51 protein-coding genes and 1 tRNA gene (1 of these 52 running past the window's edge) are annotated in these 57,671 nt (G+C 55.6%); 26 read left to right on the top strand and 26 right to left on the bottom strand.

Going from position 1 to position 57,671, the window contains the following annotated elements:
• From bchZ to ACOSDR_RS17590, 6 genes are all read right to left on the bottom strand, one after another.
• A protein-coding gene (bchZ, locus tag ACOSDR_RS17615; RefSeq protein ID WP_420725896.1) for a chlorophyllide a reductase subunit Z crosses the window boundary here: on the bottom strand, positions 1-452 show its start. 1,009 nt of this gene lie to the left of the window's left edge; 452 of the gene's 1,461 nt are visible here — the first part of the coding sequence; the start codon lies at positions 450-452; the stop codon falls past the left edge of the window.
• On the bottom strand, positions 446-2,035 hold the full coding sequence (gene bchY, locus ACOSDR_RS17610) for a chlorophyllide a reductase subunit Y (protein WP_420732065.1): 1,590 nt from the start codon (positions 2,033-2,035) through the stop codon (positions 446-448). The genes bchZ and bchY overlap by 7 nt, the downstream gene beginning before the upstream one ends.
• A 54-nt stretch (positions 2,036-2,089) precedes the next feature.
• Positions 2,090-3,061 carry a chlorophyllide a reductase iron protein subunit X gene (locus tag ACOSDR_RS17605; protein ID WP_420725955.1) on the bottom strand — a complete coding sequence of 324 codons (972 nt, stop codon included), beginning with the start codon at positions 3,059-3,061 and terminating at the stop codon, positions 2,090-2,092.
• A gap of 5 nt (positions 3,062-3,066) precedes the next feature.
• Complete coding sequence (bchC, locus tag ACOSDR_RS17600) at positions 3,067-4,002, bottom strand: chlorophyll synthesis pathway protein BchC (protein ID WP_420732064.1); 936 nt, start codon at positions 4,000-4,002, stop codon at positions 3,067-3,069.
• A 194-nt stretch (positions 4,003-4,196) separates the two neighbouring features.
• Complete coding sequence (locus tag ACOSDR_RS17595; protein WP_420732063.1) at positions 4,197-5,291, bottom strand: methyltransferase; 1,095 nt, start codon at positions 5,289-5,291, stop codon at positions 4,197-4,199.
• Positions 5,292-5,334: 43 nt separating this feature from the next.
• Entirely contained in the window at positions 5,335-6,216 is an 882-nt protein-coding gene (locus ACOSDR_RS17590; RefSeq protein ID WP_420725900.1) for a polyprenyl synthetase family protein, read from the bottom strand.
• Between the two features lie 164 nt (positions 6,217-6,380).
• On the opposite strand from ACOSDR_RS17590, the gene crtD reads away from it, so the two are divergent.
• Together crtD and ACOSDR_RS17580 are read left to right on the top strand one after the other, a co-directional pair.
• Positions 6,381-7,874, top strand: a complete 1,494-nt coding sequence (gene crtD, locus ACOSDR_RS17585) for a 1-hydroxycarotenoid 3,4-desaturase CrtD (RefSeq protein ID WP_420732062.1) — start codon at positions 6,381-6,383, stop codon at positions 7,872-7,874.
• Entirely contained in the window at positions 7,838-8,782 is a 945-nt protein-coding gene (locus ACOSDR_RS17580; RefSeq protein WP_420732061.1) for a carotenoid 1,2-hydratase, read from the top strand. Before crtD ends, ACOSDR_RS17580 begins: the two co-directional genes overlap by 37 nt.
• On the opposite strand, the gene ACOSDR_RS17575 is transcribed toward ACOSDR_RS17580, so the two are convergent.
• From ACOSDR_RS17575 to ACOSDR_RS17560, 4 genes are all read right to left on the bottom strand, one after another.
• Positions 8,779-9,864 (bottom strand): ABC transporter ATP-binding protein, encoded by a 1,086-nt coding sequence (locus tag ACOSDR_RS17575; protein WP_420732060.1) that lies wholly within the window; start codon positions 9,862-9,864, stop codon positions 8,779-8,781. The genes ACOSDR_RS17580 and ACOSDR_RS17575 overlap by 4 nt on opposite strands.
• A complete protein-coding gene (locus ACOSDR_RS17570; RefSeq protein WP_420725904.1) occupies positions 9,861-10,661 on the bottom strand; it encodes an ABC transporter permease in 801 nt (266 codons plus the stop codon). The genes ACOSDR_RS17575 and ACOSDR_RS17570 overlap by 4 nt, the downstream gene beginning before the upstream one ends.
• Positions 10,662-10,700: 39 nt before the next feature.
• A complete protein-coding gene (locus tag ACOSDR_RS17565) occupies positions 10,701-11,591 on the bottom strand; it encodes an ABC transporter permease (RefSeq protein ID WP_420725905.1) in 891 nt (296 codons plus the stop codon).
• Positions 11,592-11,680: 89 nt separating this feature from the next.
• Complete coding sequence (locus ACOSDR_RS17560) at positions 11,681-12,898, bottom strand: aromatic ring-hydroxylating oxygenase subunit alpha (RefSeq protein WP_420732059.1); 1,218 nt, start codon at positions 12,896-12,898, stop codon at positions 11,681-11,683.
• Positions 12,899-13,174: 276 nt separating this feature from the next.
• Between ACOSDR_RS17560 and ACOSDR_RS17555 the strand changes: the two genes are divergently transcribed.
• Genes ACOSDR_RS17555 through ACOSDR_RS17545 form a run of 3 tightly spaced genes read left to right on the top strand, consistent with a single transcriptional unit; the run spans position 13,175 to position 16,055 of the window.
• Positions 13,175-14,116, top strand: coding sequence for an ABC transporter permease (locus ACOSDR_RS17555; RefSeq protein WP_420725907.1), 942 nt, complete (start codon positions 13,175-13,177; stop codon positions 14,114-14,116).
• Positions 14,113-14,949 carry an ABC transporter permease gene (locus ACOSDR_RS17550; RefSeq protein WP_420725908.1) on the top strand — a complete coding sequence of 279 codons (837 nt, stop codon included), beginning with the start codon at positions 14,113-14,115 and terminating at the stop codon, positions 14,947-14,949. The genes ACOSDR_RS17555 and ACOSDR_RS17550 overlap by 4 nt, the downstream gene beginning before the upstream one ends.
• A gap of 50 nt (positions 14,950-14,999) precedes the next feature.
• A complete protein-coding gene (locus tag ACOSDR_RS17545; RefSeq protein ID WP_420725909.1) occupies positions 15,000-16,055 on the top strand; it encodes an extracellular solute-binding protein in 1,056 nt (351 codons plus the stop codon).
• A gap of 64 nt (positions 16,056-16,119) precedes the next feature.
• On the opposite strand, the gene ACOSDR_RS17540 is transcribed toward ACOSDR_RS17545, so the two are convergent.
• Both ACOSDR_RS17540 and ACOSDR_RS17535 read right to left on the bottom strand, forming a co-directional pair.
• Complete coding sequence (locus tag ACOSDR_RS17540) at positions 16,120-16,806, bottom strand: TetR/AcrR family transcriptional regulator (protein WP_420725910.1); 687 nt, start codon at positions 16,804-16,806, stop codon at positions 16,120-16,122.
• Positions 16,807-16,934: 128 nt separating this feature from the next.
• Positions 16,935-17,018 (bottom strand) — tRNA-Leu (locus ACOSDR_RS17535).
• A 245-nt stretch (positions 17,019-17,263) separates the two neighbouring features.
• Between ACOSDR_RS17535 and ACOSDR_RS17530 the strand changes: the two genes are divergently transcribed.
• The 8 genes from ACOSDR_RS17530 (at position 17,264) to ACOSDR_RS17495 (ending at position 23,215) form a co-directional block, all read left to right on the top strand.
• Positions 17,264-18,520, top strand: coding sequence for a PAS-domain containing protein (locus ACOSDR_RS17530; RefSeq protein WP_420732058.1), 1,257 nt, complete (start codon positions 17,264-17,266; stop codon positions 18,518-18,520).
• A gap of 47 nt (positions 18,521-18,567) precedes the next feature.
• Positions 18,568-19,116, top strand: coding sequence for a SiaB family protein kinase (locus ACOSDR_RS17525; protein WP_420732057.1), 549 nt, complete (start codon positions 18,568-18,570; stop codon positions 19,114-19,116).
• 24 nt (positions 19,117-19,140) lie between these two features.
• On the top strand, positions 19,141-19,524 hold the full coding sequence (locus ACOSDR_RS17520) for a SiaC family regulatory phosphoprotein (RefSeq protein ID WP_420725913.1): 384 nt from the start codon (positions 19,141-19,143) through the stop codon (positions 19,522-19,524).
• A gap of 34 nt (positions 19,525-19,558) precedes the next feature.
• Positions 19,559-20,281 carry a diguanylate cyclase gene (locus tag ACOSDR_RS17515; protein WP_420725914.1) on the top strand — a complete coding sequence of 241 codons (723 nt, stop codon included), beginning with the start codon at positions 19,559-19,561 and terminating at the stop codon, positions 20,279-20,281.
• Positions 20,282-20,319: 38 nt separating this feature from the next.
• Positions 20,320-21,249, top strand: coding sequence for a 3-keto-5-aminohexanoate cleavage protein (locus ACOSDR_RS17510; protein WP_420725915.1), 930 nt, complete (start codon positions 20,320-20,322; stop codon positions 21,247-21,249).
• A 20-nt stretch (positions 21,250-21,269) separates the two neighbouring features.
• The gene (locus ACOSDR_RS17505; RefSeq protein WP_420732056.1) at positions 21,270-22,223 is read left to right on the top strand and encodes a 3-hydroxyacyl-CoA dehydrogenase NAD-binding domain-containing protein; all 954 of its coding nucleotides are present in this window, start codon (positions 21,270-21,272) and stop codon (positions 22,221-22,223) included.
• Positions 22,224-22,233: 10 nt separating this feature from the next.
• Positions 22,234-22,581 (top strand): antibiotic biosynthesis monooxygenase family protein, encoded by a 348-nt coding sequence (locus ACOSDR_RS17500; protein WP_420732055.1) that lies wholly within the window; start codon positions 22,234-22,236, stop codon positions 22,579-22,581.
• Positions 22,582-22,681: 100 nt separating this feature from the next.
• Complete coding sequence (locus ACOSDR_RS17495) at positions 22,682-23,215, top strand: PAS domain-containing protein (protein WP_420725918.1); 534 nt, start codon at positions 22,682-22,684, stop codon at positions 23,213-23,215.
• A 7-nt stretch (positions 23,216-23,222) separates the two neighbouring features.
• Here ACOSDR_RS17495 and ACOSDR_RS17490 read toward each other — a convergent pair whose 3' ends face one another.
• Complete coding sequence (locus ACOSDR_RS17490) at positions 23,223-26,684, bottom strand: pyruvate carboxylase (protein ID WP_420732054.1); 3,462 nt, start codon at positions 26,682-26,684, stop codon at positions 23,223-23,225.
• A 101-nt stretch (positions 26,685-26,785) separates the two neighbouring features.
• Entirely contained in the window at positions 26,786-27,709 is a 924-nt protein-coding gene (locus ACOSDR_RS17485) for a sulfotransferase family protein (RefSeq protein ID WP_420732053.1), read from the bottom strand.
• 92 nt (positions 27,710-27,801) lie between these two features.
• Between ACOSDR_RS17485 and ACOSDR_RS17480 the strand changes: the two genes are divergently transcribed.
• Positions 27,802-30,651, top strand: coding sequence for a [protein-PII] uridylyltransferase (locus ACOSDR_RS17480; protein WP_420725921.1), 2,850 nt, complete (start codon positions 27,802-27,804; stop codon positions 30,649-30,651).
• A gap of 5 nt (positions 30,652-30,656) precedes the next feature.
• Here the strand turns inward: ACOSDR_RS17480 and ACOSDR_RS17475 are convergent, their stop codons facing one another.
• On the bottom strand, positions 30,657-31,208 hold the full coding sequence (locus tag ACOSDR_RS17475; protein WP_420732052.1) for an RES family NAD+ phosphorylase: 552 nt from the start codon (positions 31,206-31,208) through the stop codon (positions 30,657-30,659).
• 11 nt (positions 31,209-31,219) lie between these two features.
• Complete coding sequence (locus ACOSDR_RS17470; protein WP_420732051.1) at positions 31,220-31,573, bottom strand: antitoxin Xre/MbcA/ParS toxin-binding domain-containing protein; 354 nt, start codon at positions 31,571-31,573, stop codon at positions 31,220-31,222.
• A 168-nt stretch (positions 31,574-31,741) separates the two neighbouring features.
• On the opposite strand from ACOSDR_RS17470, the gene murJ reads away from it, so the two are divergent.
• The 7 genes from murJ to ACOSDR_RS17435 all read left to right on the top strand — a co-directional run bounded on the left by murJ (position 31,742) and on the right by ACOSDR_RS17435 (position 39,191).
• Complete coding sequence (gene murJ, locus ACOSDR_RS17465; RefSeq protein ID WP_420732050.1) at positions 31,742-33,307, top strand: murein biosynthesis integral membrane protein MurJ; 1,566 nt, start codon at positions 31,742-31,744, stop codon at positions 33,305-33,307.
• Positions 33,308-33,394: 87 nt separating this feature from the next.
• Positions 33,395-34,432 (top strand): tryptophan--tRNA ligase, encoded by a 1,038-nt coding sequence (trpS, locus tag ACOSDR_RS17460; RefSeq protein ID WP_420732049.1) that lies wholly within the window; start codon positions 33,395-33,397, stop codon positions 34,430-34,432.
• A 121-nt stretch (positions 34,433-34,553) separates the two neighbouring features.
• Positions 34,554-34,805, top strand: coding sequence for a CopG family ribbon-helix-helix protein (locus ACOSDR_RS17455; protein WP_420732048.1), 252 nt, complete (start codon positions 34,554-34,556; stop codon positions 34,803-34,805).
• Entirely contained in the window at positions 34,802-35,110 is a 309-nt protein-coding gene (locus ACOSDR_RS17450) for a type II toxin-antitoxin system RelE/ParE family toxin (RefSeq protein ID WP_420725927.1), read from the top strand. Before ACOSDR_RS17455 ends, ACOSDR_RS17450 begins: the two co-directional genes overlap by 4 nt.
• Before the next feature lie 150 nt (positions 35,111-35,260).
• Positions 35,261-36,763, top strand: coding sequence for a glycerol-3-phosphate dehydrogenase (glpD, locus tag ACOSDR_RS17445; RefSeq protein WP_420725928.1), 1,503 nt, complete (start codon positions 35,261-35,263; stop codon positions 36,761-36,763).
• Positions 36,763-38,256 carry a glycerol kinase GlpK gene (gene glpK, locus ACOSDR_RS17440; protein WP_420732047.1) on the top strand — a complete coding sequence of 498 codons (1,494 nt, stop codon included), beginning with the start codon at positions 36,763-36,765 and terminating at the stop codon, positions 38,254-38,256. The genes glpD and glpK overlap by 1 nt, the downstream gene beginning before the upstream one ends.
• A 65-nt stretch (positions 38,257-38,321) precedes the next feature.
• Complete coding sequence (locus ACOSDR_RS17435; protein ID WP_420732046.1) at positions 38,322-39,191, top strand: alpha/beta hydrolase; 870 nt, start codon at positions 38,322-38,324, stop codon at positions 39,189-39,191.
• Here the strand turns inward: ACOSDR_RS17435 and ACOSDR_RS17430 are convergent.
• Both ACOSDR_RS17430 and ACOSDR_RS17425 read right to left on the bottom strand, forming a co-directional pair.
• Positions 39,175-40,860: a hydantoinase B/oxoprolinase family protein gene (locus ACOSDR_RS17430; RefSeq protein ID WP_420732045.1), complete on the bottom strand. Its 1,686-nt coding sequence runs from the start codon at positions 40,858-40,860 to the stop codon at positions 39,175-39,177. The two genes, ACOSDR_RS17435 and ACOSDR_RS17430, sit on opposite strands and share 17 nt — an antisense overlap.
• Positions 40,857-42,899, bottom strand: a complete 2,043-nt coding sequence (locus ACOSDR_RS17425; RefSeq protein WP_420732044.1) for a hydantoinase/oxoprolinase family protein — start codon at positions 42,897-42,899, stop codon at positions 40,857-40,859. The genes ACOSDR_RS17430 and ACOSDR_RS17425 overlap by 4 nt, the downstream gene beginning before the upstream one ends.
• Before the next feature lie 272 nt (positions 42,900-43,171).
• Here ACOSDR_RS17425 and ACOSDR_RS17420 point away from each other — a divergent pair, with 272 nt between their 5' ends.
• On the top strand, positions 43,172-43,627 hold the full coding sequence (locus ACOSDR_RS17420) for a DoxX family protein (RefSeq protein WP_420732043.1): 456 nt from the start codon (positions 43,172-43,174) through the stop codon (positions 43,625-43,627).
• A gap of 14 nt (positions 43,628-43,641) precedes the next feature.
• On the opposite strand, the gene ACOSDR_RS17415 is transcribed toward ACOSDR_RS17420, so the two are convergent.
• The 6 genes from ACOSDR_RS17415 to ACOSDR_RS17390 form a co-directional block, all read right to left on the bottom strand.
• Positions 43,642-44,745 carry a COX15/CtaA family protein gene (locus ACOSDR_RS17415; protein ID WP_420732042.1) on the bottom strand — a complete coding sequence of 368 codons (1,104 nt, stop codon included), beginning with the start codon at positions 44,743-44,745 and terminating at the stop codon, positions 43,642-43,644.
• A 74-nt stretch (positions 44,746-44,819) separates the two neighbouring features.
• The gene (locus ACOSDR_RS17410; RefSeq protein WP_420725935.1) at positions 44,820-45,116 is read right to left on the bottom strand and encodes a hypothetical protein; all 297 of its coding nucleotides are present in this window, start codon (positions 45,114-45,116) and stop codon (positions 44,820-44,822) included.
• Positions 45,113-45,862 (bottom strand): ABC transporter ATP-binding protein, encoded by a 750-nt coding sequence (locus ACOSDR_RS17405; protein ID WP_420725936.1) that lies wholly within the window; start codon positions 45,860-45,862, stop codon positions 45,113-45,115. Before ACOSDR_RS17405 ends, ACOSDR_RS17410 begins: the two co-directional genes overlap by 4 nt.
• Positions 45,859-46,623: an ABC transporter permease gene (locus tag ACOSDR_RS17400; RefSeq protein WP_420732041.1), complete on the bottom strand. Its 765-nt coding sequence runs from the start codon at positions 46,621-46,623 to the stop codon at positions 45,859-45,861. The genes ACOSDR_RS17405 and ACOSDR_RS17400 overlap by 4 nt, the downstream gene beginning before the upstream one ends.
• A 44-nt stretch (positions 46,624-46,667) precedes the next feature.
• Positions 46,668-47,672, bottom strand: a complete 1,005-nt coding sequence (locus ACOSDR_RS17395) for an ABC transporter substrate-binding protein (RefSeq protein ID WP_420725938.1) — start codon at positions 47,670-47,672, stop codon at positions 46,668-46,670.
• A 104-nt stretch (positions 47,673-47,776) separates the two neighbouring features.
• A complete protein-coding gene (locus tag ACOSDR_RS17390; protein WP_420732040.1) occupies positions 47,777-49,387 on the bottom strand; it encodes a GMC family oxidoreductase in 1,611 nt (536 codons plus the stop codon).
• Between the two features lie 237 nt (positions 49,388-49,624).
• Here ACOSDR_RS17390 and ACOSDR_RS17385 point away from each other — a divergent pair, with 237 nt between their 5' ends.
• Together ACOSDR_RS17385 and ACOSDR_RS17380 are read left to right on the top strand one after the other, a co-directional pair.
• Positions 49,625-51,247, top strand: a complete 1,623-nt coding sequence (locus tag ACOSDR_RS17385; protein ID WP_420725940.1) for an ABC transporter substrate-binding protein — start codon at positions 49,625-49,627, stop codon at positions 51,245-51,247.
• Positions 51,248-51,453: 206 nt separating this feature from the next.
• Positions 51,454-53,010 carry a replicative DNA helicase gene (locus ACOSDR_RS17380; protein WP_420732039.1) on the top strand — a complete coding sequence of 519 codons (1,557 nt, stop codon included), beginning with the start codon at positions 51,454-51,456 and terminating at the stop codon, positions 53,008-53,010.
• Positions 53,011-53,016: 6 nt separating this feature from the next.
• On the opposite strand, the gene ACOSDR_RS17375 is transcribed toward ACOSDR_RS17380, so the two are convergent.
• Both ACOSDR_RS17375 and ACOSDR_RS17370 read right to left on the bottom strand, forming a co-directional pair.
• Positions 53,017-53,355, bottom strand: coding sequence for a hypothetical protein (locus ACOSDR_RS17375; protein ID WP_420732038.1), 339 nt, complete (start codon positions 53,353-53,355; stop codon positions 53,017-53,019).
• 689 nt (positions 53,356-54,044) lie between these two features.
• Complete coding sequence (locus tag ACOSDR_RS17370; protein ID WP_420732037.1) at positions 54,045-54,752, bottom strand: DUF1194 domain-containing protein; 708 nt, start codon at positions 54,750-54,752, stop codon at positions 54,045-54,047.
• 125 nt (positions 54,753-54,877) lie between these two features.
• Here ACOSDR_RS17370 and ACOSDR_RS17365 point away from each other — a divergent pair, with 125 nt between their 5' ends.
• Together ACOSDR_RS17365 and ACOSDR_RS17360 are read left to right on the top strand one after the other, a co-directional pair.
• On the top strand, positions 54,878-56,362 hold the full coding sequence (locus tag ACOSDR_RS17365; protein ID WP_420732036.1) for a SulP family inorganic anion transporter: 1,485 nt from the start codon (positions 54,878-54,880) through the stop codon (positions 56,360-56,362).
• Positions 56,363-56,460: 98 nt separating this feature from the next.
• Entirely contained in the window at positions 56,461-57,309 is an 849-nt protein-coding gene (locus ACOSDR_RS17360) for a universal stress protein (RefSeq protein ID WP_420732035.1), read from the top strand.
• The last annotated feature ends 362 nt before the right edge of the window (positions 57,310-57,671 follow it).

The raw sequence follows: 57,671 nt of genomic DNA, 5'->3' as shown, positions 1-57,671 counted from the left end.
TTCTTCGCCTTGGGCAGCTTGCCACCCTTTTTGGCACCATATTCGGTCCACAGCCAATACAGCGCGCGATCCGCGCTTTGCCATTGGTCTTCGTCGATGGTGCGCGGCAGGAAGCGACGGATGCCGGTCCCTTCTGGGGTCACGCCGCCACCGATCATCTCCGCGATAGACCCTGTGACAACCACGGCAGGCAGATCAGGATCCAGCGCGGCATGGGCGCGTTTCATCGCCTCTTCCGTGCCGGTCTGACCCAATTCCTCTTCACCCAGGCCGGTGACGACGATGGGCAGTTCATGGGGGGGCAGGCCATCGGTGTAATGCAGGACAGATGTTACCGGCAGGTTTTCACAGCCAACGGGACCATCTATGATGACCTGCAATCCCTTGATCGCGGTAAACACATAGACCGATCCCCAATAGCCGCCGGCGCGATCATGATCCTGGACTAGCATCCGACCGCTCCTTCCACTTTATCAGCAGTGCGCGCGGCAGTGGCGCGTTCCCGTGCCTTGGCGTTGCGCAGGCGGAAATCAGGCTTGTCTTCCGGAACGTCTTCCCAGATGCCCGCATGGTCGCCCGTGCCGACGCCTTCGAAGAATTCTTTCATCTTGTCGAAGCGGCCCTTATTAGCGATCGCCGCATTAACAATCTGCCCCAATTGCCCAGCTCCGGCAGGCCCCATCAGCGGGCGTGCGGAAATCAGATTGGTAAAGTAGAGACCGGGAATGCCCAGCTCTTTGGCCTTCTGAACCACCGGCGTCGTCCCGATGGCCAGGTCCGGGGTGAATTCCCGCACTGCCGCCAGATCTTCTTCCAAAGAGGCGCGGTAATTGACCTGAACACCATGGGATTCCAGCCAGTCGCGATCCGGGTCGGACCATTTTGTTTTGGGGCAGGCTGTGCCGACATAAGGCACTTCCGCGCCGCTTTCGATCAGCAACCGCGCGACGATTAATTCAGACCCTTCATAGCCAGACAGGGTCACGCGCCCTTTGATCTGTGCGCCACTCAATGCCTCCGCAATCGCTGGCAGGAAGGCATTCTTGGAGGCCGCGACCTTGTCTTTGGCAATGCCACAGGCTTCCCCGATGCTGTCCAGCCACATCGCCGTGCCGTCATGACCAATGGGCGCGGACCCGACAATTGAGCGACCGGCTGCCGTGAATTCGCGGCAGGACGCGGTATAGAAAGGATGGATTGCCGCAACCGCTGCACAGTCCAGGGCGGAATAAAGCTCACGCCATTCGCGGGTCGGCACCACCGGCCCTGCCGCCAGGCCCATCGGAGCCAGCATCATGCCGATTCCCACCGGGTCTGCCGGGAACATTTCGCCCAACAGCGTGATCGTCGGCTTATCGCTGACGCCACCGACGGGGGCTTGAACCGGACCAGCCTCAACCTCTGTGCGGGCATATTTCAGCATCGCACCGGCCAGGACATCTTTCGCCTCAGCATGCGTGGGAACACCAAAGCCCGGCACATCGATACCAACGATGCGCACACCGTTGATTTCCTTGGGCAGCATCTGCAACGGAATGCCAGACGCGGTCGGGACACACAGATTGGTGACGATCACCGCGTCATAGCGTTCCGGATCGGCGATTTCGTGCACCGCATCGCGGATGTCTTCATACAGTTTGCCGGTGACCAGTGTTTCCGAATTGAACGGCACATAACCAACCGAACGACGCGCACCATAGAAGTGACTGGTAAAGGTCAGGCCATAAACGCAGCAGGCGGAGCCAGACAGGATTGTTGCCGTGCGCCGCATCCGCAGACCGACCCGCAAGGACCCAAAGGCCGGGCACATGCCCTGAGGCTTATCATGGGGACCAACCGGATAATCAGCGGCGTATTGGTCCAGGATTTCAGACTTGCCCGCTGCCTCTGCCGCTGCACGCATCTGCGCAGCACCGCTGTGACAGCCCTGCCCGTCGGCACCGGTCGGATTGACCGGAGTCTTCGACAAATCAACACTGGAGGCAGCGCTTTCGATGTCGCTGGTCAGTGTTTTGTCTGGGGCATCATAGGGCATACCAACTATATCCAATCCTGTGTCGTCACAAACCATTCAGTCTGACAAAACGCCTCAAACCGTGTCGTAAACCACTTCCAAACTGTCTTTTGCCAGCTTGGATGAGCTGCACATATCTTCCATCTTCGCCGGGATCAGCGTGTAATCGCCGCCGGTTTCCTTGCTGGTGAACAGGCCCAACAACCCATCCTGATCCAGGGCTTTCGGGTGCATCGGCTGGGCCTCTGCAACATTGATCGCAAGCTCCGCAAACAGGGGCGCCCATTCCCCACCGGGAATGCCGACAATTTCGTAATTCGCGCTTTTGCGGCGGATGTCTTCATTGGCGGGGATCGCCGCCAGGACGGGAATACCGACCACATCTGCGAAAGCCTGGGCCTCACCGGTGCCATCATCCTTGTTGATGACCATCCCGGCGACCCCGACATTGCCGCCCAGCTTGCGGAAATATTCCACTGCAGAGCAGACATTGTTGGCGACATACAGGCTTTGCAGATCGTTCGATCCGACCACGATTACCTTCTGGCACATGTCACGGGCAATCGGCAGGCCGAACCCGCCACAGACAACGTCGCCCAAAAAGTCCAGCAGGACGTAATCGAATTCCCAATCGTGGAAGCCCAGTTTCTCCAGCAATTCAAAGCCGTGGATGATACCGCGACCCCCGCAGCCGCGCCCGACTTCCGGGCCGCCCAGTTCCATGGCATAAACACCGTCGCGAACGAAGCAGACATCACCGATTTCAACTTCTTCACCGGCTTCCTTTTTGCGGGAAGATGTTTCCAGGATCGTCGGGCAGCTTTTGCCACCAAATAACAGCGAGGTCGTGTCTGATTTCGGATCACAGCCGATCAGAAGAACCTTCTTACCCTGCTGTGCCATCATGTAGCTGAGATTGGACAGGGTGAAGGACTTACCGATCCCCCCTTTTCCATAGATCGCAATGATCTGTGTTTCTTTGGTCACAGGTCCGGTTTGAACCGGATCCGGACCTTGTGCCGCTTCTTTGCGCAGGTCTTCAGTCATCGTGCTCATTGAGGCGTGCTCCAATCCAGGATCATTTTGAGGCAGGTCGGATCCGTGAAAGCGGTGTGATAAGCATCCGCTGCCACATCCGGCGTTTTGCGGTGGGTGATTAACCCGTCCAGTGATAGGTCACCGGACTCGATCAACCCTTTGACGGCGCGCAGATCAGGGTCTTTCCATTCCGCCGCGACGCGCATCCGGGCCTCTCGCAGGAAGGCCGGAACAAATTTGAAACTAAGAGAGACGTCATAGAATCCAGCCAGCACGACTTCTCCACCTGGGCTCAGGCGTGAAATCAAACTATCCAGAAGATCATGGGACCCGCTGACATCATAGATCGCGCGGTAGCTGCGATTGGTGTCGTCTTCTGAATTTGTGACGCTATAGCCCATGGCTCCGGCGACACGATCTGAATTCGTTTCCCAAACAACGGGAGCGTCTCCGCCCAGCGCAATCGTGATCCGTGCCAATAAACGACCCAGAACACCGTGCCCGACAATCAAATCCGGCAGCGTATATCCTGCTACGGCATGATAGGCCGTGGCCGCCAAGGCCAGCAGAACGCCCCGTTCCTGAAGACTGTCATCAATGGCAACAGCGCGGCGTGCCGGGACGACCAATCGTCGAGCAGAACCGCCAAAGAGACCGCGAACCTCTCCAAAACAAGAGGCACCCGGTACGAAAACAAAGTCACCTTCACGCAGGCTGCAATCCCGTGCAGACCGCGATATCCGCCCCACTGCTTCATAGCCGGGCACCAATGGATATCCCATTCCAGGAAATTGCGGCATGCGGCCTGTCCATAACAGACGCTCAGTTCCGGTGCTAACGCCACTCCAGGCGACATCAATGATCAGGTCATCTTCCGCTGGCGCTTTCAATTCGACAGCGCGGACCGCTAGGGCCTCCGGCTTTTCGAATATGATCGCTTGCGTTTCCATTCCCATTCGTCCCCTACCGCATTTTGCGGCCCCGCCATTTCAGGCTGTTTCGGATTTTGTGAGGCGTTCCTGCCTTCTGTTATTTTTTGCCGGACCTTTTCCAGCGCCCTTCACTGTAAATTTACACTGCAAAATGTCAACTATAATTTACACTTTTGTTGTCAAATTATACTGACAGATAAATCCAAACTCCCTCAGGGTCGCGCTTCAATCAAACGCACCAAATGCGGCATCCGGCAGGAAACCACCCGAACTTTGGAAAATCCCGCGTTCTTTAGCAGGTCTGTATGATGCGCTTTGGTGCGAACCTGCCCCTCCCCCATGGCCAGCAGATAGAAGCTGAAATAGGCATCTGCGATTCGCTCACCGCCGGGCGTTTCTGATACGGGTTCGGCAATCAACAGCGCCCCATCGGGTGCGATTGCCGCGCGTATTGCCTTCAGCAACGGGGCCACGATCCGATCAGGATGGTCAAACAGCACCCGGATCAGCGTAATCAAATCAGCATCCCCCGGCAGAGGGGTTTCAAGAAAATCGCCACCCACCGTTTCAATGCGGTCCGCCAGCCCCGCTGCCGTCAGACGGTGCCGCGCAGCCTGAGCAACCTGGGGCAAATCAAACAGGGTCAGTTTGGTATCAAGAGAGACGCGACGGGCAACAGCAGACAAAAATGTTCCATCACCACCACCTATATCGAGAATGTGACGACGCCCCTTGACGGAATAATCATCCAGCACCTCTTCGGCGACACCTTCCTGGGACTGGGCCATCAATGTGCTGTAATCAGACGCAACGGACTCCGTCACTCCGTCCCGATCCCCCACATAAGGCCAATAGGCCGCCAATGCGGTTTCAGGAACTTCCCGTTTCAACAACGCAATGGGATCGCGCATATCGGCATAGAAGGCGACATGATGTTCAATCATCGCAAGCGCTGCGGCATTATTGGCAACGTCTTGTCCGACCGGCCCCAATCCATACAGATCCCCGCGCCGTCGCCTTACAAGCCCCAGGGAAATCGCGGCCTTCAACAATCGGGTCATGGCCTCTTCTGACAAGCCTGTATGGCCCATCAGCTCGGAAAGACGACGCGGGCGCTCCAGCAAAAGACTTGGCAAATCAAGCCGAACACAGGCCAGCAATATCTGGCTGTGAACAAATCCTGCCATCAGATCAAACAACACCTTGGAACGGTGCCGCGCCAATGGTCGGAACGGCAAAAACCCTGCTGAAAAACGGCGAAACTTGGGGCTAGCGACCAGTCGGTCAATGATTTCTGGGAGTGCCATGAATATTCAAATCTACCCTCTTTCAGAACAGGGTGATCTTGATCTAAAGCGCGCTGACCGGAATTTCGATTGCCATTCCCTTGGGCATAAAGCGCCGGGACTCTTGCAAAATCTGTTGCCTCAACACCGCCTGCCCAGGCGATGGGGGGATCGAGTCAATTGCTTCAACGATCAGGGTTGTCAGGCGTTTCGCAGCGCCGTCCATCCCATGGGCCGCAACCGCATTAGGCCGCCCGAAAGTTGCATCCTGTCCCGTTGGTTTGCCCAACAGATCTGGATCGCCAATCACATCGGCAATGTCGTCGGCGACCTGATAGGCCTCGCCCAGACGCTCCCCCAATGTTTGCCACAGTGACGCATCCGCGCCGGCCGCCGCGCCCCCGGCCGCCGTAGCCGCGGCAAACAAAGAGCCTGTTTTCGCTCGTTGATAATCCGCCAGGATCGCGCCGTCTTCCGACTCCCAGGCCTGGCCTGCGGTAATGCCAAAGGGCATACCAACCGCGCCTGTAATGATGCGCAACAGGGTCGCTGCGCGTTCCGGATTATCGGGAATGCGGCGTGCCAGGATTTCAAAGGCCAGGATGATCAAAGCATCGCCTGCCAGCACGGCCACAGGTTCCCCGTGGGCACGGTGAACGGATGGTTTACCACGGCGCATTTCAGCATCGTCAAAACAGGGCAGATCATCATGCACCAGCGATGCACAATGCAGCAGTTCAATTGCGGTTGCCGCAGCGTCTGCCATTGCAGGATTATCGTCCCCACAGGTCAGCGCCACGGAAAGACAGAGTTTCGGCCGGATGCGCGCCCCACCTGGAAATACTGCATACTGCATTGCCTGACCCAATTTTGGGGGCGAGCCCGGCGCGCGTGCCCGGGAAATCGTCTGTTCAATGCTGCGTTCAATTCGCTGTGCGATGTCCATGCCTACGCTCCCCACCAACTATCTCCCGATACCTCGCATAAACGGGACGGGTATTTGTGATCGTTTCGGGGCTCCTTAACCACTGTGGCAGCAAAGCCTTCCCGATAAGTGTCAACTATGATAGACATCATTTGTGTAAATAATCAACGACAAAGGAAAATAGTATGGCCGCCAACCCGGTCATCATTGTTGGCGCAGGGATCGCGGGACTCAGCGCGGCCATCGCATTGCTGGCACGGGGCGTCGAAGTGATTGTCCTGGAAAAAGAATCAGAACCCGGCGGAAAAATGCGTGAGATCGACGTGGAGGGCCAAAGAATTGATGCGGGCCCCACGGTGTTCACCATGCGCTGGGTCTTTGACCAGTTGCTGGCCAACACGGGCAAATCCCTGGATGATTTAATCACCTTACAAAAGGCGACAATTCTGGCCCGCCATGGCTGGAGCGATGGCAGTCGATTTGACCTGCATGCGGACCGCCAACAGGCGATTGATGCGATTGGGGGTTTTGCCGGTGCCGCAGAAGCCAGACGGTTTCGCGCATTTCTGGCCGATGCAGCCGATATCTACCGTCATGTCGGCCTGCCCTTCATGCGGGCGAAAGATACCAGTCTGGCAGCCATGGCGAAAACAACCGGCCCGGCGGGCGCGATGGCGCTGTTTCGCACCCAACCCCATAAATCGATGTGGGATGCGTTGGGAAAATATTTCAAGGATGCGCGGCTGCACCAATTGTTTGGGCGCTATGCCACATATTACGGATCATCCCCATTTCATTGCCCGCCCAATCTTAGCCTGGTTGCCCATGTGGAACAGGAAGGCGTCTGGTATATCAAGGGCGGAATGCACAAACTGGCCACTGCCCTTACCGGTTTAATCCGGGATCTGGGAGGATCAATTTCGTTTCGTGCCCATGTTGATTCGATATCGATAGAGAAAAACCGCACTTTCAACGTCACCCTGTCCACGGGCAAGACGGTGACGGCCCGCGCGGTGATCCTGAATTCAGATGCCGCCGCCCCGGCAGCAGGCCTTTTTGGAGGGGCCCTGAAATCCACTGGCGCCAAGCCAGCCATACGATCATTGTCCGCTATGACCTTTTCGACCCTGGCAAAAGTCGAAGGCTTTCCCCTGCATCGACACACCGTGTTCTTTTCAGATGATTACCGTGCGGAATTTGAGGCTATTTTTCAGCAGAGCACCATGCCGCGAAGCCCGACCACCTATATCTGCGCCCAGGATCGCAACGACGTCGATCCCGCCCCCACAGATCGAGAACGTCTGTTCTTTCTGATCAATGCGCCGGCCAACGGCGATACCCACATCTATTCACCAGCGGAGATCGAGCGATGCGCCGAGATGATGCAGACCCTTTTGGCGCGCTGTGGCCTGACCCTGTCAGCGCCGTCGGACGCGCAACAGGTCACCACGCCAACGGATTTCAACCACCTGTTCCCAGCGACCGGGGGGGCGCTGTATGGTCAGGCATCCCACGGCTGGGGCAGTTTCTTTGCCAGACCCGGACCCAAGACAAAGATACCGGGCCTGTATCTGGCGGGGGGCAGCGTGCATCCAGGATCGGGGATACCAACAGCCAGCCTGTCGGGACAGATGGCGGCCGATTGCCTGATGGCGGACCAAGGCTGGACATCAAGATAGGGTCCAATGGCTATGCCTGGTGGTATCTGGACGGACTCAGCGACGATGGCCGCCACGGCATAACCATCATCGCCCTGATCGGCAGTGTGTTTTCGCCATATTATGCCTGGGCCAGAGAAAAGGGACCGGTGCCTGCGGAAAATCACTGTGCCATGAATGTCGCATTGTATGGCCGTCCCGGATCCCGCTGGGCGATGACCGAGCGGGGGGCGAGCGCCCTGGATCGCGGCCCCACACATCTAAAAATCGGCCCCAGTTCCCTGCGCTGGGAGAACGGCACGGCCATTGTCGACGTGAATGAAATCGCAGTTCCCTTCCCCAGGCGCATTCGGGGCACAATCAGAATCACACCCATAGTGCTGAACGATCGGGACTTTACCCTGCACCGCAACGGTCAACATCATTGGGGACCGATCGCCCCCTGTGCCCGGATACAAGTGGAAATGACACATCCCGACCTGACTTGGGCAGGGTCCGGCTATATGGACAGCAACAGGGGCAGTGCCCCGCTGGAGGATGATTTTCAGGGTTGGGATTGGTCTCGGGCGGAACTGCCCAATGGGGATGCCGTGGTTTACTATGACCTGACCCAACGGGATCAGACCCGGCGCACCATCGCTCACCGATTTTTTGCCAAAGGGGGTAGTGCCGCAATTGATGCCCCGCCCAGAATACGACTACCCAATATAAACTGGCAGGTCGCGCGGATCACCCGCAGCGATGCGTCCAGCCGTGTTAAGCTTTTAAGAACCCTGGAAGATACGCCATTTTATGCGCGCTCCGCGATTCAAATGGGACTCGGGGGGGAGGTCGCAACCGGCGTACATGAAAGCCTGAACCTGGATCGCTTCAACCAGCGTTGGGTACAGGTTTTATTGCCCTTCCGAATGCCAAGACGCGCAAACTAGGCCAAAGGAACCAGAGATTCCGGCGCCCATCCAATACGCACCGGATTGCCTTCAGACAGGATGGGGCGACCGATAGCATTGCGCATCGATACCGTCACGGGCGCATCCCGGCCCGGCAATGCGACATCATAATATGTCATATCGCCAAAATAGGCCGCCTGTCTGATTTCACCCTGCAATTCGCGTTCTTCCGTATCGCCTGCATCAAACAGCAGGGTCAGGCGTTCAGGGCGTACCCCGACCGCAAAGTCGGAATCAAAGCGCAGATGATAGGGGTTTTTGATCGTGACCTTGCCAAAAATGGCGGCATCAACCGTCACAGCCTCTTCCGTCTGATCGACGACAGAAGCATCGATAATGTTCATCCCACCAATGAATTTCGCAACCGAAGAGCTGATCGGATTCTGATAGATGTTTTCGGGCGTGTCGCATTGACTGATCTTGCCACCAAACATCACGGCAATCCGGTCCGACATGGTCAGGGCCTCTTCCTGATCATGGGTCACCAGGATAAAGGTGATTCCGACCTGACGCTGTAACTGGCGCAATTCGACCTGCATATGCTCCCGCAGCTTTTTATCCAGCGCAGAGAGCGGTTCGTCCAGCAGCAGTACCTTAGGGCGCATGATCAGGGCGCGAGCCAAGGCGACCCGCTGGCGCTGACCACCGGACAATTCTGTAGACCGACGATGACCCAGCCCGCCCAGTCCAACCTGCTTCAGGGACTCTTCAACCTGACGGTCACGATCACTGGAACTTATGCGCTGTTTCCGCAATCCATAGGCGACATTCTGCGCCACGGTCAAATGTGGGAACACGGCATAAGACTGGAACACCATATTGGTTGGGCGTCGATTGGCGGGCACCCCCATCATAGGCTGGCCATCGATCAAGATCTTGCCTTCAGTCGGATCATCGAACCCGGCAATCAGGCGCAGCAACGTTGTCTTGCCACAGCCTGATGGTCCCAAAAGAGAGAAGAATTCCCCGCTTTTGATATCAACGCTGACGCCATCCAATGCCGCCACATCGCCAAAACGACGCCAGACCTGATCGATCTGGATAATCGGTCGACCACTCATAAGATGCTTCCTTCTATACCAGTGCGTCGTTGCGCACGCCGCCGCACCAATTCAGCGATGCATAGCAGCACAAAAGACGAGAACAACAGGATGCTGCCCAAGGCGACAACATTGGGGAGTTTGGCGATGAATCTGAGCTGTCCCCAGATGTAAATCGGTAAGGTCGGTTCTGTTCCTGTCAGAAAGAACGCGACGATGAATTCATCCAGGGAAATGGTGAAGGTGATCAACAGGCTGGATATGATCCCCGGCGCGACCATCGGCAGTGTGACCCGCAGAAAGGTCATAAATGGCCCCTCCCCCAGATCCATCGAGGCTTCCTCCAGACTTTCATCAAAGCCTTCAAAACTGGAAATCAAGACCGCCGTGGAGAACGGCACCGTCATTAAGATATGACCCAGGGTGACGCTGATCAGCGATAGGTTAAAACCCAGCCACAGGATCACCACCAACAATGAAATGGCCACGATGATCTCCGGCAGAACCAGCGGCAGCATGACAAAAGCGGTGATCGATTTCTTGGCAAAGAAATTATAGCGCGTCACGGCGCGTGCGGCGCATATGCCCAGCAATGTTGAGATAACCGCAGTCGACCAGCCAACCTGCATACTGTTGAAAAACGCCTGATGCATGGTCGTTTCAGACAGCAGGTTTTCGTACCATTGCAGCGTGAAGCCTTTCAACGGAAAGGCGACGATTGTGCTGTCATTGAATGAAAACAAAGGCAGGAACAGAACCGGCAGATAGAGAAAAAGCATGAAGGCGACCGCATAAAGCGTCAGAAATTTAAAACGCATGACACCCTCCCTGCCCAATGGTCATGATTGCGGTGCGTATCATCGCGCCCTCCCGCCAAGCCATTTCGCGAAAAAGACGAAGCCCGTCGCGACCAGCGTCACGGTCACCATGGTTGTCACAGCCAAAGCCGCCCCAAGGGGCCAGTTATTGGCCTTTCCGAACTGAACCTGAATCATATTGGCAATCATCAAACCATCCGTGCCACCAACCAGTTTTGGCGTCACGTAATCCCCAATGGTCGGGATGAACACAACAACCATGGCGGCCAGCACGCCCGGCAGTGACAGGGGCAATGTCACCCGCAGAAAACGACGGATCGGTCCATCCCCCAGATCGGTCGCGGCCTCAAGATAGCTGCGGTCGATCTTTTGAAGAGAGACATAAATCGGCAAAATGGCAAACGGCATCCAGGCATGGGACAGCGTCAGGATCACGGCATTCATATTATAGAGGATGAAATCAAGTGGCTCATTGATTAAGCCAATCTCCATCAGGCTGGTATTGACCACACCATTATAGCCCAGGATCAGTTTCCAGGCGAAGATACGCAGCAGATAGCTGGTCCAGAAGGGGATTGTGATCAGGAATATCCACAATGCCTTGCGCTGGTGAACATGGAAGGCAACGTAATATGCCAGCGGATAGGCCAGAATAACCGTCAGGAATGTCACCGACCCGGCCACGATCAGCGATCGTTGCAACAAAACCCCGTAAATCGGCTTTTCAAAGACTTCGCGATAATTCTGTAATGTCAGGGTGGTATCAATATCCAGATAAGTCTGGGTCCAGAAGCTGAATGTGATGATCACCCCGATCGGGACCGCCAGCAACAGCAGGGCAAAGATAAAGGACGGGCTCATCAAGGCAAAGCCACGAACCCCTTCACGCCGAAAGAACATCGATAATCCGCTGGCGTTAGACACGCTCACCGGCAATCACCTGATGTCACAATACAACGGTACCAATATTTATGTCGCTCCACTCGCTTCCCCCTGATATGGACCAACTCGACTATGGATTATCCCTGTTTCGACCCCATTGACGCATTTATTTTTGCCATCGTGTTTGGTTCTGGTTCCTGTGGCAAGCACATAACCGGAACCGCGGCGCGAAAAGCGTCATGATAACAGCGTACATTGTATTCCCGGTCTGACAAAATAATTCCATCATAGGCGCTGGATTCGGTTGCCTCGCAGGACCACTCGATCAATTGCGTATCCTCATCCTGGGTATCCCGGTCAATGCGTTCCGCCAGATAGCGCGACAGGCGCATTTCCCGCGTTTCATCCGCATATCGATAGGTTGCGCCACGCTGGACCGTGCGCCGCGCGGAAATCGGATATTCCTGATAGAAGATCACACTGGTCGGATAGAACCCGATCACAACATTCGGGAAAATCCCCAGATACAGCCATGCCTTCTGACTGTCTGGATTCAGATTTTCCATCACCGGCAGGATATTTTTGTAATTGCGCACACTCCAGCTTCGACCCGGATGGTCACTGAATTGCCCGAATGACCGGCTGGTACCATTGTTTAACGGCTCATCAAAATAGTTGCTGCCGTATAATTCCTGCAAACCCGGATGCGCCTTGGCGACATGATAGCCTTCATTATCGACATCCCGCACCGACTTCCAGTTCACCGCCATTTCATGCTGCCAGAACGTATCAGCAGCAGGCACCATGGTTGCCATCTTGTATTGCGCGACCTCTTCTTCATGCCGCGCAAAAATTGTCGCGACAGACGGCTGATCGCCCGGCAGGAATCGCAAAAAGACAAAGCCATGCCAGATTTCCATCTCAATTGGCTTTAGACCATGTTCAACGGGATCCAGCTTTGGCAGGCTGGATGGAACCGCCGGACTGCGCAGCGTGCCATCCAGATTATAGCTCCAGCCATGAAACGGGCAGGTGATCACGTGCGGGCATTCGCCCCGATCCCCGGCCAGAACGCGTGCACCACGATGACGACACAGGTTATGAAAGGCCCGAACCTCACCCTCTTTGTCGCGCATCACCAGGGCGCGCTCTCCGCACATATCGAAGGAGATATAGTCACCCGGATTAGGAACATCCGATATGTGACAGGCAATCTGCCAATGGCGCCGGAACAAGGCGTCCTTTTCCACCTCTGTCAGCTCATCACTGCCATAAGTCCAGGCCGGCAGGCCACTGCGGTCCCATTCTTTCGGGGCTCCCATAGCTTCAGCGGACGGTTTAACGATGGTATTCATAACGGATCGCCTTACTTTCATCTATATTTTTCTGAGCACTCATTTAAATTAACTCAGATTGCGGAATTTGTCACCCAAAATCTCGATACACGGTTCATTTGAGCGGTTATTCAAAAAAATGTTTGATGAATATGAATGTCATGCGTTATGCTAAATGGAGTAACGGATGGGGTCACCACACTGATAAACAAGTTGGCTGCCTGGGCATTTTGCGTGATGGTGCCACAAGATTTAAATCGGTGACCACATTGGTTCGCACAACGAACTGGAGCCTCCGTGACGAATATCGATTCGACTGCTGTCCCCGTGGCAGGTCTTGACAGCCGAAAGCGAAACCTGAGACGACAAAGACTGCTGTTGATTGGCCCGGCTGCCGGGGCGATTACAATATTTATGGTCGCGCCCTTGCTGCTGATGGCCTGGATTTCCATCCAGACCCGCGACTATTCCGGCAGTGTCGTTTGGAATAGTTACTCAATGGAAGCCTATATGCGCTTCATCTTTGAGCGGAACCTGGACGACACTCTGTCGCTGAATTTCGATTATCTGCTGATCATCTGGCGGTCCATGTGGCTGGCGGCCATCACGACGGCACTGTCGCTGCTGGTGGGGTTCCCGACCGCTATGTTCATGGCAACGCGACCGAAAAGCTGGCGTCCTGCCCTGGTCTTTTTGGTGACGGTGCCCTTCTGGACAAATCTGCTGGTGCGCAATTATGCCTGGATCCTGCTGCTGCGGGATCATGGGACAATCAATTCGGCCTTACTGGGCATCGGGATCATAAACGAGCCCCTGCCCCTGTTGCATAACAGCTTCGCCGTCTCAGTTGGCCTGACCTATTCCTTCCTGCCCTTTATGGTGCTGCCAATCTATTCCAGTCTGGAGAAATTGGATCTGCGCCTGGTGGAAGCCTCCTTTGATCTTTACGCGACCAGACTTCAAACCCTGCGCAAGATCATTCTGCCCGCCGCGATGCCCGGTATCATTGCTGGGTCTATCCTGGTCTTTGTGCCCTGTCTGGGATCCTATGTGACCCCGGAATTGCTGGGCGGCGGTAAAACCATGATGATCGGCAATCTGATCGGCCTGCAATTCGGGGCGGCGCGAAACTGGCCCTTTGGGGCGGCGCTGGGCTTTGGCCTTTTGGCAATGGTGCTATTGGCGATGACCCTATACGCGCTGAAGTCCGGAAAATCAAAACAGGGGATCAGTTTATGAGCCTTGTCACCGGCACGCTTGGAACGTTATTGCCCGGACGCCGCAAAGCAGGGGACGCCAATCATTGGCCTGGTCTGGCCTTTATGGCCTGTGTCTTCTTCGCCTATGTCTATCTGCCCATCGCGGTCCTGATCGCCTTGTCATTTAATGAGAATGAACTGGTAACCATCTGGACCGGATTTTCTCTGGATTGGTACAGGGTCGCTCTGCAGAACGAAGATATGCTGCGAGCGGCTGGCAATTCCCTTCTGATCGCTTGCGTTGCTTCTTTAGGGGCAACGTCGCTTTCCACCCTGGCGGCGGTGCAAATGGCGCGGGATCGTTTCAAGGGGCAAGGGGCCATGAATGCCCTGGTCGCCCTGCCGCTGACCGTACCGGAAATTGTGACCGCCGTGGCGTCCCTGCTGTTTTTCGCCACCCTTGGGATCACACAGGGGCTGATGACGGTCATGATCGCCCATACGGTGTTTTGCATCCCCTTTGCCTATCTGCCCATCCGGGCGAGGCTGGAAGGGCTGGACCCGCGCCTGTTCGAGGCCGCCAGCGACCTGTATGCAACCCCGGTTCAGACATTCCGGCGTGTGACCCTGCCCCTGATGATGCCTGGCATTCTGTCCGGGGCGGTCCTGGCCTTTATCATTTCACTGGATGATTTCGTCACCACATTCTTTGTGGGCGGCGCCGGATCAACAACATTGCCGATCTATATTTTCGGCCTGATCCGGGTTGGTGTTTCGCCAGAGGTCAATGCGATCTCTTCATTAATGCTGGTCGTCTCCGTAGTGATGGTATCGATTTCTCTCCTGCTCGGCAGAGGGCACGGGCGGGGGTAATATCCTTTCGAACACAGTCCTCATACCAATCACAACAGGGAGTATTGAACATGATGCGCGTATCAAAATGGGTTTTAGGCATGACCGCAGCGGTCGGCCTGACCTTTGGAGCGGTTGGCAGTGCGTCTGCCGATGGCGAATTGCATCTGTATAACTGGTCCAACTATTTCTCACCGGAGCTTCTGGAAAAGTTTGAGAAAGAAACCGGTATCAAGACGACAATGGACAATTATGCGTCCGAAGAAGACCTGCTGGCCAAACTACAGGCCGGCGGTGGCGGCTATGACGTGATCTTCCCTGGCCCAACGACCCTGGGCACGATGATCGATAAGGGACTGGTCGCGGATATCAAAGTCAACCAGATGGAAAACTTCAAAAACGTCCTGGGCCCGTTCCAGACGTTATCGGTTGATGCCGACCGCAGCTATTCTGCACCCTATATGTGGGGCACGACCGGGTTTACCTATGATCCGGCCATGGTTCCTGGCGGCACGATGGAAGAAAGCTGGGGTGAGTTGTTCAAGCCAAAGGATGAGCTGAAAGGCAACATCGCCATGTTGAATGAAATGAGCGATGTCTGGAATGCGGCTGCCTATTACACGGGTGTCAGCAAATGCACCGAAGACCCTGCGGAAGCCCAGAAAATCCTGGATGTTCTGATGGCGCAGAAACCGTTTGTGAAGGTCTATTCCAACGACGGCACCATTGATCGCATGTCGGCCGGTGAAGTGGCTGTGCATATGCAGTGGAATGGCGCCGCGCACCGCGTGAAGGCTAACAAGCCAGGCGTTGTCTATGTGTATCCGAAAGAAGGCGTGACCTTCTGGACCGATACAATGGCGGTGCCTTCGAATGCACCGAACATGGATAACGCCAAAACCTTCATCAACTGGATGCTGCTGCCGGAAAATGCCGCTGCTGCGTCCAACTATACCGGTTACTCAAATGCAATCATCGGGTCCGGGGAATTTCTGAACGAATCACTGTCCTCCGATCCGGCAGTGAATATGCCTGAAGAATTTGCTGATCGTTTGTCAGGGTTTGAGGTTTGCAGCGATGCATCCAAGAGCCTGCGCGAACGGGTTTGGACCAAGCTGAAGTCCTAACCGGTACTGTTTGCATTCAGGACCGCCCGGCAGAAATGTCGGGCGGTTTTCTTTTGGGATGGTTTTATGATTTCGCACTTAAGCTTTCGGCACGGGCCAGGATGCCATCGGCACGAGATGGATAGACCGTCGCCAGAAAGCGCGCCAACAACATGCGCCCGGATTCCAGATCCATAAAACCAGGCGTCACATGCATCCGTGTCCACATCCCATCGGTCATCGTATCCAAAACATCTGCCACCGTGACAGGCGTCCAATAATCCCCGACCATCATGGGAGCCGCCGCCTCACAAAAACCGATCAGCGTTTCATAGCGTGCTCGGTCATATGCCTCGCAAATCTCAGCAAATTTGGGGCGGGCGACCGCCTCCCCCCAATAGGAATTCCACAGCGTCAAATTTCGCGTATTACAGATTTTCGGATCAACATCTGCGAAAACCAACGCCATCAGTTTTTCCAGGGGATCATCCGGTGCGTCTGCCAACGCCTTGTGCCAATGGTCATCATATTCGTGATAGTGATGACGCAGCGTTTCAATCAGCAGGTTTTCCTTGCTCTTGAAGTAAAACACCGCAACGCCCTGAGAAAGGCCGGCAGAAGCAGAAACAGTCGCCAAAGTCGTCGCAGACATACCCAGATGAACGATAGAATGAATTGCGGCTTCGACCAATTGACGGCGCCTGCGATCTGCATTTTCCGTCTGTTCACCCCTCGGTCGACCGGGTGGCTTTTTGGGCTGCACCTCTGCCATCTGAACGCAACACTCCCTTTCAAATGGATGTGGATCATTATCCTGTTGTGGCAAGAATAGCACTTATTCGCGCGAAAGCGACAGGGCGTCTTTGCCCCACAAGGGCAAAATGATCAGAAAGAAGAGGATGGTACGGGCGGTCGGACTCGAACCGACACTCCAGAGGAACTGGATTTTGAATCCAGCGCGTCTACCAATTCCGCCACGCCCGCAGGGAATGGTGGCTATCTACAACGCCGATACGCCTAAGACAACCGAAAAACTCTTGTACTGAATATGACATCCTCCTTGTCTTGCCCCAATCAATTCCTTGATCTCGGTCTCAGGCAGGGTAGGGTCTTGGTCTGAACCGCAAGCCAAATTCAGACATATGCCGGGGGGGACGGAAAACCTGTCGCCAATCCCTCCCTGCTATACTAAATTCCAATGAAAAAGGGGGGTGGAACCAAAGGGAACCATGACACAGTCCGAACAGGAAAATAATCATCGGGAGGCTGGGCGTCGCGATGAAGACCACATATCTGCCACCTTGCGGGAAGCCGCCTGTGAAATCGATCAGGGGCTGTTGGTCATCGACGCCGATATGAATGTGGTTTTTGCCAATCCCCCGTATTTGAAAATGAACGAATTACCCGTGGATTGTCCGTTCACACAAGAGGGACAACCCTTTGAGCGGTTGCTTGATTTCATGGCGCAAGAAGGAAAATTCGGTCCCGGTGATACCGCAGTACTGGTCGCACAACATTTGAAACCGGCTCAGGAGCGAACAAATTTTGACTTGGACCGCACCCTGCCAAAAGGCGGCGTCATGCATGTGACCGGTGTCGCCCTGAAGAATGGCGGATATGTCTATACGTTTAACGACGTAACAGACCGGGTCGCAGAACAACAGCGCCTGGATCGGCTGGTCCAGGAACAGACAATCGAGCTGCAAGAAGCCAACAAGCAGCTGACAGATGGCATTGAATATGCGCGGTTGATCCAAACGGGAATTTTGCCCAACCGCAGCTTTTTCGAGACCCATTTGGGGGATCATTTTCTGTTGTTCCGCCCGGTGGATATCGTCGGGGGCGATTTTTACATCGGTGTTCGCACGGATTTCGGTATCTATGTCGGATTAGGCGACTGCACCGGACATGGTATTCCAGGTGCCATGATGACGATGATGGCCGCCTCTGTCTGTCGCCGCGCGATCAATGATACCGGCGTGGGCGGACCTGTAGCGGTAATGATGGCAGTGGACCGCATTGTGCGCACCAATCTGCATCAAACCGGCGCGCAGGTCGGTCCGGATAACGGGCTGGAACTGACTCTGTGCCTGATAGAGCCTGAATTCAAACGTATTCGTCTGGCCAGTGCCGGCCTGGAAAGTTTTGTACAAAGCAAAGGCAAGATTGAGCGAATTCGAGGCAGCAAGCTGGGCCTGGGATATGGTCGACAGGCGACATCCGCCGCAACCTTGCAGGAAACAGTTCTTTCCGCCAAGGAAGCAGAGCGTATCTTCCTGTCTTCCGATGGGATCCTGGATCAGTCCGGCGGCGAAAAAGGGTTTGGCTTTGGGCGGCGGCGCTTGGTCGAGGCATTGGGCGAGAATGTAGAAAAGCCAATAGAAGATCAGGGGCAGGCCTTGTTACAGACATTGGAATCCTATCGGGGAAACTACCCGCAGCGGGATGACTTAACCGTTCTTGGCTTCTGTCCGCTACAGCCGTAACCTTTGTGATACGCGGATGTTAAATCGGGAGTATTTGGGGGCGCGCAATGAACCATGACGATATGAAAGCCTTGCGGGCTATTTTTGAACGCTGTCATATTGTGATCAGTTTTAATGGCCCCTTTTCGCAAAGCGTAATCGAGGAGTTGGGGGAAGCCATACAGCGACACCTTGAATCCCAGACACAACCCCGCAAGCGCATTGCTGACGTTTTTGCTGTATATATAGAAACAACGCAGAATATCAGACATTATGCGGAAGCGGTGGGACACAATAAAGCCGATGTCGCCCGATTGAACGCCGGCACGGTTTTGATCGCGCGCGAGGGGGATCATTATACTGTGGTTTCTGGAAACCTGGTCCGTCGGGAGGATGTTCCTGCCCTGACGGCCAGGCTGGACGAAGTAATTGCGCTGAATGATGCCGACCTTAAGGCCGCATATAAAAGCCAATTGCGCGCCCCGCTGGAAGACGGGGCAAATGGGGCGGGGCTGGGATTCTTGCAAATGGCGCGAAAAGCCTCCAAACCCTTGAGCTACAGTGTATCAGATGGAGATGAGGTTTATTCCTTCTTCAATCTGACAGTCACAATTTAGCGTTTTGAGAGAACAGGAATCAGGATGGTTGAGCATATAAAAATCATGGGGACCAGATCCTCTCCCACCGTTGAGTGCAACCCGGAAACGCTGGTATTGCACCTGGCTGGAGAGTCCTATCCGGAAAATACCTTCGATTTCTATAAACCCATCGCCGCATGGCTTGAATCCGTGTTGGATCAGGATGATGACGACCGTCCCGTTACATTAAATGTTGAACTGGCCTATCTGAATACGGGAAGCATAAAATCCATGATGGACATGCTAGACAGGCTGGACGAAGCGCACGAAGATGGGCGCGTGGTTAAGGTCATTTGGTTGTGTGATCCAGACAATGAACGCATCATCGAACTCGCGGAAGAATTACTGGAAGATGTCTCGCTGCCCTATCAAATCATCACCGACTGACGGGTCCAACCGCATTGCCTGATCGGAGGCTTTTTTGGCAGACCAGAACAGGACCGATTCCCGTATCAACGCCTTGATCGCGCGGTTAGACGGCCTTGACGGTGCCGATGCGGATGACTTGCGCGCTGAAATTGATTGGCTGGTCGGTCGCTATCGCCGCCTTGATCGAAACCTGAATAAGATATCGCGCATGAGCGACCGGCTGCAGGCCGAAATCATGCAGTTAAATGATAAGCTTCGCGCGGCGTCCATTACCGATCCGCTGACTGGGTTGATGAACCGTCGCGGGGCGCACGACGCCCTGCAGGTGGAAACCAAGGCGGCGCATGCTGGCCATTCACAGGGGTTCTGTCTGGCCCTGATCGACATCGATTTCTTTAAGGCCGTGAACGATACGCATGGTCACGATGTCGGTGATGAGGTCCTGGTCAATTTCTCCGCACGATTGTTAAGCACGATGCGAGAGACCGACTTGATCGCCAGATGGGGCGGAGAAGAATTCCTGATCCTGATGCGCGAAGCCAGTTTGGCGGACGCCATGGCCCTGTTGGAAGGGTTTCACGAAGCCTTGCGCAGCCGCCCCGTCAAAACCGCGATCGGCCCCCTGACCGTGACAGCCAGTTCCGGCCTGTGCCAATATCACCCCAACGATCATGGCTATGACAGCACCGTATATCGGGCTGATCACGCGCTATATGCGGCAAAGGACGCCGGGCGTGATCAGTGGCTGTTAGCGGACGATCCCAAATGTGACTGATTCAAATCAGCACCCATATAAAAACAGAGGAAACCCAAATGGCAAAAAGTGTAATTATTACCTGCGCTGTCACCGGCGGTATTCACACCCCCACCATGTCGGAATATCTGCCGATCACGCCGCAGGAAATTGCCGATGATGCGGTGGCGGCCGCAGAAGCCGGGGCGTCCATCCTGCATCTGCATGCGCGCAATCCGGACGACGGTCGCCCGACGCCGGACCCAAAAGTATTCATGGAATTCCTGCCCCGCATCAAACAACAGACTGATGCCGTTGTGAATATCACAACAGGCGGTGGTCTGGGCATGACCCTGGATGAACGACTGGCCGCCGCCCGTCAGGCCAGTCCAGAAATGACATCCCTGAATATGGGGTCGATGAATTTCGCATTGTTCCCGATCCTGGATAAGATCAAGGATTTCAAGCATGCCTGGGAACCGGAAATGCTGGAAATGACCCGCGATTTCATCTTTCGCAACACCTTCAAGGATATCGAATATATCCTGAAAGACCTGGGCGAAGGCCATGGCGTTAAGTTCGAATTCGAATGCTACGATGTTGGCCATTTGTATAACCTGGCGCATTTCGTAGACCGGGGCTTGGTGAAACCACCCTTCTTTGTGCAAACCATTTTCGGCATTCTGGGCGGCATTGGGGCCGATCCGGAGAACCTGATGCATATGCGCAGGATCGCGGACAAGCTGTTTGGCGAGGATTATGAATGGTCCATCCTGGCCGCCGGGCGCCATCAGATGCCCTTCGTCACCCAGGGGGCCATTCTGGGCGGCAATGTGCGGGTTGGTCTGGAAGACAGCCTGTATCTGGGCAAGGGTGAACTGGCGAAAAGCAACGCGGATCAGGTCAAGAAGATCCGGCGCATTGTGGAAGACCTGTCCCTGACCGTCGCAACACCACAAGAAGCCCGCAAACGATTAGGCTTGAAGGGTGGTGACCGGGTGAATTTCTGATCTAACGATAGGAGGGCACTATGGCCTATCCGACGCCAGAGTCTCTGGACCGCGTTGCTGTCATCGGGACAGGAACGATTGGTGCAAGTTGGGCAGCCCTGTTTTTGGCGCGGGGCATGGCGGTCAACGCCTATGACCCGGAGCCAGGCGCCCGCGACGCCCTGCAAAGCTATATTAATCGTGCATGGCCCGTGTTGCGTGAATTGGGCGTGATTGTTGCGGGGGCCGACCAGACCGCGATTGATTTTTATGAGGACCCGGCACAAGCCGTCCACGATATCGCCTTCATCCAGGAAAGCGTTCCCGAACGACTGGACGTCAAACACGCCCTGTTTCGAGCCATGGAGCCCGGAATGGCAGCGCATGCGATCCTGGCGACCAGCTCGTCCGGTCTGTTGTTAAAGGATATGCAAAAGGGACTAAAGCAGCCGGAACGTCTGGTCCTGGCCCATCCGTTCAACCCGCCGCATCTCATCCCCCTGGTGGAGCTGTTGGGCAATAAGCAAACGGACCCTGCCGCCGTTGACTGGTGCCAAGACTTCTTTGAAAACCGATGCGGCAAAAAGACAATCCGGGTGCTGAAAGAAGTCCCCGCCCATGTCGCCAACCGATTGCAGGCCGCCCTGTGGCGCGAAGCCATCCATCTGGTCCTGGAAGGGGTTGCCTCTGTTGAGGATATCGACAAGGCCGTAGTACACGGGCCCGGTCTGCGGTGGTCCGTGATGGGGCCGCATATGCTGTTTAATCTGGCCAGTGGCGGTAAGGGGATGGAAGTCTTCATTGAACGCTTTGGCCCCAGCTTTTCCGTTTGGTGGGACAGTCTGGGGCATCCGGATCTGACGCCGGAAACCGCATCGATCCTGGCCGAAGGGTGCCGCGCAGAAGAAAACGGGCGATCTTTTGAGGCATTAAGCGCCGAGCGAGACGAGAAACTTGTCGCCGTGCTGAAGCAATTCAATACATCTGAAAAATAGGACATGCATCATGATGGCAGTTATTTTTGAAGTGGAGCCTCAGGACGGTCGCATGCCCGACTATCTGGAGATAGCCGCCGATCTCAGGCCTCTACTCAATCAAATTGATGGTTTTATCTCCATCGAAAGATTTGAAAGTCTTGTGACGCCGGGGAAAATCCTTTCCCTATCCTTTTGGCGCGATGAGGCCGCCATTCAGGAATGGCGGCAGCTTGAGAAACATCGCAAAGCCCAGGCAATAGGCCGGGGTGAGATGTTCCGGGACTATCGCTTGCGTGTCGCGGAAGTCCATCGGGACTATGGCATGACGGACCGCGCGCAGGTGCCAGAGGATTCGAAAATCAGGCATGACCGGTAAATCACACCACACGCCCCTTGATCGGTCGCAAAAAAACAGCTTATTGTTGGAATTACAATTAGCGCCTGTAATTTTTCGACTGTAAATTGAATTGGGTATTATGATAGGGGAACAACCAAAAGGCGGCATATATAATATTGACGGTGACCATCCCTGCGAAAGAGAACACCTTTTAATTGATCTGGCCTATGATAGTTCGCGATTTAAAGACATTCTGTCGCTGTGGACATCGTTGCGCACAGAAAACGCGCTACCAACAAAATCCGACTTTTCTCCCCATGCCTTTAACCGAAGCGCGCTGCCGTATCTTATTCTAATTGACGTAGAGCATGACCCTCTGCGTTTCCGCTATCGACTGACCGGAACCATGGCGGAAAGCATTCAGAACGCGAACCTTACGGGCCACTACGTCGATGATCAGGAGCCTATAAAGCTGCGCGACTTGCTGCAAACTGATCTGGAGGAACTGGTGCGGTCGAAGACACCGCAGCATGTCCGATTGACGTTCACCAACATTGCCGGATATCCTCGTCGCTTGCAAATTCTGCGCCTGCCGCTGAGCAAAAATGATCAGGAAAGCCCGGGGGAAGTTGACCATATCCTGGTGGTGGTCCAATTCGAGTCGGGCGAGTAAGCACGCCCTATTCTATCACAACCAACAGATCCTTGGCGTCCACCTGCGTGCCGGCCTTCGTCGCGACGCGAGAGATTGTGCCTGCCTTCGGCGCGGTGATGGATGTTTCCATTTTCATCGCCTCCAGCGTCAACAACACATCCCCTGCCCGAACCTTCTGACCTTCGTTGACCGCCACCATCGCAACCAGTCCCGGCATTGGTGCGGGAACATGATTTGTGTTGGACATATCAGCCTTGTCATTCACCGGCGCTGTCGAGGCCACAGCCTTGTCCGCAACCCGAACCACACGCGGTTGACCATTCAATTCAAAGAAGATTTCCCGCTCGCCCTTCTGGTCCGCCTCCCCGACGGCCATAAGACGAATGACCAGCGCCTTGCCCGGATCCAACTCCACGGTGATTTCATCGCCCGGTTTCATGCCATAGAAGAATATCGGGGTCGGTAACACATCCAGGCGACCAAATTCCCGGCGATGTTTGGCGAAATCTGCGAAAACCTTCGGATACATGATGTGGGATGCAAGGTCCGAATCGCTGACCTGTCGCTGGGCGGCTTTTTGCGCCTCGCTGCGTTCTTTCTCAAAATCGATAGCAACCAGATGTTTGCCGGGCCGATCCGTCTTTGGCGCTTCGCCCTTCAACGCCTTTTTCTGTAAGGCCTGTGGCCATCCACCAGGCGGTTGCCCCAGATCCCCTCGCAGCATTGCCACGACCGAGTCCGGGAAGGTGATATCGATATCTGGATTGGTGACATCCTCTGGCGAGATGCCGCTGGACACCATGTAAAGGGCCATATCGCCCACAACCTTGGAAGACGGTGTCACTTTCACGATATCGCCGAACAGCTGATTGACTTCCGCATACATGCGGGCAACCTCATGCCAGCGTTCGGCAAGCCCCAGCGACCGGGCCTGTTCTTTCAAATTTGTAAACTGGCCGCCTGGCATTTCGTGCAGATAAACTTCTGACGCACCGGCCCGAAGATCCGGTTCAAAGGCCGTATACTGCACCCGCACGGCTTCCCAATAATCAGAAAATGCCCGGATAGTCGCCGGATCCAGACCGGTTGCACGATCCGTATCCTGCAACGCCATCGCGATAGAGCCCAAATTCGGCTGGGACGTTAGGCCCGAAAAGCTGTCCATCGCCGCATCGACGGCATCCGCACCAGCCTCGCACGCCGCCAATACCGTCGCCGCCGCGATACCAGACGTATCATGAGTGTGAAAATGGATCGGCAGTCCGGTTTCTGCCTTCAATGTCTTCACCAGAGTTCGGATCTGCGCCGGGCGGCACAGGCCCGCCATATCCTTTATGCCCAGAATATGCGCGCCATGGGACTTCAGCTCTTGCGCCAATGTGACATAGTAATCCAGGTCGTATTTCGGGCGGCTTTTGTCGAACAGATCCCCGGTATAACAAATCGCCGCCTCGCACAGGCGGTCGGTTTTCAACACCGCATCCATCGCGACCTTCATATTATCAGCCCAGTTCAGGCTGTCGAAGACACGAAAGACATCCATACCCGCATCGGCCGCTTTTTCGACAAAGTACTGCACCGCGTTATCCGGGTAATTGGTATATCCCACGGCATTGGACGCGCGCAGCAACATCTGTAACAGCACATTGGGAACCGCCGCACGGATATCAGCCAAACGGTCCCAGGGGTCTTCCTTCAGGAATCGCATCGCGACATCAAACGTCGCCCCGCCCCAGCATTCCAGAGAGAAAAGTTCCGGCAGTCTCCTGGCATAGGCATCGGACGCCTTAACCATGTCATAAGACCGCATACGCGTCGCCAACAGGGATTGGTGCGCATCGCGCATCGTCGTATCAGTGATCAAAACTCGTTGTTCGGCCAGCATCCAATCGCGAAACCCTTCCGGACCCCGCTCGTCCAATATCTGCTTGGTCCCTTTAGGTGGTTCCCCAAAGACGGTGATGGGTACAACTGGCTGCAAGGCATGGGCTGGCGGTTTGGGGCGGCCCGCGACCTCTGGATTTCCATTCACGGTAACATCGGCGATAAAGCGCAACAGCTTGGTCGCCCGATCGCGCCGCTTGGGAAAATGGAACAGGGACGGGGTCGTATCGATAAAGCGCGTGGTGATATTGCCACTGGCGAAGTCCGGATGGTTGATGACATTTTCCAGAAACGCCAGATTGGTCGCGACACCCCGAATGCGAAATTCCTTCAACGCCCGATCCATACGGCGCACCGCCGCCTCTTTCGTAGCCGCCCGGGCCGTGACCTTTTCCAGCAAGCTGTCATAATAGCGTGTGATCACCGCACCGGAATAGGCCGTACCGCCATCCAACCGGATGCCGAACCCCGTTGCCCCCCGATAGGCAGTGATACGACCATAATCAGGGGTAAAATTCGATTCAGGGTCTTCCGTTGTGACCCGGCATTGCAGGGCATGTCCATTCAGGAAGATCGCATCCTGAGGCGGGACACCGGTTTCTTCCTCATTCCCGATATGACCGCCCAGCGCGATCAGGATCTGCGCCTTGACGATATCGATACCGGTCACTTCCTCCGTCACCGTATGTTCGACCTGAACACGGGGATTGACCTCGATAAAATAGAATTCACCGGTATCGGAATCCATCAGGAATTCAACTGTGCCAGCGCCGATATAACCAGCCTCCCTACACAAATTCAGGGCCGACTGACATATCCGTTCCCGCGTGGCGGAATCCAGATAGGGGGCCGGGGCGCGTTCCACCACCTTCTGATTGCGCCGCTGGACGGAGCAATCCCGCTCGAACAAATGCACCAGATTGCCATGGCTGTCGCCCAGGATCTGCACTTCGACATGACGGGCGCGCTGTACCAGTTTTTCCAGATAGACTTCGCCATTGCCAAAAGCGGCTTCCGCCTCTCGCCGTCCGGCATTAACCTGTTCTTTCAACTTGCTGGCATCCTCGATCACGCGCATGCCGCGACCACCGCCCCCCCAACTGGCTTTCAGCATGACGGGATATCCGACATCTTCGGCCATTCTGGCGCATTCATCCATATCATCCGGCAGGGGATTGGTTGCTGGCATGACCGGCACACCCGCCTTCACCGCCATATGGCGCGCAGAAACCTTGTTGCCCAGCGACCGCATCACATCCGGCGGTGGCCCGACAAAGATCAGGCCATTTGCGGCGCAGGCTTCGGCGAAATCAGGGTTTTCAGACATAAACCCATAGCCAGGATGAATAAGCGTCGCCCCTGATTTCTTCGCGACCCGAATGACCTCTTCGATGGTCAGATAGGCCTTCACCGGTCCCAGCCCCTGACCGATGTGATAGCTTTCATCCGCCTTGAACCGGTGCAGAGACAGCTTGTCTTCTTCCGCATATAACGCGACGGTGCCAAAGCCCAGTTCCGTGGCTGCCCGCATTACACGAATGGCAATTTCGCTGCGATTGGCGACCAAAACCTTTTGCGGCGGTTGTGCTTTTTGCGTCGGCATGATCTTCCCCCAAACGATGCGTACAGTTACAAACTGTCGCATCTTAATAGCGTATTGTGCAACTGCGAAAGCAGACTGAATAGGATCAGGAAAGGTCAGAATTACTGAGTTACGCGCCCGTCTTTATCGTAGCCCTGGGCCTGCATTGCATCGCCGGCAATCTGCCAGAAAATATCCTGCTGGGCTGGCGTCAGTTCAAGCCGCCATTGCGCCTCAACACCGCAGCGAAAGAAACTGCTGTCATCGGTCTGGCCCGCGTCACGCCCACCAGACAGAGCCTTAAACGATGTTGCCGCACAACATTCAGCAACTGTATCAGGGTCCGCCTTAACGCCCAACCAGGCAAAGACATCCGCCATGATCGGCTGTGGACTATGCAGTAAATCTTCATAATGAATTTGTCTGAATTGCGTTGGATAGGTCTTCTGTGACGACACCGCGATCGTCTGAGCATTCGCCCAGATTTTCGCGATCTCGGGCATGAAATCATCCAATGTGGGGAACTGATCCTTAAAAGCCTGCGCATTCCGCCGCATATTTTCATGCCAAGTCGAAACCGCCATATCGCGACCATCCCGCACCAGGTTCAGAATTTTTGCTTCCGGGAAAATCTGAAGAGCCGTTTCCGTCGACTGCAGGGTCGGGGGGTTCTTTTCTGCCACCACCCGGATTTCTGGACGATCCCCATATGTCGCTAATAGCGCCAGCACCGATTGCCGTAACAGATACTGAACATGGGGCAGATTAAATTGGGGGAATATCGGATAATCTGAAAATTTGGTCGCATTCTGGCGCAGCACAAATTTACTGGTTTCCTGGCATACCTGCTGTAGCGCACCCGCATAGACATTAAAGAAGCACCCTTCCCCCCGACAGACGATCTGGGGATGATGATCCAGCCATAACTGCGTCCAGGTGGTGCCGGACTTGACCGCCCCACAGACAAACAATATCTGTTTGTCGGATAAACGCGCGATAGACGCTTCAACATCTTGCCATTCTTGTGGGTAAATCAAATCCTTCATTATATTCAATCCCCCTAGAATGTCATGATACCGGCCAAGTCCCGATGTGACCACCCCTCGTCAAACAGCCCAAAGCGCGCTAGGTTAAGGGTATGATAGATACATCTGTAAAGGTGAAGCGGCAGCGCCAGATCATTGATCGCCTGACCCTTCAGGAAGAAATGTCGAACGCCGTGGCCAATGTCCAGGGCGAGGCTCAGGCGCGCGCGGCGTGGCTTGGCATCCTGAAAAATGCCCTCTCTAAAGGTCGCGAAGAAATCCGAACCCGGTTCTTTGAGGATCAGGACGGGGCGGCCTGTGTCGCGGGCAACTGCTTCCTGATCGACCAGATTCTGCGTGTGCTGTATGACAGCATTTCCAAGCATATTTATCCGGCCCCCAATCCAACCGATGCCGAAATTATCAGCATCATTGCCGTAGGCGGCTATGGTCGGGGCGAATTGGCCCCCCAATCCGATGTGGATCTTTTATTCCTGCACAATCGAAAACCAGCCGCGCGCGTCGATCAGGTAGTCGAAACCATTCTCTATACCCTATGGGACATCGGGCTGAAGGTTGGGCATTCCACCAGGTCCGTTGATGAATGCCTGCGCCAGGCAAAGGCTGATTGGACAATCTGCACCGCCTTGCTGGAGACGCGCTATATCTGGGGTGATAAGTCCCTGTTCTCTGAGCTGCGCACGCGCTTTCGCAAATCGATTGTCGCGGGACGGGAGATGGATTTCCTGGAAGCCAAACTGGCTGAGCGCGATGAGCGGCACGAACGCATGGGCGACAGCCGCTATGTGCTGGAACCCAATATAAAGGACGGCAAGGGCGGATTGCGGGACCTGCACGCCCTGTATTGGAGTGCAAAGTTCCTATATGGCGTGGAAGATATCGCCGAGATGATCGAAGAAGGTGCTCTGACCAAAACCGAGGTCGCACGCTTCGCCAAGGCGCAATTCTTCCTTTGGTCCGTGCGATGCCACTTGCATTACCTGACGAACCGGCCAGAGGAACGGATGACCTTTGACGTGCAACCGGAACTGGCCAATCGGATGCTGTATAACGACCGTGCCGGGGGCAGCGGCGTTGAACGCTTCATGAAGCATTACTTTCTGGTCGCCAAGGATGTTGGGGATCTGACCCGCATCTTCCTGGCCGCCTTTGAAGCTGCCCAGAAGCGGCGGTCCATTTTCCGCCTGCCTGCGAAATTCTTTCAGCGCGATGCGGAAGGATTCCCGCTTGAAGGCCAGCGCATCACCATTGCCGATAAAAAGGTCTTCCGGGAATCGCCCCTGGAGATGTTGCGCATCTTCAAGGTCGCAAATGAAACCGGCCTGGCCCTGCACCCGGACGCACTGACGGCCGTCACCCGATCTTTGAGCAAGGTCAATGCCGCCTTTCGCAATGATCCAGACGCCAATCAGATGTTCATGGAAATTCTGTGTGCGAAAGAATCACCGGACCTGACGCTGCGCGACATGAATGAATGCGGCCTGTTGGGTAAATTTGTGCCTGATTTCGGCCGCGTGGTCGCCCAGATGCAATATGACATGTACCATGTTTACACGACCGACGAGCATACGATCCGCGCGATCGGAATCCTGAACAAAATTGAACGCGGCCTGTTGACCGAAGAACATCCGGTCGCCTGTAAAGTTATCCATCAGATCCAGTCCCGCAATGTGTTATACGTCGCAACCTTGCTGCATGACATAGCGAAAGGGCGCGGTGGCGACCATTCGGAATTGGGCGCGAAGGTTGCACGCAAACTGTGTCCCCGTCTGGGCATGAACGAGGCTGAAACCGACACGGTGGCGTGGTTGGTCCTGCACCATCTGGCCATGTCCATGACCGCCACCAAGCGGGACCTGGAAGACCCGAAAACCATCACCGACTTTGTCGCCCTGGTGCAATCACCTGAACGGCTGAGGCTTTTATTGTGTCTGACAGTTGTCGATATCAAGGCCGTGGGCCCGAATGTCTGGAACAATTGGAAGGCGACGCTGCTGCGCGATCTGTTCTATCGCGCTGAAGAAGTCATGGCGGGGGCGTCCGCCTCCGAAGGGCGCATCCTGCGCGCCGCTGCGGCAAAGACCCGTCTGGCGGATCGATTGTTGGAGGATGGCTGGGATCAGGCAGATATCGACGCGCATCTGAAACGCGGTGGGAAAGGATATTTCCTGGCGCTGGATCTGGACACGCTGGCCCACCATGCCCGTCTGGTGCGCGGCGCGGAAAGGCATCGCGACGAATTAACCCTGGATACCCGTGTTGATGAGGAAAAGTCGGTTACGGAACTGACCGTCTACTGCCTGGACCATCCTGGTCTGTTCGCCCGATTATCAGGTGCTATTGCATTGGCGGGCGCAACTGTGGTGGATGCCAAAATCAGCACGTTGAAAGACGGCATGGCTTTGGACACATTTCTGATTCAAGATGCCGAGGGCGGCACATTCTCTCGCCCGGACCGGTTGGCCCGCCTATCTGCCATGGTGAAACAATCCCTGGCGGGCGAAATTCGTCCCCTGGATGAATTGATGAAACGGGCGAAAGTCTCGCTGCCATCGCGCACGCGGGTATTTACCGTCCCGCCCCGTGTCTTGATCGACAATCGCGCATCGGCAACCCATACGGTGATCGAAGTCAACGGGCGCGACCGACCGGGCCTGTTGTATCGGATCACATCCGCCCTGGTGGAACAGCGCCTGCAAATCGCGATTGCAAAGATTTCCACCTATGGCGAACAGGTCGTCGACGTCTTTTATGTGAAGGATACATTCGGCCTGAAGGTGGAACATGCCGGTCGCCTGGACCAGATCCGCCAGGCCCTGCGCTATGCCCTGCTGGAGGCAGAGGCCCAAACCGCACCGCCCCCCACCAAACACGCCCGCAAGGCACTGGCCAAAAAAACCGCCAAACGCGCCGCCAACCCAAAGGCTCAAGCGGCGGAGTAAGGTTATCAGCGCGGTTTCTTAAACTTCCGCGCCCAATTCATTAAATCAATCTGTTCACTGGACAGCAGTTTCAGGGCGCTTGGTTCCGCTGTTTCTGTAAAGATTACTGCGTTCAAACAGTCCCACCGCGCATTGGGTACGATCAAACCATCAAACCCTAGAAAGCAGGCTGCATCCCCAATTTCCTGGCATCGTTGATAGTGCAGAGATCCATAGGTTTTAATATCTACGTCCAACGCTGCCAAGGCCGTCATATCACCCAACCGAAGAGTCCGTTTCAACTGTGCGCCAAGGTGATGCCGCTCAAACACCAATTTTGAGGGGAAGACAGGTTCGCGGGATAAATGAAATTGCATCTCAGCCGCCGCACCATTGGGATCAAGCGAACAATACAGAACATCAAAACGACCAGGATCCCATCGCCCACCAGAGGCATGCCCTTGGAGCGGATCACGCCCCTGTCGACACACACGCCAAAGCGGGCCCTCATAGCCGATCCGTGGCAAAGCGTCTATTGCATCCAAAAGCACAATGTCGCGGGCATGGGTGAATGTCATGCGCAGCGATTCTACAGATAAGCGCCCGCATCCAGCCGCTCAATCACAGCCAAGACCGGTTCCACCTTACCATCCCGAATTAAATCAATCGCCCGCGCGCCGTCCAAAAGTGGATGACGGGCATGCAACCAAAGGCGCGCCTCATCCGGCGTATAGAAATCTGAGAGTCGTTCCACAACATAACGCAAATCAGCGATCATGGCCTGGATGGGGAGAGGGGGGCTTCCCTTATCATGGGACCAACGCGACACGGTAGCCGCAGATGCATCCACGATATTAGCCAAATCTGTACCCTTCAAACCCCCGACCCGCTTTAAATCGTCCAAAATTTTTACCAGCGCTACGCTCATCATCGTCACTTTCATATGGGCAGCTTCCCCATGATATTTAGTTTTTCTTGCATTAAAGTCAATTGGTGAAAGAAAAATGGAAGATTTAGTCTATAATTTCTTTCCCATTCAGCCTCTTTCCCACACTCGCCAGGACGGTCGAATCCGGCTAATGCTGCTGCTTCTTGCGGTTGGAGGAAGTGTATGGCGTTGATGCGGTCCATTGCGACGGTAGGCGGCTGGACAATGGTCAGTCGGGTGCTGGGCTTTGTCCGGGATGCGATGATGGCCGGCGTGTTGGGGGCGGGCCCGGCAGCGGAGGCCTTTGTCGTCGCTTTTCGGCTGCCCAATCTGTTCCGTCGCTTATTTGCCGAAGGTGCGCTGAATGCCGCCCTGGTCCCGATCTATGCCAAACGGTTGGAGCGGGAAGGCAAGGAAAGCGCCATCCGCTTTGGGGGAGAGGCTGCGGTTCTGCTGGTCCTGACCATGTTGGTGCTGACCGTGCTGGCAATGGCCTTCATGCCCTTTGTCATTCTGGTGCTGGCCCCTGGATTTGGCGCGAATGCAGATACATTTGCATTGGCTGTGGCCTTGAGCACCATCACCTTTCCCTATCTGACCTTCATGGCCCTATCCGCGTTGCTGTCTGGCATGTTGAACACGGTGGACCGGTTTGGTGCGGCGGCGGCAGCCCCTTTACTGCTGAATATTGTGCTTATCGTCGCGATGGGGCTCAGCCTCTCTGACCTGCTGCCGACCTTGCCTGCCTTCGCGCTGGCCTGGGGTGTGTTCATTGGCGGGGTTTTACAGTTCGGGCTGATTGCCTGGGACTGTCACCGTGCAGGCATTCTGGTGCATCTGCCGCGCCCGCGCCTGTCACCGGACATCATTTCCCTGTTGCGGCGCATGGGGCCTGGGGTTTTGAGCGCGGGTGTCAGTCAGATCAACACGGTTGTTTCCACCATGCTGGCCTCTCTGCTGCCCGCAGGCGCGATTGCCCATCTGTATTACGCGGACCGGGTGACGCAATTGCCGCTGGGCGTGATCGGCGTTGCTATATCCGTGGCCCTGCTGCCCCTATTATCGCGCCAGTTAAGCGCCAAGGATATGACGGGCGCCTCCGACAGTTTGAATCGTGCCTTGGAAATCGGGCTTTTGTTTACATTGCCTGCCACCGCCGCCCTGATCGCGATGCCGATGCCGGTTGTGGATGTTCTGTTCCGGCGCGGTGCCTTTGCGCCGGAGGATGCACAGATCACAGCGGCCATTACCGCCGCGATGGCAATCGGCCTGCCCTCAGTCGTCCTGGCAAAGATACTATCGCCCGCCTTTTTTGCCCGTGGTGATACCAGGACACCCTTGATCCTGGCGGCCATTTCAATGGCCGTGAATGTCCTTCTAGCCTATCTGTTGATGCAGGTGATGGGATCCACAGGCATAGCGCTTGCCGCCTCTTTGGCGGCCTGGGTCAATGCGGGAATGATGGCCGCCATCCTGTCCCAACGCGGGCATCTGCCGCTGGATACAAGATTTCGCCGCCGCCTGCCCCGCCTGTTACTGGCGGCCATCACGATGGGCCTGGCCCTCTATGCGGGGATCCAGTTTATGCCGCATCTGGTGGATTGGACCCTGATGCTTCGGATCGGGGCCTTGGTTGGATTGGTCCTGATCGGCGCATTTCTTTATTTCACCCTGGTGCAGGTTTTGGGAGGCACAGACCTAAGAGAAGTAAAACGCGCCCTGACGCGCCGACGCAGACTTACAGAATAATTCAGTGTTCCAGACTTGACCCCCCACCCGGAACCCGCGATAAGCGGGGCGCATTTTCATCAACATCGTTCGGGGAGTCCACATCCCATGACCGCGCCGACCAAGACCACACCGTCACCGCATAAACCCCGCGTTTTCTCTGGCATTCAGCCAACCGGCAATCTGACGCTGGGGAACTATCTAGGCGCCATTCGCAACTGGGCACCGCTGCAAAAAGACTATGAATGCATTTATTGCGTCGTGGATCAGCACGCCTTGACCGTATTTCAGGACCCAGCGGGACTGCGCGAAGCAACCCGACAGGTGGCTGCCGCGCTGATCGCCTGTGGCATTGATACGGACAAGCACATCCTGTTCAATCAATCGCAGAACCCGGATCATGCGGAACTGGCCTGGTATTTCAATTGCGTGGCGCGCATGGGCTGGCTGAACCGCATGACGCAGTTCAAGGAAAAGGCCGGATCGAATAAAGAGAACGCCTCAACGGGTCTGTTCGTTTATCCCAATCTGATGGCTGCCGATATCCTGGCCTATCGCGCAACCCATGTGCCGGTGGGCGAAGATCAGAAGCAGCATCTGGAACTGGCCCGCGACATCGCGATCAAGTTCAACAATGACTGGAGCGTGCCGGATTTCTTCCCCGTGATCGAACCCTTGATCCTGGGCGAGGCGACCCGCGTCATGTCCCTGCGCGACGGCACCAAGAAAATGTCGAAATCCGATCCATCGGACATGTCGCGCATTAACTTAACCGATACGGCCGACGAGATCGCCAAGAAAATCAAGAAGGCAAAAACCGATCCGGAGAACCTCCCCACCGACAAGAAGGGCTTTGCCGGTCGACCGGAAGCAGAGAATCTGGTGACGATCTATGCTGCCCTGACCCACCAGACGGTCGAGATAGCCTTGTCTGAAATCGGCGGCAGCCAGTTTGGCGCCTTCAAGCAGATTCTCGCCGACGCGGCGGTCGCGCATCTGGAACCCATCACGACGGAAATGAACCGACTGCTGGAAGATCGGGCAGAAATCGACCGTATCCTGGCTAAGGGCGGCGAACGGGCAAAAGCCCTCTCCGCGCCCATTCTGAAAGAAGTCCGCGATACGCTGGGGCTGGTCAGCGCTTAGAGCGGCCAGAGCAGTATCATTTCAATCTTATCCACTACAGCGCCCAGGTTGCGCTGTAAGCTTAACTTTGCGCAAATGGTATTTGGTGATACGATTACATGTGATTACAATGGAGCACACCATGTCTGAGCGCGCCACATCTGAGCCTATCACAATCCGCACGGCCAAAGTGTCCGAAATTGATGCTTTGGCAAATGCGATGGACCGGTCTCGCAATTACATCGTCAATCAAGCTATTGAACAATACCTGGAAGCCAACGCTTGGCAGTTGGAGCGGATCACAACCGGGATTGCTGCTGCACGGTCCGGCAAAGTCATTCCTGCAGATGAGGTGTTTTCCGGCATTGCCACGAAACACGGCTGGGAACGTTGACGCAATTAATCATTGCCGAACCAGCGGCCCGTGATCTTGAGGAGATTGTGGATTATATCGCCCTGGATAATCCCGTTGCCGCAGAGACCGTGTTTCGAGGGATTGTGCAAACAGCGGAAAAATTGCTGGAATTTCCATCTCTGGGCCGTCCAGGTCGCCTGCCTGAGACGCGAGAACTAAGTGTCTCTGGGATTCCCTACCTGATCGTCTATGAAGTCGGCACCGAGACGGTGACTATATTAGCAATTTTCCAGACATCCCGCGATCTTGTTAAAGCGCTGCGAGACAGGAAGAAGAGCGATTAATACGACAAGTCGAACAGCATTTGGCAATCAATCCGGTCCTGCAACAATTGTCATAATCCATTCCCTTTCCTCCTGACACAAAAGACCTTATGCGTGTATCGGGCGGGCACCGATGTTATCGTGATGCGGCGATTGACGAAGGAGTTTTGAATGGCGCAACCAGGACCCTATGACATCTTCGTCATCGGTGGGGGTATCAATGGCTGTGGTATCGCACGGGACGCCGTGGGCCGCGGCTATTCCGTTGGATTGTGTGAGAAGAAGGACCTGGCCAGTGGCACGTCCTCCGGCTCGACGAAGCTGATCCATGGCGGATTGCGATATCTGGAACATTACGAATTCCGACTGGTCCGTGAATCCCTGATGGAGCGGGAAACCCTGTTGCGCAATGCGCCCCATATCATTTGGCCGCTGCGTTTCGTCCTGCCCCATCACAGTGGACTACGCCCGGCCTGGCTGTTGCGATTGGGTCTGTTTCTATACGACCATCTGGGCGGGCGAAAGCTGTTACCCGCTGCAAAATCTCTGGACCTGCGCCGGGACCCGGCGGGCCTGCCGCTGAAGGATGATTATGTAACCGGATTTGAATATTCCGATTGTTGGGTTCAGGATTCGCGCCTGACCCTGTTGAACGCCCGGGATGCCGCGGACCGGGGGGCAGATATCATGCCCCGCACCGAGTGCCGCGCGCTGAAGCGGGAGGGCGCGCTGTGGCACATCACCTTGCAAGATACCGACAGTGGTGAGCAGCGCACGGTCATGGCCCGGTCTGTGGTCAATGCAGCGGGCCCCTGGGTGGATCAGTTTCTGCGCAGCGCCCTTGGCGATAACGAGGCGCATCATGTCCGTCTGGTCCAGGGCAGCCATATCGTGGTTCGCAAGCTGTATGATCATGATCGCTGTTACATATTTCAGAACACCGATCAGCGGATATTCTTCGCCATTCCCTATGAGCAGGATTTTACCCTGATCGGCACCACGGACCGTGACTTTGCCGGCGACCTGGATCAATTTGGTATTTCGGACGAAGAAACCGACTATCTGCTGGCGGGTGCCGGGGCCTATTTCAAACGCCCGATCACGCGCGATGATATCGTCTGGACCTATTCCGGCGTGCGTCCCTTGTTCGATGATGGGGCCAGCGCCGCGCAAGAGGCGACCCGCGATTATGTCCTGCGCGATGAGGGCGGGCCAGAGGAAGCACCGCTGTTGAATATTTTCGGCGGCAAGATCACCACCTATCGCCGCCTTGCTGAAAGCATGCTGCACAAAATCGAGGCCCGACTGGGCGCGAAAGGGCCTGCCTGGACCCAAAGTGCCAGCCTGCCGGGTGGTGATTTCCCGGCTCAGGGCGCAAAGGCCCTAGCAGACGCTATTCAGTCGGAACATCCCGCCCTACCAGACCGCCTTATAGATCGCATGATCCGTCACTATGGCACCCGGACGCGCGACATTCTGGGGGATGCGAAATTCTTGGAAGATTTGGGGCGTCTATTTGGTGCCGATCTCTATGAAGCCGAACTGCGCTACCTGATGGCTCAGGAATGGGCCTATTGTGCCGAAGATGTTTTATGGCGGCGCACCAAGCTGGGTCTGCACTTTACCCCGGATCAGGTCCAGGCCCTGGACGCGTGGATGAAGGAAAACCGCTGATGTCCAAGATCATGGCCCTGGATCAAGGAACGACCTCCACCCGCGCGCTGATCTTTGACGAGGGGTATCACATCCTGGGCAGCGGCCAACAGGAATTCGCCCAACACTTCCCAGCTTCCGGTCATGTGGAACATGCGCCAGAAGACCTGATCACCACAGCCGTTGAAACGATGAAGACAGCGCTGGCGGCAGCTGGTTTAGAGGCACGCGACCTGGCTGGTCTGGGCATCACAAACCAGCGCGAAACAACCATCCTGTGGGACCGCACCACCGGCAGGCCGATCCATCACGCCATTGTCTGGCAGGACCGACGCACGGCGGACTTGTGCGCAAGGTTGCGACAATCCGGTGTTGAAGCGGACGTGACGGCCAAAACAGGCCTGTTACTGGATCCCTATTTTTCCGCAACGAAGATCGCCTGGATTCTGGACACTGTACCGGGTGCGCGTGCCCAGGCGGCATCGGGAAAACTGGCCTTCGGCACGGTCGATAGCTGGCTGATCTGGACCCTGACCGGTGGGCGGGTCCATGCGACCGATGCGACAAATGCCGCGCGCACACTGTTGTTTAACATCCACATGCAGGACTGGGACGAGGACCTGTTGCAGATGTTCAACATACCCCGTGCCCTGTTGCCCAAGGTTCTGGATTGCGCCGCAGAATTCGGCACGATGGATCCAAAAATTCTGGGGGCCGCTGTACCGATTCTTGGTGTTGCGGGCGACCAGCATGCGGCCACAATCGGCCAGGCCTGCTTCCAGCCCGGCAGTTTGAAATCCACCTATGGCACTGGCTGTTTTGCGCTGTTGAACACGGGCGATACGGCCAGCCAATCCCACAATCGCCTGCTGACCACATTAGCCTATCGCCTGGACGGGAAACCAACCTATGCGCTGGAAGGGTCAATCTTTGTTGCCGGGGCGGCGGTGCAATGGCTGCGGGATGGCCTGGGGTTGATAAAGGACTCAAAGGATGTGAATACTTTGGCGCAGCAGGCCGATCCGGCACATTCGGTCTATCTGGTACCGGCCTTTACAGGGCTTGGCGCGCCTCATTGGGATGCAGAGGCACGCGGCGCAATCTTTGGAATAACACGAGCAACCGGCGCCGCAGAATTGGCCTGGGCTGCGCTGGAATCTGTGGCCCACCAAACCGCAGACCTGTTGGATGCAATGCATAAGGACTGGCCCCAATCAGCATCGGCTGAAACGGTTCTGCGGGTCGATGGCGGCATGACGGCCAGTGATCTTGCGATGCAGCAACTCTCTGATCTGCTGAATGCACCTGTGGATCGCCCGCAGGTTCTGGAAACCACTGCCCTGGGTGCGGCCTGGCTGGCGGGGCGGCAAGCAGGCGTCTGGCCGGATCAAGAGGGCTTCGCCGCCGATTGGCGTCTGGACCGACGGTTCCAGCCCGATATGGATGACATGACGCGCGGCACGAAAAGAGCGGGCTGGAAGGATGCGGTCAGGCGTACGCTTTCATCCAGTTAAAATCATCCAATCTATTTTCAGATACGTACAGATAGCAGGGGCTTTTTATTCAAGGATCTTAGTGCGTGTCATTTTCCATCGAAAAAAGAGTGATCGGGGCCTTTGTTGCATTGATATCACTGACCGGGTGTTCCCCATTGGGGTTTTTTAATGCCGTCGTTCCCTATGACCAGGGCAGTGAACAGGTCGCGCAGGATATCGCCTATGGGGATGACCCCCGACAAAAGCTGGATATCTATGCCCCAAGTGACCGAATACAGGGAAAGAAGCTGCCAACGATTGTCTTTTTCTATGGCGGTTCCTGGAAGACCGGTCAAAAGAAACACTATGAATTTGCCGGACGTGCGCTGGCCGCCTTGGGGCTGGTCGTGGTGGTGGCGGACTACCGTCTGGTGCCGGATGTCCGGTTTCCAGATTTCATCAAAGACAATGCCGCCGCCGTCGCCTGGACACAGCAACAAATCGATCACTATGGGGGCGACCCGGAAAGGGTCTATCTGGCCGGGCATTCGGCCGGGGCGTATAACGCGCTCTTGTTGGGGTTGAACACACAGTACCTGAAAGAGTCAGGTGCCGTGCCTGAGGATATCGTCGGATTGATCGGTATATCCGGCCCCTATGATTTTGACCCAAAGGAATACAAGGTCACGCGGGACGCCTTTGCAGGCTCTCTGGACGATCCGAATGTGTCACCGGTAAACTTCATCAATGCCGACACGCCTCCCATTCTATTGTTCCATGGGGAGGCCGATACAACAGTCTTACCCAAAAACACGCGCGTGCTTGCGGCTGGACTGGCCGAATCAGATCGACCCGTAGAGACCCATTTCTATTCCGATCTCAGCCATGCGGACACGATCCTGGCGCTTAGCACGCTGCTGCGCGGCAAGGCACCAATCCTGGAAGAAATTAAGGACTTTATTCAGAACCCTTGATTGGAAACCGGGCCGCGGACTGTTCAGCGCTGTAATAGCCCTTGCGGATATCATCCTGTACCTTCTGTGGGTCCCGATTGGACGGATTGCCATAACCACCCCCGCCAGGGGTACAGACATCAATCACATCACCGGGTCGCACGGTGATATCCTGTTCCTTGGACAGATGTAGGGGTGTATGGGTACTGCCATCCTTGAAATCGAAGCGGACGGTATTCGCGCCGCCTTCTGATCCATTCAGCGCCCCTTGCGGCCCCGTGCGCCCATGGTCCATAACCATAGAGGCCCGTGCCTCCCCCCGGCGTACGCGTACACGATAATTGATACCAAACCCACCGCGATGCTGACCTGCACCGCCCGACCCCTCGGCCAGAGCATAGCGTTCGAACAGGACCGGATAATATTGCTCCAACACTTCGATCGGTTGGGACTTTGAAATCCCGATTGTGGAGCATCCATTGGTTAAGCCATCACCCCCTGCATGGCCCCCATATCCCCCGCCGGAGATGACATACATGACATAAGACCGCTGCTTGTCCGGGTCATAGCCCCCCAAAGCAAAATTGCCGCTGGACCCGGCAGGTGCGGCGAATAGTCGATCCGGAATCGCCTTGGTCAAGGCTGCAAACACGGCCTCAGCAATGCGTTGCGATACCTCCGCCGCACAGCCTGAGACGGGGCGGGGATATTCCGCATAAAGGAAGGTTCCCTTTGGATCGATGATCTTTAACGGCGCATACGTGCCTGCATTCAGCGGTACGTCGGGAAAGATATGCTTGATCGCCAGATAGACGGAAGACCGCGTGGTCGCAATCACGCTGTTCATTGGCCCGCGACAGGGCGGTGAGGAGCCTGTCATATCAAAGGTCATCTCATCCCCTTTGACCGTGATCTGCATGGCGATTTTCAGGGGTTCATCCACAACGCCATCTGAATCGACGAAGGCTTCACCTGTATAAACGCCGTCCGGCACATCCGCGATGGTGGCCCGCATCAGGCGTTCGGCCCTGGCACGCAATTCCGCAATCGCTTGTGCGACCGTATCGCGTCCATAACGATCCAAAAGGGCGGTCAGGCGTTTGTCCCCAATCTTTAAGGCCGCCGCCTGGGCCTGGATATCGCCAATCCGTTGATCAGCAATGCGGATATTGGACTGAATGATCGCCAGGATTTCCGGGTCCAATTCCCCTTGTTTGAACAGCTTCACCGGGGGAATACGCAATCCTTCCTGTTCCACCTCTGTTGCGCGGGCGGAAAAGCCACCGGGCACCATGCCACCGGTATCGGGCCAATGGCCGGTATTGGCCAACCAGCAGAACAATTCGCCCTGATAAAAGAACGGCCGATAAAACCGCACATCCATCAAATGTGTGCCGCCCAGATAGGGGTCATTGCAGATGATCACATCATCCGGCTGTGGATTAGAAACCCGCTGAATGACCGCCTGGGTGCCATATTGCATTGTGCCGACAAAGACCGGCAGGCCCAGATCCCCTTGAGCGATCAGCGCACCGTCCTCTGCCGCATAAATCCCGTCAGATCGATCCATCGCCTCCGCAATCACTGGCGAAAATGCGGCGCGACAGAAGGCCAGGTCCATCTCGTTGCAGACCTGTTGCAAGCCGTTCTGGATAACGCCCAGCGTGATGGGGTCAATTTCTGTCGTCATGCTGCCACCCCTCCAGGTCCGACATGGACTATCATATTGCCGATCTCATCGACCTCAACCCGCATGCCCGGTGCCAGAACGGTGGTTGTATCCATCTGTTCGACAATGGCGGGGCCAAAAAGTTGGGTGCCGGGCGAAAGAGTTGCGCGCTGCAGGATCGGGGTCTCGGTCCACCCCCCCTCTTCAAACCAAACCGGTCGGCTTTCCGGGTGCACATCAGCCGGCACCGGATCCAATAACAGGCGCAAATCCACCTGCTGGCGAATACCAATGACTGCCGTGTTCAGATTGACCAAATTGGCCTTGATTTCCGGTAAGGCCACTTCAAACCGTGCCCAATAAACCGCCTCAAATGCAGCCTGCAAATCCTCCCTGGAAATCGCGGGGTCGGCAATAGGGACGGACAATAGATGGCTTTGACCAATGAACTGCATGTCGGCAGTGTGGATCACGCGGACCGCTCCGGTACCTCCGCCATCCCGGTCCAGACGCGCGCGTCCCTCGGCAATTTGCGCTTCAAATGTATCGCGTACCAAGCTCATATCGACACTGGCCATAGGCTTGTTGATCGTGTTGACAAAGTCATGGCGCAGGTCGGCCACAGCACAGCCCAGCGCATTGGTGATGCCGGGCCTGGCGGGGATCAGCAGCGTTGGAACACCCAATTCCCGTGCAATGGCACCGGCATGCAATGGACCCGCCCCACCAAAGGCGAAAAGCGAGAAATCGCGCGGGTCATGACCACGGCTGAGGGAGACCATACGCACCGCGCCTGCCATACGGTCATTGGCTATGCGCAAAATGGCTGCCGCCGCCGCCTCCCAGGACAGGCCCAAAGGCTCTCCAATAACAGCCGCGATCCGATCTTGAATGGCGCGAATGTCTGGCGCCCCCTCTACTGCCAACAGCCGGGCCTGGTTCAGACGGCCCAGTACCAGATTGGCATCGGTGATTGTCGGTTCCGTGCCGCCACGCCCATAACAGATAGGGCCGGGTTGAGCCCCGGCACTTTCCGGACCGACCTGCAGCAAGCCGCCGGCATCAATGCGCGCAATGGATCCACCGCCAGCTCCGATTGTGTGAACATCGACCATGGGCACATGCACCGGCATGGCATATTCGATTTCCAACTCACTGGAGACCTGCGGCGTGCCATCCTTGATCAAGCCGACATCACAGGAAGTCCCCCCCATATCAAAGGTGATCAGATTTTCGCGCCCTGACACGCTGCCGGTGCGGGCGGCCGCCATGACGCCAGAGGCAGGCCCCGACATGACCGTATTGACTGCCAGTTTGGAAATCGCTTCTGCCGAGACGGTGCCGCCATTTCCCTGCATCACCAGCAGGTCCTTTGTATAGCCACGCTGTGACAATCCCTTGGTCAGGCGGGCCAGATAGCGTTCCAAAATGGGTTGAACCGCAGCATTTACAGCCGCCGTGACACCCCGTTCATATTCGCGAAACTCTGACAGAATCTCATGCCCTGCCGTGACATAGGCATTGGGCCAGACCGACAGGGCAATTTCCTTTGCCCGTTTTTCATGTGTTGGATCGGTATAGGAATGCAGGAAATGGATCAGCAGAGACTCGCACCCCTCTGCGACCAGGGATTCTGCTGCGCGCTTCACGGCCTCCTCATCCAGGGGAATGACGACATTGCCATCAACATCCATACGTTCTGGCACTTCCATCCGCAGATTGCGCGGGATCAAGGGCGTGAAGCTGCCGGTCAAGCCATAGGCGCTGGGTCGTGTGCGCCGTCCCAGTTCCAGAATATCCCTGAACCCTGCGGTTGTGATCAGCCCGGTCTTAGCCAGTTTCCGCTCCAACAGGGCATTGGTCGTTGCCGTCGTGCCGTGCACCAGACTGTCCAGGGCAGTAATATCCACCTGGGCCTTATCCAAGGCACTCAGGACGCCTTGTGATTGATTGGCGACTGTTGTTGGAACTTTCGCAATACGCGCACCGCCCGTTGCTTCATCCAGGTAAATCAGGTCTGTGAAGGTTCCCCCAACATCGCAGCCAACAATCTTCGTCATTTGTCCCTCGACGTTTCCCAATATGAAAATTCAGCCTGACAGCAGACCAGCATGCGGTCAATTCGTTCGTGTACAAATGAATCTATCCTGTGGAACAATGATACCAAATGGGTGGAATGATCCTATCAACAAACAGGATTATGCATAAAAAAGAAACAATTCTTTTCGATACCGCCTCTTTGTTTCCGTCATGATTGATCGTATATTTCCGCCATCGTAAAGGCCATTGGGGCCTGGAAACCAGATCGATGATCACTGAAGGGACTTACAAAATGGCGTATACCACGACGGAACCGAAACCGATTATCCCGTTTACCAAATCCATCACCACGGCGCTGACGCCCTATACAGATCCGCTTTTGCGCATCACCACCGGCGCTTTGCTGATGCCGCACGGCTACGGCAAATTGTTTGGCGGGGGTCTGGAAGGAACCGGACAGTTCTTTGAAAGCGTGGGCCTGACACCTGGCTATGAATTGGCCCTGTTGGTCGGCTTGGTAGAATTCTTCGGCGGCCTGATGCTGGTCCTGGGGCTTTTAACCCGTCCAGTGGCAATTGCCGTCTTGATTTTCATGGGTCAGGCGACCCTGTTCCATGCATCGAACGGTTTCATGTGGTCGAATGGCGGATATGAATATCCCCTGTTCTGGGCGATTGCGGCCCTGATCCTGGTTATCCGGGGTGGTGGCTTCCTGTCCGTTGACCGACTGATTGGTCGCGAATTCTAAGCCGGCCTGTCAGATCATGACCTATGCGCGGCGGTGGGGACATCCTTGCCGCCGCGTAATTCTTTCAGGCACCACAGCGCCAAACAGAATGTCATTGCGGCACCGGCCTGATGCATCACCGCCAGCGGCAACCAGACAATGCTCAACAACGTCGCGATCCCCAGACACGCCTGAATACAAACCATTGCGAACAGCGCGTGGATGGCCGCCTTGGTGCGGCGTGGCAAGGTCATCCGGCGGGACCACCAGAACAGTAAAAACACTGTTATCACAGTGATATAAGCCAAAATACGATGGTTGAATTGCACGGCTTCCAGCGTTTCAAACAGACTGGCAAAGCCCAAAGTCTGATCCCAATACCCGTCTGGAATGAATTGGCCGCCCATGGTTGGCCATTCATTATAAATAAAACCCGCATTCAAACCCGCCACCAGCGCGCCCGACAGGATGGTGATAAAAATAACACCATGCGCCCAGGCACCCAACCGCCGGAACGGTCGCGCAACGGGCTTGCGGTTCTCCTCAATCGGAAATAACAGCCCCAGCGCCAGCCAGACCGTATAGCCCAGAATGAAGAAGGCGATGCCCAGATGAATGGCAAGGCGATACTGGCTGACTTCTACACGGTCCACAAAACCGCTTTTCACCATCCACATGCCAATCACGCCCTGCAGACCGCCCAGGAACAGCAACGCCCAGAAATGGCCTGTATAGCCTTTTGGAATCTGGCCCCGGATCAGGAAATAGAAAAACGGTACAGCGAAGATAACACCGATCAGCCGCCCCCACAGGCGGTGAAACCATTCCCAGAAGAAAATATGCTGAAACGCGTCCAGCGTCATACCCTGGTTCATCATCGCATATTGTGATGTCTGCTTGTACAGCGCGAAAACACGCTCCCATTCTGAGGTCGAAATTGGGGGCAGAAACCCCATCAAAGGCCGCCATTCAACCATGCTGAGGCCGGATTCCGTCAGTCGGGTAATGGCGCCAATGATCATCATGGCGAAAACCATGAAGGCAACGGCAACAAGCCAAAAGCCAATCGCGCGAGGCCGGGCATTTGGATTCTGAGAGGCATCGTTAAAAGATGCTGAAGGGGCTGTATCTGTGCTCATGGCGCTATATCTACCCCGATAGGAACCATCGGGAAAGCGCGACCCGGCGTCGCGGGGCAACCCCTTGTTCAAAATCAGGCGCGGAAATAGGCCCACCCTTCCATCTGACGCCGCGCGATATATTCAATCGCCGCAGCCTCTGTCCTAAACCCCTCTGGTGCCGTCAGGTTCGCAGCCTTCAGACTGTTCTGACACAACACCAGATAAGGGTCACTGTCCGCGTCGGGGGAGGCCAAAGCCTCTGGCACCGCCTTGCCATTGATCACCAGTTCGACCTGCGCATCCGGATTGGCCCGCAACAGGTTCTGAATGTTTCTCCGGGCGCGGATCAGCGCGTCCGGCGTCGGGGCATGGATGATCAGTTTCATCATATCTGGAAATCCAGGGCGCCTGCGACGCTGTCTGCATAACGGCTGAGGTCTTGAGAATCGCGCCGCAAATCCCGATCCACGGGAACAATGGTTTCGTTCACGATGCGCGCCGGACTGTCGCCCATCACGATGATCCGATCTGCCAGAAAGGCGGCTTCATCGATATCATGCGTGACAAAGATAATCGCCGTCCCGCTTTGCTGCCAGATCCGCACCAGTTCTGTCTGTAAATGACGGCGGGTCATCGCGTCTACGGCGCTGAAAGGTTCATCCATAAGCAAGACATCAGGCTTCACCGCCAGGGCACGGGCAATGCCGATACGCTGTACCTGGCCCCCGGACAATTGATGGGGCCAGCGATCCGCCATGTCAGACAGATTGACCAGCGCCAGAACATCAGCGATGCGACGGGTTTTCTCTGCCTCGCTCAATGCCAGCCCTTCCAGGCCAAGTGCAATATTCTGCGCGACCGTCCGCCAGGGCATCAGTCGGCCATCCTGAAACACAAGGGCCCGACGGCGACGGCTTGGTTCTTTGGCTATTGATATCTCAACCGAACCGGATTCCGCCTGTATCAGGCCAGATGCGATGCGCAATATGGTTGATTTCCCAACGCCGGACCCACCCACAATGGCGACAAACTCGCTGCCGCCAACAGAAAGGGAAAAATCCTTGAAGACTGGAGAGGTCGCGCCCGGATAAGTAAAGCTTAGATTGCGGAGAGATACGACCGCCTTATCTGTCATGGGCGCCACCGCAGGAGTCTACCTTCCACCGTCGCAAACAGTATATCACTGAGCGCATAAACCGCCGAAATCGCCAGCATATAGACCACCACCGCCTCATAAGCGCCAACGCCCGCAGCGGAATTCATCTCCTGTCCCAGCCCCGGCACGCCCAATAATTCCGCTGCGATCAACGTCATCCAAGCCTGTCCAACACCGGTTCGCACGCCCCCCATGACGCCCGGCATCGCTGCAGGCAATGTGACCTTCATACTGCGCGCCAAATAGCCACCTTGCCCAAATGCCTTCGCCAATTCGTAATAACGGGGATCAACATTCTGAACGGCGGTATAGGTGGCAAAGTAATTCACCCAGAACACACCGATGGAGATAACGAAAGCTGCGCCAGCATGGCTGACCTGAAACCAGGCGATCGCAAAAACCACCCAGGCCAAAGGCGGTATTGGCCGCAACACCCGGGCAAGATAGCGCTGGAAATCATCAAAAGGCCGGATGGTCGCAGCCAGAGCCCCAATGATGAAGCCCATTACCGTTCCCAGACCCAGACCCCAGACATAGTGCACAAGACTGGAGCCTATGGCAGGCAGAAATCGCCCGGACCGCCATTCATCCATCGCCGCGGCTGGAACCAGCAGAGGATCTGGCATCGTGCCGCGACGAACCCATTCAAAGCTTTCCGTCGCTTTCCACAACAGCAGAAAGGTCAGCAAACCGGCAACGCCCAGCGCAACCCGGCGCAAATGTGCAGTGCCCGTTATCATGCCCAATGTCCTACCGCGCAGTCCCCATTTGGCTTGGGGAGAATTTACTTCAATCCATCGTAAAAGGATGTATCGAACAAGCTGTCGATATCGACCTCACCCTTCAACGTCCCGATTTCAAGTTGGAAATCGTGCATTTCGCGCGTTCCGTCAACGATTTGCGATGGATCAGCAACAAAACTATTCGCCGACGCAGTCAACGCCGCCAGGACTGTTTCAGACTCCATGCGCCCACCGCCGACATATTTCTGAACCGCCGCAACGGCCTGATCCGGATTATCGTTCAATACTGCAGTTGCGCGCTTATGGGCATCTACAAGGCGGGTCACGAGGTCTGGATGTTGGGCAATCAGGCCTTCCCGAACCGCCATGACGGCGCCGGGTTGTCCCTTGAACATCTGAGCACCAGCAGCAACGACTTTTGAGCCTTCCACTTTCTTCAGAACGCTGGTCACAACCGGCTCCAGGATCGCCGCGCCATCCACCGCACCGGTCAACAGCGCCTGTTGAACCTGGGCCGCCCCTTGAAAGATAATCTCCACCTGGTCCGGATCGACCTTGATCCCCTTGCGCAACCAGTATTGCAGCACGGTTTCTGGAACCGACCCGACCGGGAAGGTCGTGATGACCGCCTTGCGACCGGTATCAGCCTGGAAACGCGCAAAGGCAGTTGCGGGGTCAGTTTCAAAATATCCTGCTAAATCTTTCAACGCGATCAGGCTGATCTGTTCCTGAATGCTGGCGGCAACGACCTTGATATCCGCGCCCTTGGCCCTGGCGACCATGGCCGGACCAATCCCAAAATGGGCTACATCCAACTGACCCGCCAACAGCGCCTGCACCATGGCAGGACCATTCTGAAACTGTACCAGTTTGACCGTGACATCATCGCCTTCCAGCCAGCCGTTTTCCAGCGCAACAAACAACTGTGATACCGGCAGGATTGGCATGTATCCAACCTCAATCACTGTATCGGCCTGGGCGCGCATCGGCAGCACAGAAGCAAACAATACCGTAACCGCCATCAAAATGCGTTTCGTAAAGGACATGATCAAACCTCCGCAGCTAAGAATTCCGACCCAGCAAATCGGGCTTCCCAGCTATTTTGTCAACCAAAACCGTAAAATATTATAAACAACATTTTTTATGTGTTTTATCGTTTCGCATCCTCCAGGATCATGGCTGAGGCTTTCTCAGCGATCATGACGACGGGTGAATTGGTGTTTCCGGACGTGATGGTTGGCATGATGGAGGCATCGACCACCCTTAGGCCCGCAATACCCCGTACCTTTAATCTGGGATCGACGACTGCGCTGTCATCTCCCTCGGGGCCCATTTTAGTGGTGCCGACCGGATGAAAAATGGTGGTTGCGATATCCCCCGCTGCTTTCGCCAAAGCCTCATCCCCATCAATTTTGATCCCGGGCTTGAATTCTGTTGCATTGAATTTTTGCAGGGCGGGCGCCTTGGCGATTCGCCGGGTCAGTTGAATGGCCTGGGCGGCGACACGACGATCCGCCGGATCATTCAGATAATTTGGGCGTATGACCGGCTTGTCCATCGGGTCAGCGGACCGCAGGCGCACTGTGCCGCGACTTTCAGGGCGCAGATTACAGACAGAGGCGGTGAAGCCTGGGAAGGGGTGCAGGGCTTCCCCCAGCTTTTCCGTCGACAGGGGCTGGATATGATATTGCAGATTGGGCGTTTCCCGATCCGGGTCTGATTTCGCAAAACATCCCAACTGACTGGGGGCCATACTCAAAGGGCCAGATTGAAATAGCGCATATTCCAATCCCATCATGGCCTTGCGGATGGGGTTATGGCTCAACTCATTTAAGGTTCTGACACCTTGCACCTTAAAAGCCAGCCGAACCTGAAGGTGATCCTGCAGGTTTTCCCCCACGCCCTTCAAATCCTGCCGCACCGGAATACCCTGCTGGGACAGGACAGCGCCCGGACCTATGCCAGAGCGTTGCAGGATCACAGGAGAGGCGACAGCCCCGGCGGCCAAAATCACCTCGCATCGCGCGGCAACAGTCGCATCGACCCCGGCGACCGACAGGGTCAGGCCGGTCGCGCGCCCCTCTTCCAACACAATGGTCTTGCACAGGGCATCTGTAATCACCCGCAGGTTCTTGCGGTTCTTTGCCGGTTTCAGGAAGCCTTTTGCAGAGGACCATCGAAAACCGCGCCGCTGATTGACCTGGAAGTATCCGACCCCTTCATTATTGCCTGTGTTGAAATCATCTGTCGCGGGAATGCCGGATTCTATCGCGGCCTGATGAAACGCATCCAGAATATCCCAGCGCAGCCGTTGATGTTCAACACGCCAGGGCCCGCCACTGCCATGCATGTCAGTAGGCCCATCAACATGGTCTTCAGACCGCATGAAATAAGGCAGGACGTCCTCCCATCCCCAGCCGGGATTGCCCTGTTGGCGCCATTGATCATAGTCGCGTGCCTGGCCGCGCATATAGATCATACCATTAATGGAAGAACATCCCCCCAGAACCCGGCCCCGGGGATAATCCAGCGCGCGCCCGTTCAGTCCTGGTTCCGACTCTGTCTTGAACAGCCAGTCTGTGCGCGGATTGCCCATGGTAAAAAGATATCCAACAGGAATGTGAATCCAGGGATACGTGTCACGCCCACCCGCTTCTAACAGTAGAACCCGGTTCCCCGGATCGGCACTCAACCGATTGGCCAGAACGCATCCGGCTGTTCCTGCACCAACGATGACAAAATCATAGCTGCCTAAATCCATAAAATACCCCTGACGTTCCCCGCACGCACCTGAATGCTTTCTGATTTCTTGCAATGCGCTGTGACCATGATAGCGTTACGAATCTTTGGCGGAAAGAGTGATCGGCTGAGTGGTGAATTCAACTAAACCAAAGGCGAATTTAGTTTTGCTTACAATTTGCCGCGCATATCTTTACCGTCATCGCCTTAATGCATGCACTGGGGCACGCAACACACACGAAACAGGGAGTGTGGATATATGACCACCAAGATGGACGGTGAACTCCGTCATAAATTTAACCGCATCAAATCCGCGTTTGAGAAAGGTCAATTAGACCGGCGTGGATTTATCGTCGCCGCGCTTGGCGTCGGCGTCGCATCCAGCACGGTTTTCGGCCATGTGAAAAAGGTCGAAGCCGCCACACCTAAGGCAGGCGGGCGATATCGCCAGGCACTGACCGGCGGGGGATCGGGTGATACACTGAACCCTGCACAGATCCTTGATTCCTACATGATCAATGTCAGCTTCGGGATGCTGCGCAATAACCTGACTGAAATCGGGTCGGATAATCAGTTGACCAGTGAACTGGCGGAAAGCTGGGAAGCAACACCTGATGCAAAACAATGGACCTTCAAGATTCGCAAGGGTGTTGAATTCCATAATGGCAAGACACTGGATGCGACGGATGTTGTCGATTCAATCAACCATCACCGCGGTGAAAGCGATTCAGCAGCGAAGGGTATTGTTTCAGCAATCACTGACGTAAAGGCCGATGGGGACACCGTTGTTGTCACTCTATCAGGCGGCAGCGCGGATTTCCCGTTCCTGATGTCAGATTATCACCTGGGCATCTGCCCCTCAAAAGGGGATGGCACGATCGATTGGGAATCCGGCGTTGGAACAGGCGGTTACAGCCTGGAAAGCTTCGAACCCGGCGTTCGCACCGTTGTGAAGAAGAATCCGAACTATTGGAAAGAAGGCCGCGCCTGGTTTGATGAAGTTGAATCCTTGTTCGTTGCCGATGCAAACGCCCGTAACACCGGATTGCAAACCGGCGAACTGGACAGCATCACGAACCTGGATTTGAACACGGTCAGCCTGATGCGCATGGTTCCGACGATCAATGTCTTCGAAACCTATGGCAACAAGCACGCAACCCTGCCCATGAACTGCCAGGCAGCTCCTTTCAGCAACAATGACGTACGTCTGGCGCTGAAATACTCCCTGAACCGTCAGGAATGGGTGGACAAGCTGCTGCAAGGTCTGGGCGAGGTCGGGAACGATCACCCGGTCGGACCGGCAAACGTCTATCGCGCCACCAAGGAAGAACTGCCGCAACGTCAGTTCGATCCGGAAAAGGCCAAATTCCACCTGAAGAAGGCTGGCATGGAAAACCTGAAGGTTGACCTGAACATTGCCGACACAGCTTTTGAAGGGGCCGTGAACGGCGCTCAGTTGTTTGCGGAAACTGCCAAACAGTCCGGTATTGAGTTGAATGTGGTTCGTGAGCCGGATGATGGTTACTGGTCGAATGTGTGGCTGAAGAAAGACTTCTGCGGCAGCTATTGGGGTGGACGCCCGACCGAAGACTGGGTTTTCAGTCAGATTTACTCGGCCGGTGCCGACTGGAACGAGTCCCGCTGGGAGAATGATCGTTTCAACAAGCTGTTGATCGAAGCCCGCGCAGAGCTGGATTCGGCCAAACGCCGCGAAATGTATGTTGAAATGCAGCAGATCTGTAACGAAGACTGCGGCAGCATTATTCCGATCTTCATGGCCTATACCCAAGCGGCCAGCACGAAAATTGGTTTGCCCGAACAATTGGCCAGTAACTGGGAATTGGACGGACATAAGAATGCGGAGCGTTGGTGGTTCAAGTAATCACCTTCGTCGTACCATTCGTATGAATGGAGACCTGATTGGAACGGCCCGGCTCTGTCCGGGCCGTTTCTTTAGGATACAGAGACCCTTAAATTTTTCTTCCCCCCGATATCCTTGTTATACACAGGGTGCGTTCGCGCATGTTCCCCCTGCAACCTGGGGCGACTCGGGTTACAGTGTCCGACCCTACAGAAAGCAATTGCACCATGGATCGCGCTGAACCGACGAATTCTGACACCACTGCAAACAATGTGCGCCCCCTGCACGGCGATCGCTCCCATACCGGGGAGGAAGCACAAAAAGCCTTTCGCCAGCCCCCGTTCAATGCGGAGGTTGAACAGGCTCTGCTGGGGGCAATTTTGCGCAACAACCGCGCTTATGAGGCCGCTGCCGATCTGTTGCACCCGATGCATTTTTATGTGCCGGAACACCAGCGCCTGTATGAACATATCAAAAAGCTGATCGATAAAGGACAGGTCGCCAGCCCCGCAACCCTGAGCCATATTGCGCAAGGGGACGAAATACTGCGGGAAGCGGGCGGTACGGCCTATCTGTATGAATTGGCGACCAATGTTGTCACAGTCCTGAACGCATCCGATTACGCCAAAACAATCCATGACCTGCATCTGAAGCGGGAACTGATCGGGCTTGGCGAAGACATCGTCAACGATGCCTATGACAATCAGGACATGGACTTCACCGCCGATAAGCAGATCGAAAAAACCGAACAGCGCCTGTACGACCTTGCCACGACAGGCGAAGTGGACCGTACCGTCAAATCAATCGATTTCGCCGCAAAGGCTGCCCTGATGATGGCGGAACAGGCGTTCAGCCGGGATTCCCATATCGTGGGGGTCACGACGGGGCTGCGGGATATTGATGACCGGTTGGGCGGTCTGCACAAATCGGATTTGCTGATCCTGGCTGGTCGTCCCGCCATGGGGAAGACAGCCCTAGCAACCAATATCGCCTATAACGCGGCATCGGCCTATAAAAAAATCGTAACCGACGATGGCCGTGAAATTGAAGAAGGCGGCGTTGTCCTGTTCTTCAGCTTGGAAATGAGCGCGGAACAGCTTGCCGGGCGATTAATTTCCACCTGTGCCGGGGTGCCTTCTGACAAGATCCGGCGCGGCGATATTCAACAGGAAGAGTTCGAGCGGGTTGTGGTTGCCAGCCAGGAACTGGGTCGCCTGCCACTGTATATTGATGACACGCCCGCCCTGTCGATTACCGGGTTGCGACAGCGCGCCCGCCGCGTGAAACGCCAATACGGGCTGCATCTGGTCGTGGTTGATTACCTGCAACTTCTGCAAGGCCCCCCGGAAAAGCGTATGGACAACCGCGTGCAGGAAGTGTCGGAAATCACGCGGGGCCTGAAAACCCTGGCAAAAGATCTGGAAATTCCGGTTCTAGCCCTGTCCCAGCTATCGCGTCAGGTCGAAAACCGCGAAGACAAACGCCCACAACTGTCTGATTTGCGGGAATCAGGCTCCATTGAGCAGGATGCCGACGTCGTATCCTTCGTCTATCGCCCGGAATATTATCTGGAGAAAGAAACGCCGGAACAACGCCCGAATGAGGCCCCCGATAAATTCGAAGAACGCCGCCTGCGTCACGAGCAATTGCTGGTGGAAAAACGCAATGTCGCTGAATTCATCATCGCCAAACAGCGCCACGGGCCGGTCGGCACGGTGGAACTGTTCTTTAATGGCGAACTGACCCTGTTCGATGACCTGGACCGCCAGCATGACGGTTATTGATCATCCCTATTGCAGACTGCAAATATTCCCGTTCTGGCGATAGGGACGGTTACAGTCCCATCCGTTTCCAGAATAATCCAGATGGGCATTCTCTGGCAGGACAACGGGAACGCAATCGTCCCGGGTTGCCCTAAAACCGCGATTACACAGCCAGCCCGTGCCATCTGATCGTTCCGCCAGATAGCCATTCTTTGGCACGATGATCTCAACGCAGGAATCACCGGATTCACGATACCCGTATTTGCATTCCCATCCGCTGCCATAGGCCTTGTCGACCAGATAACCGTGTTCGGGGATGTTGATCTTTTCGCAGGTGTCGCGGGCCGTTCGATAACCCGCTCGCATTCCCAACGCTCTCCTGACGAGTCTAAAAAGCCATTGGCGGGTACCCGGATCTTCGCACACTGACCTTTGCTTTCGCGATACCCGTAATTGCATTCCCAGCCCGGCCCATAACTGGACTGAATGGCATATGCATGGTCCGGTATCTGAATTTTCAGGCACGCCCCATTATCCAGGCGATACCCATCATTGCATTCCCACCCGCCGCCATAGCTTTTTTCATGGGCGTTCGCGGGTACCGGGCCAGTCTGCGCCAATGACAGGGACGACATACCGCCCATGAATACACCGGACATAAATATGGCAGGCATCAAACAGGCAATGCTGCGCCTAAGCCCGCACAACAGTGCAGACATCGCAAAATATGAAATCATTCAATACCGCCTAAATCTTTGAAAACCCGGTTATCCCGGTAAATCCCGTTAGGATTTTGCAGGAGCAGCCGGCGCTTTTGGCGCTGCTGTCTTAGCATCCGCTGCGGCCGGTTTCGCGGCATCTGCGGTTTTTTTGTTTTCAGACGTTTGCGTAGAAAAGCTTTTAAAAGACATAAAAATCTCCTTTAAATATTGTGATAATTATTTATCACATACTAATAATTGGGATTTTTTTATTATTTTTCAACACAATATTTTGTGAAAAAAGACAAGATTATAAAATTTTTATTTATAGTTTTAATAGGAAAGCTTGACCTGCTACCGCATCGCAAGGGAAGCCCCGCTAATTTCCCGGATCAGCTTTCGCTTCATCGCCTCGGCATAATCCTGATAGCCATAAGCGACTTCCACAAAAGAACCTGCCCCCTTGGCAACCTCTTCGCGATAGAATGCCTCCGGGTCAGGGTCAGACCCTTTAATGACCAATCCATTCACTGTGATATCGGTGAAATCAAAGGCACGATAGGCGGCTTCCGGCGGGAAACCCTCATTATTGATGCCATCGCCGGCAACATCGACAACCTGCCTGGCACAGCGTTGCGGCACTTTGCGCATGTGAACCGCAGCAAAGCCCAGCGCATAGCCCAGCGAGGTTGGGTAATCCGCATGCCCGCGCGGTGCAGCAGCAATGGTTTTCGCCACCCGTCCAATCACGGCCGGACTGTCCAGATAGGTCCAGTCGACATGCACAATCTGATTGGTCCGACCGCTCCATTCAAAGGCGGAGATCCAAATGCCACCCCCCATCAGGATCGCAGCGACTACATCGGGATTCGTCAGGGCAGAGGCCAGACCGCGCGATTGAAAACTGTGTTCCCCGGCATCAACGCTGGAGGAAACATCCTGCGCCAAAAGAAGCGCCAGGCTGCAGGCGTGTGCTGGCAGACCGATCATTAGCCAACCGACCAGGGCCCAAATCCCCACGCACAAACGTCCTTTGATCGCAGCCTTGGTCATCCGTCGCATCCTATTCTCTCTTTTGAGGTCCCTCAAAGTCCTAATAATGTTGCAATGCAGCATTCCGAATGTCTATACACCTAGCTTAACACAGTCGCGATTTCGCGCCACCGCCCCCAATATTCAGGAACGTCATGATTTCTCTTAGTGCCTATCGTGATCAATGGATTGGAAACATCCGCGGCGACTTGCTCGCCGGTCTTGTTGTCTCCCTTGCCCTGATCCCCGAAGCCATCGCGTTTTCGATCATCGCGGGTGTTGATCCGAAGGTCGGGCTTTATGCCTCTTTCGCGATTGCTGTTGTGGTTGCCATCGCGGGTGGGCGCCCGGGCATGATCTCTGCCGCGACGGCGGCAACCGCGGTATTGATGGTAACGCTGGTGCGCGATCATGGGCTGCAATATCTGCTCGCCGCCTCCGTGCTGGCAGGCCTGCTGCAGATCGCCGCCGGGTTTCTGAAGCTGGGGGCGCTGATGCGGTTTGTATCACGCTCTGTCATGACGGGCTTTGTGAATGCGCTGGCAATTCTGATTCTGATGGCACAATTGCCCGAACTGATGGGCGTTCCATCCTTGACCTATGTTATGGTCGCTGGCGGCTTGGCCATCATTTATCTGTTCCCCTATGTGACCAAGACCATCCCCTCGCCGCTGATCTGTATTCTGGTTCTGACCAGCATTTCGATCTATTTCGGCCTGGATGTGCGTACCGTGGGCGATATGGGCGATTTGCCCGCCACCCTGCCGGTCTTCCTCATCCCAGATATCCCGCTGACCTTGGACACATTCCTAATCATCCTGCCCTATTCCGCAGCGGTCGCGGCGGTGGGGCTGTTGGAATCCCTGATGACGACCAATATTGTCGATGACCTGACCGATACGGTCGGCGACAAGAACCAGGAATGCATCGGCCAGGGTCTGGCCAATACCGCAACCGCCTTTATCGGGGGCATGGCGGGTTGTGCGATGATCGGTCAGTCCATGATCAACGTGAAATCTGGGGGTCGGGGCCGCCTGTCCTGCTTTGCCGCCGGTGTGTTTCTGTTATTCATGATCGTGGTTCTGGGCGATTGGGTGCGCCAGATTCCGATGCCAGCCCTGGTCGCGATCATGATCATGGTCTCTATCGGGACCTTCAGCTGGTCATCGATCAAGAACCTGCGCAGCCATCCGCGCAGTTCCTCCATCGTCATGCTGGCAACCGTTGTCTGTGTGGTTGCCACCCATAATCTGGCGATTGGTGTCTTTGTCGGTGTATTGCTGTCCGGCCTGTTTTTCGCCTGGAAGATTGCCCAGATTTTCCGCGTCACATCACATCGCAGCACCGATGGCAAAAGCCGCACCTATATCGTGGAAGGCCAGGTTTTCTTCGCCTCCGCCGATGCCTTCACCGCCGCCTTCGACTTCAAGGAAGCGTTGGAGCATGTCACCATTGATGTCAGCCGCGCGCATATCTGGGATATCTCCAGCGTGGCTGCCCTGGATATGGTCGTTCTGAAATTCCGCCGCGATGGCGCGACGGTAGACATTATCGGCATGAACGAGGCCAGCGAGACCATCGTCGATCAGTTGGGCGTGCATGACAAACCAGGTGCCCTTGACCGATTGTTCGGACACTAGTGTGGTGCATTTGCTTTAAAATATGAAATGCTGGAGCTTCTTGTGTGAGCTCATGCGAACGCATGAGGCTCCAGGACATTGACGGTGGGAGGACTTTTATGACGAACATCATCGCCCTGGTGGATGGATCGACCTATTCAGAAAGCGTGTGCGATCACGCTGCCTGGCTGGCCGAGCGCCTGGAGGCCTCAATTGAAATCACCCATGTTCTGGGCCGCCGCCATACGGAAAGCACGCCGCAGAATCTCAGTGGCAATATCACACTGGGCGCGCGCAGTTCTTTACTGGCGGAACTGACTGCGCTGGATGAGCAGCGCAACAAGCTGGCCCAGAAACGGGCGCGCGCCATCCTGGACGACGCCAAGGCCCTGATCGACTCCAAAGGCAGCGCGACGATCACCACCACCCTGCGCATCGAAGACATCGTTGATACCGTGACGAATTCCAAGGCGGATATTGTCCTGTTGGGCAAGCGCGGCGAGGCCGCCGATTTCGCCAAACTGCATCTGGGCTCGAACCTGGAGCGGATCGCGCGGGCCAGCCACCAGCCCCTTTTTGTTGCGTCGCGCGCCTTCCGCCCGATCAAACGCTTCCTGATCGCCTATGATGGCGGGACCAGCAGCCTGAAAGCCGTCGATTATGTCGCCCGAAGCCCGCTGTTTCGCGGCCTGGATTGTACCCTGTTGACCGTCGGCGTATTATCCCCAGAGGCACAGAAGCAACAGGATGATGCCCTGGCAATCCTGGCCGCTGGCGGCATCAAGGCCCATGCGGATATCGTCCCCGGCCAGGCCGACACGGTAATTTCCAACATCGTCGACAGCGAGTCCATCGACCTGCTGGTCATGGGCGCCTATGGCCATTCCCGCATTCGCACCCTGATCATCGGATCCACCACCAGCACCATGCTGCGCCTGTGCAAAATCCCGGTGATGATGTTCCGGTAGGAATTGCCCCGGACACTCTGCCGCCGCACCTCCCTCCTTGTAGGGGAGCCCCATATTTTACCCCTCCCCCCTTGAGGGGGAGCCCCATCTTTCACCCCTCCCCCCTTGAGGGGGGGAGCCCCATCTTTCACCCCTCCCCCCTTGAGGGGGGGAGGTTGGGAGGGGGGTGCTCTCTCCTCCGCAATCCAGTCTACTGCAGGGAAAGGCCTTGCGGCCTATCACCCCCACCCCAACCCTCCCCCCTCAAGGGGCAGGGGAATCGCATATGGCAGATTTGCCATAGGCGGCGAACAGGATTCTAAGGAGGTTTTCCATTTGCGGAGGACCTCATGGAGCAGTTTGAAGACACGTTTGGGGATTTG

The organism is Hwanghaeella sp. 1Z406, assembly GCF_048892425.1.
GTDB lineage: Bacteria > Pseudomonadota > Alphaproteobacteria > UBA8366 > Aestuariispiraceae > Pacificispira.
This window is presented reverse-complemented; position numbering and strand designations above follow the sequence as displayed.

Coding starts and splice junctions, on each gene's coding strand:
- bchY (WP_420732065.1), bottom strand. CDS start 2,035: ATGCCCTATGATGCCCCAGACAAAACACTGACCAGCGACATCGAAAGC.
- ACOSDR_RS17605 (WP_420725955.1), bottom strand. CDS start 3,061: ATGACTGAAGACCTGCGCAAAGAAGCGGCACAAGGTCCGGATCCGGTT.
- bchC (WP_420732064.1), bottom strand. CDS start 4,002: ATGGAAACGCAAGCGATCATATTCGAAAAGCCGGAGGCCCTAGCGGTC.
- ACOSDR_RS17595 (WP_420732063.1), bottom strand. CDS start 5,291: ATGGCACTCCCAGAAATCATTGACCGACTGGTCGCTAGCCCCAAGTTT.
- ACOSDR_RS17590 (WP_420725900.1), bottom strand. CDS start 6,216: ATGGACATCGCACAGCGAATTGAACGCAGCATTGAACAGACGATTTCC.
- crtD (WP_420732062.1), top strand. CDS start 6,381: ATGGCCGCCAACCCGGTCATCATTGTTGGCGCAGGGATCGCGGGACTC.
- ACOSDR_RS17575 (WP_420732060.1), bottom strand. CDS start 9,864: ATGAGTGGTCGACCGATTATCCAGATCGATCAGGTCTGGCGTCGTTTT.
- ACOSDR_RS17570 (WP_420725904.1), bottom strand. CDS start 10,661: ATGCGTTTTAAATTTCTGACGCTTTATGCGGTCGCCTTCATGCTTTTT.
- ACOSDR_RS17560 (WP_420732059.1), bottom strand. CDS start 12,898: ATGAATACCATCGTTAAACCGTCCGCTGAAGCTATGGGAGCCCCGAAA.
- ACOSDR_RS17550 (WP_420725908.1), top strand. CDS start 14,113: ATGAGCCTTGTCACCGGCACGCTTGGAACGTTATTGCCCGGACGCCGC.
- ACOSDR_RS17545 (WP_420725909.1), top strand. CDS start 15,000: ATGATGCGCGTATCAAAATGGGTTTTAGGCATGACCGCAGCGGTCGGC.
- ACOSDR_RS17540 (WP_420725910.1), bottom strand. CDS start 16,806: ATGGCAGAGGTGCAGCCCAAAAAGCCACCCGGTCGACCGAGGGGTGAA.
- ACOSDR_RS17530 (WP_420732058.1), top strand. CDS start 17,264: ATGACACAGTCCGAACAGGAAAATAATCATCGGGAGGCTGGGCGTCGC.
- ACOSDR_RS17525 (WP_420732057.1), top strand. CDS start 18,568: ATGAACCATGACGATATGAAAGCCTTGCGGGCTATTTTTGAACGCTGT.
- ACOSDR_RS17520 (WP_420725913.1), top strand. CDS start 19,141: ATGGTTGAGCATATAAAAATCATGGGGACCAGATCCTCTCCCACCGTT.
- ACOSDR_RS17510 (WP_420725915.1), top strand. CDS start 20,320: ATGGCAAAAAGTGTAATTATTACCTGCGCTGTCACCGGCGGTATTCAC.
- ACOSDR_RS17505 (WP_420732056.1), top strand. CDS start 21,270: ATGGCCTATCCGACGCCAGAGTCTCTGGACCGCGTTGCTGTCATCGGG.
- ACOSDR_RS17500 (WP_420732055.1), top strand. CDS start 22,234: ATGATGGCAGTTATTTTTGAAGTGGAGCCTCAGGACGGTCGCATGCCC.
- ACOSDR_RS17495 (WP_420725918.1), top strand. CDS start 22,682: ATGATAGGGGAACAACCAAAAGGCGGCATATATAATATTGACGGTGAC.
- ACOSDR_RS17490 (WP_420732054.1), bottom strand. CDS start 26,684: ATGCCGACGCAAAAAGCACAACCGCCGCAAAAGGTTTTGGTCGCCAAT.
- ACOSDR_RS17485 (WP_420732053.1), bottom strand. CDS start 27,709: ATGAAGGATTTGATTTACCCACAAGAATGGCAAGATGTTGAAGCGTCT.
- ACOSDR_RS17480 (WP_420725921.1), top strand. CDS start 27,802: ATGATAGATACATCTGTAAAGGTGAAGCGGCAGCGCCAGATCATTGAT.
- ACOSDR_RS17475 (WP_420732052.1), bottom strand. CDS start 31,208: ATGACATTCACCCATGCCCGCGACATTGTGCTTTTGGATGCAATAGAC.
- ACOSDR_RS17470 (WP_420732051.1), bottom strand. CDS start 31,573: ATGAAAGTGACGATGATGAGCGTAGCGCTGGTAAAAATTTTGGACGAT.
- murJ (WP_420732050.1), top strand. CDS start 31,742: ATGGCGTTGATGCGGTCCATTGCGACGGTAGGCGGCTGGACAATGGTC.
- trpS (WP_420732049.1), top strand. CDS start 33,395: ATGACCGCGCCGACCAAGACCACACCGTCACCGCATAAACCCCGCGTT.
- ACOSDR_RS17455 (WP_420732048.1), top strand. CDS start 34,554: ATGTCTGAGCGCGCCACATCTGAGCCTATCACAATCCGCACGGCCAAA.
- glpD (WP_420725928.1), top strand. CDS start 35,261: ATGGCGCAACCAGGACCCTATGACATCTTCGTCATCGGTGGGGGTATC.
- glpK (WP_420732047.1), top strand. CDS start 36,763: ATGTCCAAGATCATGGCCCTGGATCAAGGAACGACCTCCACCCGCGCG.
- ACOSDR_RS17430 (WP_420732045.1), bottom strand. CDS start 40,860: ATGACGACAGAAATTGACCCCATCACGCTGGGCGTTATCCAGAACGGC.
- ACOSDR_RS17425 (WP_420732044.1), bottom strand. CDS start 42,899: ATGACGAAGATTGTTGGCTGCGATGTTGGGGGAACCTTCACAGACCTG.
- ACOSDR_RS17420 (WP_420732043.1), top strand. CDS start 43,172: ATGGCGTATACCACGACGGAACCGAAACCGATTATCCCGTTTACCAAA.
- ACOSDR_RS17415 (WP_420732042.1), bottom strand. CDS start 44,745: ATGAGCACAGATACAGCCCCTTCAGCATCTTTTAACGATGCCTCTCAG.
- ACOSDR_RS17410 (WP_420725935.1), bottom strand. CDS start 45,116: ATGATGAAACTGATCATCCATGCCCCGACGCCGGACGCGCTGATCCGC.
- ACOSDR_RS17405 (WP_420725936.1), bottom strand. CDS start 45,862: ATGACAGATAAGGCGGTCGTATCTCTCCGCAATCTAAGCTTTACTTAT.
- ACOSDR_RS17400 (WP_420732041.1), bottom strand. CDS start 46,623: ATGATAACGGGCACTGCACATTTGCGCCGGGTTGCGCTGGGCGTTGCC.
- ACOSDR_RS17395 (WP_420725938.1), bottom strand. CDS start 47,672: ATGTCCTTTACGAAACGCATTTTGATGGCGGTTACGGTATTGTTTGCT.
- ACOSDR_RS17390 (WP_420732040.1), bottom strand. CDS start 49,387: ATGGATTTAGGCAGCTATGATTTTGTCATCGTTGGTGCAGGAACAGCC.
- ACOSDR_RS17385 (WP_420725940.1), top strand. CDS start 49,625: ATGACCACCAAGATGGACGGTGAACTCCGTCATAAATTTAACCGCATC.
- ACOSDR_RS17380 (WP_420732039.1), top strand. CDS start 51,454: ATGGATCGCGCTGAACCGACGAATTCTGACACCACTGCAAACAATGTG.
- ACOSDR_RS17375 (WP_420732038.1), bottom strand. CDS start 53,355: ATGCGAGCGGGTTATCGAACGGCCCGCGACACCTGCGAAAAGATCAAC.
- ACOSDR_RS17370 (WP_420732037.1), bottom strand. CDS start 54,752: ATGCGACGGATGACCAAGGCTGCGATCAAAGGACGTTTGTGCGTGGGG.
- ACOSDR_RS17365 (WP_420732036.1), top strand. CDS start 54,878: ATGATTTCTCTTAGTGCCTATCGTGATCAATGGATTGGAAACATCCGC.
- ACOSDR_RS17360 (WP_420732035.1), top strand. CDS start 56,461: ATGACGAACATCATCGCCCTGGTGGATGGATCGACCTATTCAGAAAGC.